General features: G+C 46.4%; 41 protein-coding genes and 2 tRNA genes (1 of these 43 running past the window's edge). 18 read left to right on the forward strand and 25 right to left on the reverse strand.

Features of this window, described 5'->3' with window-relative positions:
• The first annotated feature begins 68 nt into the window (after window positions 1–68).
• From ACRD67_RS15075 to ACRD67_RS15090, 4 genes are all read left to right on the forward strand, one after another.
• The gene (locus tag ACRD67_RS15075) at window positions 69–9416 is read left to right on the forward strand and encodes a T9SS type B sorting domain-containing protein (protein WP_430968053.1); all 9348 of its coding nucleotides are present in this window, start codon (window positions 69–71) and stop codon (window positions 9414–9416) included.
• A 19-nt stretch (window positions 9417–9435) separates the two neighbouring features.
• A complete protein-coding gene (locus ACRD67_RS15080) occupies window positions 9436–10380 on the forward strand; it encodes a PorP/SprF family type IX secretion system membrane protein (protein WP_430968054.1) in 945 nt (314 codons plus the stop codon).
• A gap of 98 nt (window positions 10381–10478) precedes the next feature.
• Window positions 10479–10838, forward strand: a complete 360-nt coding sequence (gene folB, locus ACRD67_RS15085) for a dihydroneopterin aldolase (protein WP_430968055.1) — start codon at window positions 10479–10481, stop codon at window positions 10836–10838.
• 48 nt (window positions 10839–10886) lie between these two features.
• Window positions 10887–10960, forward strand: a tRNA-Cys gene (locus ACRD67_RS15090).
• Between the two features lie 54 nt (window positions 10961–11014).
• Here the strand turns inward: ACRD67_RS15090 and ACRD67_RS15095 are convergent.
• The 3 genes from ACRD67_RS15095 to rnr are packed head-to-tail and all read right to left on the reverse strand — an operon-like array spanning window position 11015 to window position 14608.
• A complete protein-coding gene (locus tag ACRD67_RS15095) occupies window positions 11015–11683 on the reverse strand; it encodes a LysE family translocator (protein WP_430968056.1) in 669 nt (222 codons plus the stop codon).
• Between the two features lie 23 nt (window positions 11684–11706).
• A complete protein-coding gene (locus ACRD67_RS15100) occupies window positions 11707–12387 on the reverse strand; it encodes a head GIN domain-containing protein (RefSeq protein ID WP_430968057.1) in 681 nt (226 codons plus the stop codon).
• Between the two features lie 31 nt (window positions 12388–12418).
• Complete coding sequence (rnr, locus tag ACRD67_RS15105) at window positions 12419–14608, reverse strand: ribonuclease R (RefSeq protein ID WP_430968058.1); 2190 nt, start codon at window positions 14606–14608, stop codon at window positions 12419–12421.
• A gap of 753 nt (window positions 14609–15361) precedes the next feature.
• On the opposite strand from rnr, the gene rpiB reads away from it, so the two are divergent.
• From rpiB to ACRD67_RS15120, 3 genes are read left to right on the forward strand one after another with little or no spacing between them, the layout of a single operon-like run.
• Window positions 15362–15793: a ribose 5-phosphate isomerase B gene (rpiB, locus tag ACRD67_RS15110; RefSeq protein ID WP_430968059.1), complete on the forward strand. Its 432-nt coding sequence runs from the start codon at window positions 15362–15364 to the stop codon at window positions 15791–15793.
• Window positions 15794–15796: 3 nt separating this feature from the next.
• Window positions 15797–16714 carry a cation diffusion facilitator family transporter gene (locus tag ACRD67_RS15115; RefSeq protein WP_430968060.1) on the forward strand — a complete coding sequence of 306 codons (918 nt, stop codon included), beginning with the start codon at window positions 15797–15799 and terminating at the stop codon, window positions 16712–16714.
• 6 nt (window positions 16715–16720) lie between these two features.
• A complete protein-coding gene (locus tag ACRD67_RS15120) occupies window positions 16721–17179 on the forward strand; it encodes a GNAT family N-acetyltransferase (protein WP_430968061.1) in 459 nt (152 codons plus the stop codon).
• On the opposite strand, the gene dcm is transcribed toward ACRD67_RS15120, so the two are convergent.
• From dcm to rnpA, 9 genes are all read right to left on the reverse strand, one after another.
• The gene (dcm, locus tag ACRD67_RS15125; RefSeq protein WP_430968062.1) at window positions 17169–18401 is read right to left on the reverse strand and encodes a DNA (cytosine-5-)-methyltransferase; all 1233 of its coding nucleotides are present in this window, start codon (window positions 18399–18401) and stop codon (window positions 17169–17171) included. The genes ACRD67_RS15120 and dcm overlap by 11 nt on opposite strands.
• A gap of 32 nt (window positions 18402–18433) precedes the next feature.
• The gene (locus ACRD67_RS15130) at window positions 18434–19663 is read right to left on the reverse strand and encodes a hypothetical protein (RefSeq protein ID WP_430968063.1); all 1230 of its coding nucleotides are present in this window, start codon (window positions 19661–19663) and stop codon (window positions 18434–18436) included.
• A 14-nt stretch (window positions 19664–19677) separates the two neighbouring features.
• Window positions 19678–21801, reverse strand: a complete 2124-nt coding sequence (locus tag ACRD67_RS15135; RefSeq protein WP_430968064.1) for an outer membrane protein assembly factor BamB family protein — start codon at window positions 21799–21801, stop codon at window positions 19678–19680.
• A gap of 73 nt (window positions 21802–21874) precedes the next feature.
• Window positions 21875–23566: a DUF6044 family protein gene (locus ACRD67_RS15140; protein ID WP_430968065.1), complete on the reverse strand. Its 1692-nt coding sequence runs from the start codon at window positions 23564–23566 to the stop codon at window positions 21875–21877.
• 11 nt (window positions 23567–23577) lie between these two features.
• A complete protein-coding gene (gene rffA / locus ACRD67_RS15145) occupies window positions 23578–24717 on the reverse strand; it encodes a dTDP-4-amino-4,6-dideoxygalactose transaminase (protein ID WP_430968066.1) in 1140 nt (379 codons plus the stop codon).
• Window positions 24718–24722: 5 nt separating this feature from the next.
• Window positions 24723–25511, reverse strand: a complete 789-nt coding sequence (locus tag ACRD67_RS15150) for an acyltransferase (protein WP_430968067.1) — start codon at window positions 25509–25511, stop codon at window positions 24723–24725.
• Complete coding sequence (locus ACRD67_RS15155; protein WP_430968068.1) at window positions 25508–26425, reverse strand: glycosyltransferase family 2 protein; 918 nt, start codon at window positions 26423–26425, stop codon at window positions 25508–25510. Before ACRD67_RS15155 ends, ACRD67_RS15150 begins: the two co-directional genes overlap by 4 nt.
• A 246-nt stretch (window positions 26426–26671) precedes the next feature.
• On the reverse strand, window positions 26672–28300 hold the full coding sequence (locus ACRD67_RS15160) for a S41 family peptidase (protein WP_430968069.1): 1629 nt from the start codon (window positions 28298–28300) through the stop codon (window positions 26672–26674).
• Window positions 28284–28670, reverse strand: a complete 387-nt coding sequence (rnpA, locus tag ACRD67_RS15165) for a ribonuclease P protein component (protein WP_430968070.1) — start codon at window positions 28668–28670, stop codon at window positions 28284–28286. Before rnpA ends, ACRD67_RS15160 begins: the two co-directional genes overlap by 17 nt.
• A 137-nt stretch (window positions 28671–28807) precedes the next feature.
• Between rnpA and ACRD67_RS15170 the strand changes: the two genes are divergently transcribed.
• Together ACRD67_RS15170 and ACRD67_RS15175 are read left to right on the forward strand one after the other, a co-directional pair.
• A complete protein-coding gene (locus tag ACRD67_RS15170; RefSeq protein ID WP_430968071.1) occupies window positions 28808–30658 on the forward strand; it encodes a glutamate-cysteine ligase family protein in 1851 nt (616 codons plus the stop codon).
• Between the two features lie 15 nt (window positions 30659–30673).
• On the forward strand, window positions 30674–31867 hold the full coding sequence (locus ACRD67_RS15175) for a succinylglutamate desuccinylase/aspartoacylase family protein (RefSeq protein WP_430968072.1): 1194 nt from the start codon (window positions 30674–30676) through the stop codon (window positions 31865–31867).
• Between the two features lie 34 nt (window positions 31868–31901).
• Here the strand turns inward: ACRD67_RS15175 and ACRD67_RS15180 are convergent, their stop codons facing one another.
• The 5 genes from ACRD67_RS15180 to ACRD67_RS15200 form a co-directional block, all read right to left on the reverse strand.
• Complete coding sequence (locus tag ACRD67_RS15180) at window positions 31902–33779, reverse strand: M1 family metallopeptidase (protein ID WP_430968073.1); 1878 nt, start codon at window positions 33777–33779, stop codon at window positions 31902–31904.
• Window positions 33769–35418, reverse strand: coding sequence for a S8 family peptidase (locus tag ACRD67_RS15185; protein ID WP_430968074.1), 1650 nt, complete (start codon window positions 35416–35418; stop codon window positions 33769–33771). Before ACRD67_RS15185 ends, ACRD67_RS15180 begins: the two co-directional genes overlap by 11 nt.
• 162 nt (window positions 35419–35580) lie before the next feature.
• A complete protein-coding gene (locus ACRD67_RS15190; RefSeq protein ID WP_430968075.1) occupies window positions 35581–36441 on the reverse strand; it encodes an MBL fold metallo-hydrolase in 861 nt (286 codons plus the stop codon).
• Between the two features lie 84 nt (window positions 36442–36525).
• Window positions 36526–38751 carry a SulP family inorganic anion transporter gene (locus tag ACRD67_RS15195; protein WP_430968076.1) on the reverse strand — a complete coding sequence of 742 codons (2226 nt, stop codon included), beginning with the start codon at window positions 38749–38751 and terminating at the stop codon, window positions 36526–36528.
• Window positions 38752–38753: 2 nt separating this feature from the next.
• Complete coding sequence (locus ACRD67_RS15200; RefSeq protein ID WP_430968077.1) at window positions 38754–39611, reverse strand: universal stress protein; 858 nt, start codon at window positions 39609–39611, stop codon at window positions 38754–38756.
• Between the two features lie 108 nt (window positions 39612–39719).
• Here ACRD67_RS15200 and ACRD67_RS15205 point away from each other — a divergent pair, with 108 nt between their 5' ends.
• Window positions 39720–41576 (forward strand): cation:proton antiporter, encoded by a 1857-nt coding sequence (locus tag ACRD67_RS15205; RefSeq protein WP_430968078.1) that lies wholly within the window; start codon window positions 39720–39722, stop codon window positions 41574–41576.
• Window positions 41577–41701: 125 nt separating this feature from the next.
• Window positions 41702–41947 carry a hypothetical protein gene (locus ACRD67_RS15210; protein ID WP_430968079.1) on the forward strand — a complete coding sequence of 82 codons (246 nt, stop codon included), beginning with the start codon at window positions 41702–41704 and terminating at the stop codon, window positions 41945–41947.
• Between the two features lie 51 nt (window positions 41948–41998).
• Here ACRD67_RS15210 and lepA read toward each other — a convergent pair whose 3' ends face one another.
• Both lepA and ACRD67_RS15220 read right to left on the reverse strand, forming a co-directional pair.
• Window positions 41999–43795 (reverse strand): translation elongation factor 4, encoded by a 1797-nt coding sequence (gene lepA, locus ACRD67_RS15215; RefSeq protein ID WP_430968080.1) that lies wholly within the window; start codon window positions 43793–43795, stop codon window positions 41999–42001.
• Between the two features lie 79 nt (window positions 43796–43874).
• On the reverse strand, window positions 43875–44411 hold the full coding sequence (locus ACRD67_RS15220; protein ID WP_430968081.1) for a hypothetical protein: 537 nt from the start codon (window positions 44409–44411) through the stop codon (window positions 43875–43877).
• A 130-nt stretch (window positions 44412–44541) separates the two neighbouring features.
• Here ACRD67_RS15220 and dusB point away from each other — a divergent pair, with 130 nt between their 5' ends.
• Window positions 44542–45534, forward strand: coding sequence for a tRNA dihydrouridine synthase DusB (dusB, locus tag ACRD67_RS15225; protein ID WP_430968082.1), 993 nt, complete (start codon window positions 44542–44544; stop codon window positions 45532–45534).
• Here dusB and ACRD67_RS15230 read toward each other — a convergent pair whose 3' ends face one another.
• Both ACRD67_RS15230 and rbfA read right to left on the reverse strand, forming a co-directional pair.
• A complete protein-coding gene (locus ACRD67_RS15230) occupies window positions 45535–46725 on the reverse strand; it encodes an ABC transporter permease (RefSeq protein ID WP_430968083.1) in 1191 nt (396 codons plus the stop codon).
• 10 nt (window positions 46726–46735) lie between these two features.
• Window positions 46736–47128, reverse strand: coding sequence for a 30S ribosome-binding factor RbfA (gene rbfA, locus ACRD67_RS15235; protein ID WP_430968084.1), 393 nt, complete (start codon window positions 47126–47128; stop codon window positions 46736–46738).
• Window positions 47129–47200: 72 nt separating this feature from the next.
• Between rbfA and mce the strand changes: the two genes are divergently transcribed.
• Window positions 47201–47605, forward strand: a complete 405-nt coding sequence (gene mce, locus ACRD67_RS15240; protein WP_430968085.1) for a methylmalonyl-CoA epimerase — start codon at window positions 47201–47203, stop codon at window positions 47603–47605.
• Window positions 47606–47841: 236 nt separating this feature from the next.
• Window positions 47842–47915 (forward strand) — tRNA-Ile (locus ACRD67_RS15245).
• 232 nt (window positions 47916–48147) lie between these two features.
• Here the strand turns inward: ACRD67_RS15245 and ACRD67_RS15250 are convergent.
• From ACRD67_RS15250 to ACRD67_RS15265, 4 genes are all read right to left on the reverse strand, one after another.
• Window positions 48148–49398, reverse strand: coding sequence for a S41 family peptidase (locus ACRD67_RS15250; protein WP_430968086.1), 1251 nt, complete (start codon window positions 49396–49398; stop codon window positions 48148–48150).
• Window positions 49399–49641: 243 nt separating this feature from the next.
• Complete coding sequence (locus tag ACRD67_RS15255; protein WP_430968087.1) at window positions 49642–50409, reverse strand: helix-turn-helix transcriptional regulator; 768 nt, start codon at window positions 50407–50409, stop codon at window positions 49642–49644.
• A gap of 384 nt (window positions 50410–50793) precedes the next feature.
• Window positions 50794–51225: a hypothetical protein gene (locus ACRD67_RS15260; RefSeq protein WP_430968088.1), complete on the reverse strand. Its 432-nt coding sequence runs from the start codon at window positions 51223–51225 to the stop codon at window positions 50794–50796.
• Between the two features lie 214 nt (window positions 51226–51439).
• Window positions 51440–52885: an alpha/beta hydrolase family protein gene (locus ACRD67_RS15265; RefSeq protein ID WP_430968089.1), complete on the reverse strand. Its 1446-nt coding sequence runs from the start codon at window positions 52883–52885 to the stop codon at window positions 51440–51442.
• A gap of 116 nt (window positions 52886–53001) precedes the next feature.
• Here ACRD67_RS15265 and ACRD67_RS15270 point away from each other — a divergent pair, with 116 nt between their 5' ends.
• The 4 genes from ACRD67_RS15270 to ACRD67_RS15285 all read left to right on the forward strand — a co-directional run.
• Window positions 53002–54030 (forward strand): helix-turn-helix domain-containing protein, encoded by a 1029-nt coding sequence (locus ACRD67_RS15270; protein WP_430968090.1) that lies wholly within the window; start codon window positions 53002–53004, stop codon window positions 54028–54030.
• 180 nt (window positions 54031–54210) lie between these two features.
• A complete protein-coding gene (gene nrdG / locus ACRD67_RS15275) occupies window positions 54211–54660 on the forward strand; it encodes an anaerobic ribonucleoside-triphosphate reductase activating protein (RefSeq protein WP_430968091.1) in 450 nt (149 codons plus the stop codon).
• 6 nt (window positions 54661–54666) lie between these two features.
• Window positions 54667–56541: an anaerobic ribonucleoside-triphosphate reductase gene (gene nrdD / locus ACRD67_RS15280; RefSeq protein ID WP_430968092.1), complete on the forward strand. Its 1875-nt coding sequence runs from the start codon at window positions 54667–54669 to the stop codon at window positions 56539–56541.
• Between the two features lie 188 nt (window positions 56542–56729).
• A protein-coding gene (locus ACRD67_RS15285; protein ID WP_430968093.1) for a hypothetical protein crosses the window boundary here: on the forward strand, window positions 56730–57671 show its 5' portion. 852 nt of this gene lie beyond the right edge of the window; only the first 942 of its 1794 coding nucleotides appear in the window; its start codon is at window positions 56730–56732; its stop codon lies off the right edge, out of view.

Consider the following 57671-nt stretch of genomic DNA (forward strand, 5'->3'; position numbering starts at 1 on the left):
ACCTGGCCAACGGAACCTATACCATTGACGTACAGGACCAGTTCGGATGCCCGGCAACGCAGCAGTCCGTGACCATTAACCCACAACTTACGGCCAACGCCCTATTAAATACGGACCTGACCTGTTTGGCCAATGCGTCGGTAACCATAACGCCCAGCGGAGGTTCGGGAAGCTACTCCTACGAGTGGTCCAACGATGCAGGAGTTAATTATTTCACAACCAACTTTGTTGCCAATGTATTTAGCACACCTACAGCTGGATCCTATATCTTTAGGGTAACCGATACCACGGCACCTACGGCCTGTACCGTAGTGACCAATGCCATCGTTGTTAACCCCGCCGATACCCCTGTCATCACTTCCATTACGCCAACCCATGTCCTTTGTAACGGAGACAGCACGGGCGCCTTGGATGTGGTCATAGATACGTCTATAGGAAGTCCACCATACGTCATTGAGGTAATAGAAACCGTTTCGGCTACCAACTATGGTACACAGACTACGGGCTTGCCTGCAGGGGACTACGAAGTGACCATAACAGATGATAAAGGATGTACCTCTGCGGTATTTCCAGTCTCCATCAACCAGCCCGATGCCATCACCTATGGCATTAATTTGGTGCCCATAACCTGTAATCCGGCCACCGGAACCGACCCCGGGTCGATTACCGTCGAGAATTTGCTCGGAGGAACAGCGGAATATACCTATTATCTTACTGGAAATAACGGTCATACAGATAACTATGTAACCACCTCAGGTGGGGAAGACCACACCTTTGCCATCTTGGAATTCGGCATCTACGAAGTGGATGTGGTAGATGCCAATGGATGTTCTGTAAGAACCACCAACATTATTGCATCTCCCCCGGATGATCTGGATATAGACGTTTCGGCGATAACGGCAGATTGCGCAACTGGAGGAACAGCTGTAGTAACCGTAACAACCGCCATTTTGGGAACAAACTATGAATTTGGAATTTTGGATACTTTCGCGGTGCCCTACGCTTCCACCTATTTCCCGCCAGATGTTGCGGGTGGACCTACCCATACTTTTACGGGCCTTACCCCTGGTATTACCTATACGTTCGTGGTGCATGATATCACCACCAATTGTTATTACTTTGAAACGGCGGCCGCTCCGATCAATACCCTTTCGAACATGACCGCTACCTTGGACGCTGTGGCCAATATTACCTGTACCGGGGCTGCCAACGGAAATGTTTCGTTTACCTTTGACAATTACGACGCTGGAGCCACGGATGTTACCTATGAAATCTTTAATGCCCAGTCCAATCTTACCACCGGTTTTACCGGAACGGCATCTGTTAATCCCCCTGCAGGAGGGGTTAGCATATCCAATTTTGGCACCTTGCCACAAGGCGTATATTACATCCTGTTGACCGAGGTTGGAGGCACACATAATGGCTGTTCCATAAGCACGGCCGATTTTACCATAGACGAATCTGCCAACCTCTTAACGGTAACAGCGGCCTCGCCTACCAATGACAATTGTAACCTGAATGCCGGTGTAATTACCGCTACTGCGCAATTTGGTACCGCTCCTTATGAATTTCAGTATTTGTTGAGCACTGATCCAGCACCTACTGCGGCTTCCGCTGGGTGGGTAAGCGCTACTACATCCAACGTGGAATCCGGTGATTACATCGTGTATGTAAAAGATGCGAACAATTGTATCCAAAATGACGCCATTACGGTAAATCTAGACCCAAGTCCGGAAATTTCCTTGTCTATCGTGGACGAGTGTGTGGCCGAAGGAACTTTTGAGGTACTGGTTACCTTGGATGTGGCCGGAATTACCCCTTATCAACTACGTGTCAATGGAGGCGCCTACCAGAGTATTACCTTCAACGTGAGTAACGAATATACGGTAAGTGGACTCAGTTCAGGAGCCGCGCAAACCATTGAAATTAGGGATCTCAACGGATGTGGGGAAACAGAAAATTTCACCATACATCCTCCGTTGCAATTCAATGCTACCTTGACCACACTCTTGGATTGTGAGGTGGCCCCGGCCAATAATGCAGAGATAACAATCGATGTAATTGCCGGTTCCGGCACTTATGAATACTCCGTTGCAGGACCCGTAAACCAAGTACAAACAGCGCTGCCATCAGATCCCTTTGTTTGGACCTTGGCGAGCCTGCCCGGTACCTACACCGTCTCCGTCTATGATGCGAGTACTTCGGTGCCCTATTGTCTAGGGTCCATTGATGTGGTGGTCCCGGCAGCGGTTACGCCCATTTTCACCGAAACCCATATAGACCTAAGCTGTAATGGTGCCAATGACGGATCCATAAGCCTTTTCCAGACAGAAAATGGTATCAATCCGTTGACCTATACGATCTCACCGGTAGCAGGCACCTTCAATGCGGCTACCAATACCTTTGAAAATTTACCGCCGAACACCTATACGGTTACGGCGACAGGCACCAATAGCTGTACCACGGACATCGCAGGAATTGTCATTGCGGAACCCAACATCATTAATATTCCAGTGGTCACCGTCACCGAATTCGCCTGTGCCACGGGCAACAACGTGGACAGTGCCATCATCTCCGTGGACGGTACCGCCGTCACGGGGGGGAGCGGCTCCTATGTCCTATACGAGTTCATCGACGACCAGGGCACCCCCGCCACCGGAGACGACGTCGTGGTGCAGTCAGGGCCCAATACCTCATATGCCGAGACCGACCTCCTGGGGGGGACCTACATCATCAACGTTTACGACGATATGGGGTGCGTGGGCACCACTACGGCGACCATACTGCCCTATGACCAACTGTTGACGGCTTCGGCCGCCATCACAGCGGCCATTAGCTGTACCCCGGGGACCGACGGGGAGATCACCGTCACCGTGACCTCCACCAACAGCGACCCCACACGCTTCGAGTACAGTATCGACAACGGGGCCAATTACCAGGCATCCAACGTCTTTGCCGGACTCGGCGTAGGGACCCACAACTTCCTCGTAAGGCACGTGGACACCGGGTGTACCATAAGCACTTCCGAGACCATCACCGACCCCAATACCTTTACCATTGACGTGGTGAAGCTCAGCGACGTGATCTGCTTCGGGACCAATACCGGCGCCGTTACCTTCGAACTCGTGGACGCCACCTATCCCGGAGGCTTCGACTGGGAGATATTCGATACCAACGGGACTCCGGCCAACATGGCGGACGATACCTCAGTGGCCACCGGTAACGAAGCCACCAACGGGCCAACGGCCACCATCAACCTGGCCGCCGGAAGCTATTACGTGACCATAACACAGACCAACCACCCCTTCTGCCCCAATACCGAGGCCTTCACCATCAACGGGCCCTCGGCGGCGATCACCGCAAACACCCAGGTGACACCCGTGACCTGCGCCCTGAACGACGGCGTAATAGAGGTCATAGACGTACTCGGGGGATGGGGAGGATATACCTATTTCGTGGACCTGGCATCCAACCCGGCCCCAACGTACCCGGCCAGCTACCAGGCTTCGCCCAGCTTCTCAGCCCTTGCGGGCGGACTGGCACCTGGGACCGACTACCAGGTATGGGTGGCCGATATGAACGGGTGCGAGTTCCAGTTGCCCGATGTGACCCTGGTCGACCCCACGCCCATCTCGGCAAGCCTCCAGATCAACCAGGAGAACTGTACCAACCTCGAGGGAGAGATCGAAGTGATCGGAACCACCGGCGGACAGGGGAGCAACTATACCTACCAGCTCGTAAGGGGGGGCATCGATACCGGAGCGCCCCAGACAACCACCGTGTTCCCAGGGCTCGGAGCGGGAAGCTACCAGGTGCGCGTCACCGACCAGTGGTCGTGCTCCTTTACGACACCGGCGACTCTGCTCTATGATGAAATTGTCCCCTTGGCAACTATCGTAAAACCCATAGACTGTACCGTAACTCCGGGCGGTGAAATAACAATTACACAGACCGGGGGCTCCGGAAGCTTCGACTATTTGGTCACCTTCCCCGACCTGGTTACCACTATTGCCAATACCACCGGTGTATTTACCGGACTGACCCAAGTGGGCACCTATAGTTTTACCATTACGGATCAAGCCGTTGGACATGCGTGTAGTACCACGATTGATCAAGAACTTGTGGATGCGGTCTTACCGATTCTTTCCATAAGCGCCTTTACCGATGTCACCTGTAACGGGGCCGATGACGGAACCATAACCGTCGCCGCCGTAGATAATGGCGTTGGGCCGTATACTTTTGAAATCATATCCGGACCTGGAAGTAGCGCGGCTTTCCCGATAGCTCCCACAGCGACCACCGCTACAACTGCAAGTTTTATTGGATTGGAAGGTGTTGTCGGTGCCGGGATTACCTACACCATTCGTGCAACAGCAACCAACGCTTGTACCACGGATATAGCACAAGTTATTGTACAGCCCGATCCTATTGCAAATGTGAATGCTACCGTCACCGAATTCGCCTGTGCCACGGGCAACAACGTGGACAGTGCCATCATCTCCGTGGACGGTACCGCCGTCACGGGGGGGAGCGGCTCCTATGTCCTATACGAGTTCATCGACGACCAGGGCACCCCCGCCACCGGAGACGACGTCGTGGTGCAGTCAGGGCCCAATACCTCATATGCCGAGACCGACCTCCTGGGGGGGACCTACATCATCAACGTTTACGACGATATGGGGTGCGTGGGCACCACTACGGCGACCATACTGCCCTATGACCAACTGTTGACGGCTTCGGCCGCCATCACAGCGGCCATTAGCTGTACCCCGGGGACCGACGGGGAGATCACCGTCACCGTGACCTCCACCAACAGCGACCCCACACGCTTCGAGTACAGTATCGACAACGGGGCCAATTACCAGGCATCCAACGTCTTTGCCGGACTCGGCGTAGGGACCCACAACTTCCTCGTAAGGCACGTGGACACCGGGTGTACCATAAGCACTTCCGAGACCATCACCGACCCCAATACCTTTACCATTGACGTGGTGAAGCTCAGCGACGTGATCTGCTTCGGGACCAATACCGGCGCCGTTACCTTCGAACTCGTGGACGCCACCTATCCCGGAGGCTTCGACTGGGAGATATTCGATACCAACGGGACTCCGGCCAACATGGCGGACGATACCTCAGTGGCCACCGGTAACGAAGCCACCAACGGGCCAACGGCCACCATCAACCTGGCCGCCGGAAGCTATTACGTGACCATAACACAGACCAACCACCCCTTCTGCCCCAATACCGAGGCCTTCACCATCAACGGGCCCTCGGCGGCGATCACCGCAAACACCCAGGTGACACCCGTGACCTGCGCCCTGAACGACGGCGTAATAGAGGTCATAGACGTACTCGGGGGATGGGGAGGATATACCTATTTCGTGGACCTGGCATCCAACCCGGCCCCAACGTACCCGGCCAGCTACCAGGCTTCGCCCAGCTTCTCAGCCCTTGCGGGCGGACTGGCACCTGGGACCGACTACCAGGTATGGGTGGCCGATATGAACGGGTGCGAGTTCCAGTTGCCCGATGTGACCCTGGTCGACCCCACGCCCATCTCGGCAAGCCTCCAGATCAACCAGGAGAACTGTACCAACCTCGAGGGAGAGATCGAAGTGATCGGAACCACCGGCGGACAGGGGAGCAACTATACCTACCAGCTCGTAAGGGGGGGCATCGATACCGGAGCGCCCCAGACAACCACCGTGTTCCCAGGGCTCGGAGCGGGAAGCTACCAGGTGCGCGTTACCGACCAGTGGTCGTGCTCCTTTACGACAGCCGCTGTACTGCTTTACGAGGAGATAAACCTTGTTGCCACCGTGGTTAAGCCGATAGATTGTACGGCAACTCCTGGAGGTGAGATTACTGTCGCTGCAAGCGGAGGATCCGCCAACCTTGATTTCACCATCACCTTCCCTGATCTGGTCACCACGGTTTCCAATGCAACAGGGGTGTTCACCGGACTGACGCAGGTGGGAACCTATAGTTTTGTGGTTACCGATCTTGATACGGCAAGTCCCATATGTACAAAAACAATCACACAGGTATTGGATGCACCAACACCGGTTACCTTTGATCCACATACTATTGTCAACGTTTCGTGCAACGGCCTTAGTGATGGTGAGATTACCGTTAATCTGACCCCGGCCGCTTTAGGCATAAACGACAACCCGATCTACACCTATAACCTGTACGATGCCCTGGGCACCACCTTATTGGCCGGTCCGCAGACCGATCCGACATTCAGTGGGTTGTCTGCCGCATTCTACCAGGTAGAGGCAATTTCCAGTAGAAGTTGTTCGCTGAGGGAAACCGTGGAAGTCACTGAGCCTACGCAACTGTTGATCGATGCATCGGCTACGGCCTTCGACTGTAATCCGGACAACAGTGTGAACACATCGACTATAACTGTCAATATTTTGGATGGTGCAACCACTCCTGGAGTGCCTTCCGGAACCGGACCTTATCTGTACAGTATCGATAATGTAAACTTCCAGTCGGCCAACACCTTTGAAATCATAGATGATGGAACCGCCCAAAATATCACGGTATACGTCACCGATGCAAACAATTGCCCAGTAAGTTTTGCCGTGCCTACGATTGAGCCTTTGAACACCTTCATGGCCACCGTTGCCCAAGATGTGGCGATAAGCTGTGCGGGACCCGAGGAAGTAACGATTACCGTTGCCGATAATGGCAATCCGGCCAACAGCTATACCTATGAACTCTTGCCGCTTGGGAATCCAAATGGAACCGAAGTCCCAACGGCCTTGAATACCACGACGGAATTTGACCTTACCGCTGTGGGAAGCTATACCTTCCGGGTTACCGATACAACAACGGGTTGCTATGTGGATACAGCACCTTATGTGATTGCTCCCTATGACCTTATTGACGTCGTAGCAACGGCGACCACGCCGGTGACCTGTTTTGGCGATACCAATGGTGCGCTGGAAATAACTGTAACGGATTATGCCGGTGCGTATACCTATGAAGTGTTTACCGATGCTGGTGTAACTACAGGAATCACAGGTGCGGGCAACACCACGACAAATCCGTTCCCCATAGCTGGACTCTCAGGTGGAAATTACTTTGTAAGGGTAACCGAAACCGCCAACCCCCTATGTGTGGAAGATTCCAACACGATTACAATAGTCTCTCCGGATACCCCGTTAGTGGCCATTGTATCTGAGGAAGCCAATGTGACCTGTACCAACGACCAGGGCGAGATATTGGTGGACCCCAATGGTGGGTATGCCCCATACGATATCGTATTGACCAATACCACAACAGCTCAGGTATACAATGTTTCCAACGTCGGCAGTCATGTCTTTACCGGTCTTTCCGCAGGGAACTTCACCATTGCCGTAACCGATAACGGCGGTTGCGTGTACAATGATGCGATAAACTTGATCCGACCCACCCCAATTACAGCGGATATAACCGCAACACCAACCACTTTGGTCTGTTTTGGGGATACCAATGCCACTGTGACCGCCATAAACGTGCTCAATGGGGAAGGGGTGTACCAGTATCAATTGAACTATTACGATGCTGTGGGTACAACGATTACCTTTACCAGTGGCGCACAGAGTTCACCAATATTTGATAACCTTGGTGCTGGTATATACAGCATCACCGTTTCGGATGGTTGGAGCTGTGGTGTGGAAACCATTCAGGTGACCATTAGCGAACCGACGGATGTGGCCAGCTCTCTGATACAGACGAGTCCTTTGACCTGTACCACCCATGCCTCATTGGAACTTTCTGCCACTGGCGGTACCGGACCTTATCAATATAGTACGGACAATGTAACCTTCTTCCCTTTCAGCGGAGGAACCACACATACCTTCAACGGAATTGCCGCAGGAGATTATCAATACTACGTACAGGATGCCTTTGGGTGTAGTGGTTTGATTTCGAATCAAATTACTGTTGACCCCATTCTACCCTTGACCATAACTATTGATGACAGTGCGGCCGTTATCAACTGTACCGGCGAGGCCACGGCGACCATTATTGCCAACGTAACCGGAGGTCTGGGCAATTATTCGTACGAACTGTATGGAGATGCCGCCCTGACGAGTTTATTGGCGGGTCCACAGACCAGCGATGAGTTCAACGGCCTCACTGCCGGAAGTTACTATGTACGCGTTACCAGTGTTGATTGTGAGACGGTCTCCAACGAAGTGTTGATTACCGATCCCGCTCCCCTACAGATCGACAGGCAGGAGTTTACTGATGTAACCTGTGCCGGACTGAATGATGGTACAATAACCGTTGAAGTATCCGGTGGAACCGGAAGCATCCTATATGCCATAAGCCCGAACCTCAATCAGTTCGATACCGAAAATGTGTTCACTGATCTTGCGCCGGGCGTATATGATGTAATTGCACAGGATGAGCTGGGTTGTTTTATTCCCTTCCAGTTCACCATTGTGGAGCCCGCGCCCATAGATGCCACGTTTACGGCATTGCCCGAAGTTTGCTTCGGTAGTGCGGACGGTTCCATAGATGTGACGATCAATGGTGGTACAGCGCCCTACCGAACAAGCCTAAACTCCAACAACGATGCAGATTTTGTGCTGGGTCAAACGAGTTTTACGGATTTGGCTGCAGGTACCTATGTGGTGTTCATTAGAGATGCCCAGGATTGTGAAACCAATCTTATCATCACTATTGACCCTGGTGTAAATCTCAATGCAACGGTTGTTCCCGTCTATGAATGTGATGGGGATACCCCAAACAATTATGTGAACATTACACTCGAGGACGATACCGTTCTGGGCTCTGTAATGTATGCCCTGGATTCCACCGATCCGGCGGATATGCAACTGAATCCCGATTTTAGGGATTCCACACCGGGAATGCATTTCATTGCTATTTCGCATGCCAACGGATGTGTTAATACGGTCGATTTCGAAATCTTGGATTTTGAACCCTTGACCCTGACGTTGGAGCAAAACAATATCAATGAGATCACCGCTGTTGCCGCTGGAGGCCTGGAGGATTATACCTTTTTCTTTGGCGATGTGGACAACGGAACGGACAACACCTTCATCATAAACAGAACCGATACATATACCGTAAGGCTGGTGGATCAGAATGGTTGTGAGGTTTCCGGAGACATATTTATAGAGTTTATAGATATCGAGATTCCCAATTTCTTTACCCCGGATGGAGATGGTCTCAATGACTTCTGGGTGCCCAGAAACCAAGAGGCTTTCCCCGAGATACTAACCATCATATTTGACCGTTATGGTAGAGAGGTCTATCGAATGGGCTTGAATGACCCGGGATGGGACGGTATGTATCACAATACAGAGCTCCCTACAGGCGATTACTGGTATGTAATTAAGCTTCAGGGCGAGACCGATGACCGTGAATTTATTGGACATTTTACCCTTTATCGCTAAAAACTTAACCTACAGTATTATGCGCACTAAAATATTGACTCTAATGCTGCTCGTGAGCGCGCTTGTTGCCACAGGACAAGAGCTGACCATACCTCAGCTGTCGCAGTACTTGGCCGACAATCCCTTTGTGATGTCGCCTACCTATGCCGGCATCGGGGATCATGTAAAAATACGTTTGAACGGACTTACCCAGTGGGTGGGCATTAAAGACGCCCCGGACACCCAGTCCCTTGCGGCGGATATGCGCATCGGCCAACGATCGGGGATAGGCATCGTATTGTACAATGACAGCAATGGTGAAACAAAACAGCGTGGCGCCCGTGCCTCTTTCGCGCACCATTTGACCTTGGACCGGTATGACGATGAGTTTCTTTCTTTTGGGGCCTCCTACAATTTTAACCAGTTCAGGATCGATATCGAGAATTTCGATGACATAGACCCCAGTGTAACCGATGACAGGGCCACTACCAACCACAATTTTGATATTGGTGTTCTCTATAGAAAGGACAAGTTCTACTTCAGCGTAAACGCCTCCAACTTGTTGGAGAAGGACCTTACGCAATTCAATCCGGTCTTTGAGCCCAACACCTTGAGAAACTACTACGTTTACACGGGCTACCGCTATACCAAGAACAAAAACAGCAATCTGGAGATAGAACCCTCGATATTTTTCCAGCTTTTCGAAAGTGATGGTCGGTCCGTGACGGATTTGAACGTGAAATTTCGTTGGTACGATTTTGAGGATTATTACTACGCCGGCGTCACCTATCGTTTTCTGAACGACCAAATTGGCGATCCTTTGTATATAGCCCCTATTGTTGGGTTCAAGAAAAGTAACTTTTACTTTGGGTATTCCTATCAGGTCATTCTCAATGAGATTCTGGGCTTCAGTACGGGGACCCACGTGCTTACCGTAGGGGTAGATCTCTTCCAGGGCCTGAGCAATTGCAGATGTACCTATTAATGGATGGCAAACCCGTCCCTACGCATCCTTAACAATTCCGTTTACAAGCGGGTAATTGTCCTACCTTTGCACTAAATTTGTGCAAATTTTACCATAACATGGGAGTCGTAAAAGTAAACAATATTAGGGTGTATGCCCATCACGGTTGCTTGGCCGAGGAAAGTATCATAGGCAGTGATTACCGGGTAGACGTCTTGGTCCGCGCAAACCTTTCTCCAGCATCGATATCCGATAAATTGGCAGATACCGTGGATTACGTCCAGATCAACCAAATTGTAGTGGAAGAGATGAAAATTGCTTCAAAACTATTGGAGCATGTGGCAAAACGCATACTCAATCGTATTTTTTCAGAAATCGAGATGGCCACCGAAGCCGAAGTCTCCGTTTCCAAGATAAATCCTCCTATAGGCGGGGATGTTGAAATGGTTACCGTGCAACTAAACGAAAAGAGATTGTAATTTACCTTTTGTAAATTTAAAAAAGTACTACATTTGCACCACAATAATGGCATCGTGGCCGAGTGGCTAGGCACAGCTCTGCAAAAGCTTGTACAGCGGTTCGAATCCGCTCGATGCCTCCAAAAAAAGACCTGTCTTCAACGGCAGGTTTTTTTGTTTTTGGCCAACTACCGAACTTATTGTTCTCGCATCATTTCGATTCCCTTTTCTATGTTCAACCTGTCCTTGGGCAAAAAGCCCTTGGTAATCAGCACCAGCCCACAGATAATCAAAATAACCCCTATTCCCTTTTTTATAAGATGGATACGCTTGCTCGTTAGGCGCCTTCTAAGTTGCTTGGCCAGTAAAATCTTAAAAACATCTGTAATAAGATAGGCGATGATCATGGCGGTAAAGAAAACCACTATCCTATCGGGGTCATTGTCCAAACTAGGGCCAACGACGATGATGACGCCCAACCAGAATACCAGCACCCCAATGTTGATAAAATTGAGCAGAAAGCCCTTTACAAACAAACTAAGGTAATCGCCCTTGGTAACCCTTAGATTGGGTTGCGCTTCCTTGGCCTGCTTTTTAATGAAGGTGGTAATGCCGTACACTAAGAGAATGACGCCCCCAAAAACATAGAGTCCTGGTTGATTGCTCAGGTTTTCCAGAAGTTGAAAACTACTGAAGTAGGCAATGGTAATAAAAAGCAGGTCGGCTAAAATTACTCCGAGGTCAAAACAAAGGGCGGCCCTAAATCCTTTGACTGCACTAGTTTCCAATAGCACAAAAAAAACAGGCCCTATGATAAAGCTCAATAAAAAGCCCAGTGGTATCGCCGCCTGTATATCCTCTAACATAGCACGTCCTTGGTTCTCGTAATTTACATTCTTGTAATTTTGCCTCCGAACACCGTCTTCTCGTCCATTTTGGCCGGATCGCCGTATACCGATACCTCGCCCCCTGCCTTAACCGTGGCCTTCACGTAGTCCGTTGCATATATTTCGGCACTGGAGCCCGCATTTACCGCAATGGTGCAAAATTTTGTGCGCATGTCCTTTCCTTGATATACGCCGCCGGTGTTAATATTTACATCCTGTACCCTGGCCGTTCCAGTGGCCGTGATCACACCACCGCTCACGGTCTTTATCAATAGTTGTTCAACCTCGGAATTCAATTCTATTTCTCCACCCTCTTGAGCCTTAAGTTCCAATACCTCTTGTGTTAGGGTCTGATCCGATGTAATTCTGGCATCTTCATTTACATCAATGACCACCAATGTTTCGGTGTAATACAGGTCAATAAAGGTTCGGTATCCACTAAAGATCTTATCGATCTGCATGCGTATCTTCAGTAGGCCATTGTTGTTCACTATGGCCACTTTTTGTGTGTTGGCCCCGGTAATCACCGCCCTGTTACTATCCGATTTTATCAAGTTGATGGAAATGCCGTCAAAACCCTTAATCTCTGTAAATTTCTCTAGTTCCCGGGTTATCTTTTCCTCCTGGCCCCTTAGGGACGGAAATCCGAACAGTAAGACCAAGCATAAAATCAGTTTTTTCATGGTATTGGTTTTAGAGATGCTCCTGTTGCGTTTACAAATCTTGTTCCACTAGGGTAAAATCCAAGTGTCTTTTTATCAAATCCGTGTTTTTCACCATAACATGGACTTCATCGCCCAGCTGGTACATGCGTTTTTTGCGTTCTCCGACTATGGCATACTGCCTTTCGTCAAAGGTATAATAATCATCTTTTATATCCCTGATGCGCACCATGCCCTCACATTTGTTCTCAATAATTTCTACATAGATGCCCCATTCGGTAACGCCCGATATTACACCTAAAAACTCCCTATCACTATGGTCCTGCATAAATTTTATCTGCATATATTTTATGGAATCGCGTTCGGCATTGGCGGCAAGGTTTTCCATGTCAGATGAATGCTTACATTTTTCCTCGTAAATCTCGGCCTTGGGCGATTTGCCCCCATCGAGATAATGCTGAAGCAATCGATGCACAATTACATCAGGGTAGCGTCTAATTGGGGAGGTAAAATGGGAGTAATAGGTAAAGGCCAGGCCATAGTGCCCTATGTTGTCCGTGGTGTAAATAGCCTTGCTCATACTGCGAATGGCAAGTGTATCTACCAAATTCTGTTCTTTTTTGCCCTTAACGTCCTCGAGAAGCTTATTTAGAGAGTCGCTAACGGTCTTTTTGTCCTTAAAGTTAAGTCTATGTCCAAATCGGGATATTATACCGTTCAGAGCCATTAATTTGTCTTCGTCAGGTTCGTCATGGATACGGTATACAAAGGTCTTCGTGGGCTTCTGCTTGCCAATGAATTCCGCTACCTTGCGATTGGCCAGCAACATGAACTCCTCTATCAGTTTGTTCGCGTCTTTGGCTTCCTTAAAATATACGCTCTCCGGTTCGTTATTTTCGGTGAGCTTAAAGCGTACCTCTACCTTATCAAACGAAATAGCGCCAGAGCGCATTCTCGCCGCTCGCATAATTTTTGCAAGCCTGTCCAATATCAAAGTGGCCTGGACCACATTGTCCGATACGGAATACGCTCCTTCGCGAATGGAAATGTCTGACGGGATTTTTCCTTGCTTTGTCTCTATGATATGCTGCGCCTCTTCATAGGCAAAACGTTCATCCGAGTTGATGACCGTACGCCCAAACCATTGTCCCTTGAGCTGTGCGTTTTGATCGAGTTCAAAAATGGCGGAGAAGGTGTATTTTTCTTCATGTGGTCGCAGGGAACACGCATTATTGGACAACACTTCTGGCAACATGGGCACTACCCGATCCACAAGATAGACCGAAGTCGCCCGTTCATAGGCCTCGTCGTCCAAAATGGTCCCTGGAAGTAAGTAATGGGACACATCCGCAATATGTATTCCTATTTCGTAATTCCCATTTTCCAAAGGTTCAAAGGACAAGGCATCATCAAAATCCTTGGCATCCTTTGGATCTATGGTGAAGGTGAGGACATTTCTCATATCCCGTCTTTTCGAAATCTCTTCCTTTTTTATGGTCGTGTCCAAGGTATCGGCATAACGTTCCACCTCGGCCGGAAATTCGTACGGGAGGCCGTATTCTGCCAATATGGAATGTATTTCTGTCTGGTGTTCCCCGGGTTTCCCCAAAACATCGGTAATTTTCCCAAAGGGTGAATCTGTCTTATCGGGCCAATCGTAAATCGTTACAATGACCTTGTCCCCGTTCTGTGCCTTCCCTATTTTGTCCCTGGGGACAAAAATATCCGTATACATCCTGAAATCCGTGGGGCGGACAAAAGCAAAGGTCTTCTGCATTTCAACAATTCCGACAAATTCGGACTTCTTTCGCTCTATTATCCGGGTCACTTCACCTTCAGGTTTCTTCCCTTTTCTCCTAGGAAAAACGTACACCTCAACAATGTCCCCATGGAACGCCTTATTGAGTTTGTTGTAGGGCACGAAGATATCGTCATCCAACTCCTCCGATATAATATAGGCGTTACCTCTTGCGGTGATGTCCACCTTCCCGGAATGGGAGGTCTTAGCAATTGCAAGTGCCTGGTATTGGCCCCTGCTCACTTCCAAGATTCTTTTTTTCTCTTTTAATTGAACCAGGCTTTTTATCAGCTGATTACGTCCAGAAGGGTCTTGGATGTTAAGTTTGGCTGCAATTTGCTTATAATTGTAAGTTTTGTTGGCTTCTTTTTCAAGTACAGTGAAGATTCCTTTGGTAATCTCGTTTTTTCTTTGACTTTTTGTTCTTTTTTGTTTCTTCGACATTCAAATTTTTTATTTCGCGAAAATTACGAATTATAATCTATTGGTGGTTCCTGTAAGATAAAACTTATTCAATATTAATGGCTGCCCCTTCCAGGGCCAAGCTTAACTTTTTCAACATCCCTTGGAAAGGCATATAAAGCTCCCACCTTCCTAAATTGTTTCCCTAACCCCAACAACCAATTCACCAACATTGATTTTTATCCATCTAAGAAGAACGTTCTTATGAACAATTGTATTATAATTATTTCTTTCTTTAGTAATTTTAAAAAGGAAAATGATGTTTATTATAGTATGTTGATAATTGAAATAAAAAACCGGTTGAAATTTTGCTGTTAACCATTTTTAGAATTTGTTGACAATTTCTACCTGACCTGTACAACATATTCCATTTTACAAATCAGCTACTTAGGTTTGTTATCAACGAATGCTGATAACCATTTTGAACAGCATTTTTTTGATAAGTAAAATTTTTCCCGCTGTTAATTTCCGTAGGATACATTTGAATATCTTCTCAATATCATTTAAGAAATTAATTGTTGGTTCTGATGGTTGTTTTGTAAGGCAGTATTTTGGAAGGAAATAAAAATTTAGTACTTACTTTTTATTAGTGGTTTGTTAACAATGCCTTGGAAATCATAAGACCTTAATTTACAATACGTTCAACTTTTTTTAAAATATGTCTTGTTAATAAGCCCGGTTCTATCTTGTAATCGTATCTATTTGTACCTTTGTCCTTATTAAGCAGAACAGATTATGAAAATAGCTATTGGTAACGATCACGCCGGCACGGAATACAAACTTGCCATCCTGGGGCTTTTAAAATCCAAGGGTATAGAAATTAACAATCATGGTACCGATGGTAGCGACAGTGTGGACTATCCGGATTTTGTACATCCCGTTGCAAAAGATGTGGCCGAGGGAAATGTAGATTGGGGCATCATCATATGTGGAAGCGGTAACGGGGCCTCCATGACTGCCAACAAACATCAAAAGGTACGGGCCGCATTATGCTGGACCAAGGAAATAGTACAGTTGGCCAGGGAGCACAATGATGCCAATATTCTTAGTTTACCTGCACGTTTTATTGCCCTACCGCAGGCCCTGGAAATGGTAAAAACATTTTTGGACACCAAATTTGAGGGAGGTAGGCATGAAAGAAGAATAGAAAAAATACCTTGTATGTAGTCCATGGGACATTCCCACCGTCACGATCACTCGCATACCCATCCCGATCTGAAAGGCCGTAACCTCGTTATTTCCATCCTGCTCAATGTGCTTATAACCCTGGCCCAGGTGGTTGGGGGCATTGTTTCGGGCAGTTTGGCCTTATTGTCGGATGCGCTGCATAATTTCAGTGATGTCCTTTCCCTTTTAATAAGTTATAGTGCCAATCTCTTGGCCAAAAAAGAAGCCTCCTCCAATAAGACCTTTGGGTACAAAAGAGCGGAGATTATAGCAGCTTTTGTAAATGCGGCTACCTTGATCATTGTGGCCATTATTTTGATAAAGGAAGCTGTGGAACGCTTTTTGGAACCGCAGGAAGTAGCATCCGATCTTGTTATTTGGCTTTCCCTTTTGGGGATTGTGGCCAATGGATTTAGCGTACTTCTGCTAAAACGGGATTCGAGCCGTAACATGAACATGAAATCGGCCTATTTGCATTTGTTTACCGACATGATGGCTTCGGTCGCAGTGTTGACCGGGGGAATTTTAATGAAATTCTTTGGCCTCTTCTGGATAGATCCCGCGCTAACCTTGATAATAGCGGTCTACCTGATCTATATGGGATACGATCTTTTAAAGGTATCCACCAAGGTACTGATGTTGTTTACCCCTGAGACCATAGAGGTAAAGCAAATCGTTGCGGCCATTAACGAAATACCTCCGATTAAGAACGTACATCATGTGCATATTTGGCAGCTCAATGAGGATGAGGTTCATCTTGAGGCGCATATCGATTTCAAAGAGGATATTAAGCTTTCAGAGTTTGATGCGATACTGAACCAGATAGAGGAAAAGGCCTATCGCGAATTTGGTATCAATCACGTAAACATTCAGCCAGAGTTTGGCAAATGTGACAGTAAAAAGATAATCGTACAGGACTAGGATAAGATGATGAGAACAGTTGTAAAGACATTTGACAGCTTAACCACCACAGAGCTCTATAGCATTTTACAATTACGCAGCGCAGTCTTTGTCGTAGAACAGGATTGTGTATACCAGGACATGGACGGCAAGGATAAAAGTGCACTTCACGTATTGGGGATTAAAAAGGATGAAGTGGTGGCCTATACCCGGATTTTTGGCCCAGGCGATTATTTTGATGCAGCCAGCATAGGCAGGGTAGTGGTGCGTGACGATGAACGAAAATACGGTTATGGCCGGGACATCATGGAAGCATCGATAAAAGCGGTTGTAGCGCACTTTGGGGAGACAGAAATACAGGTATCTGCACAGGCCCATCTAGAAAAGTTTTACACTTCATTGGAATTCACGGCCTTTGGTGAAGGGTATTTGGAAGACGGCATCCCACACATAGGCATGAGACGTCCCAAGAGAATCAAGAATTGATTTTGGCGTATAACGATGCCCCGATTTTCTCTACGATTCCGACCACAAGGGCATTGCCCATCAAAAAAGCTCTTTTAGCATCGGACACCCCGGTTTTTTTGGTATGATTGTCCGGAAACATATTTAGGCGCTCCAATTCCACTGGCGTTAAGCGTCTTAGGCCAGCGGGCGACTGCACCACATGCTTGAATCGGGAGGGCGATTTGCCCCCTTCCCCGGTAATTATGGTTCGTGAGGCGGCGTTTATATCATCTGGAAAGGTCATACTGCCCTCACTGTACTGATAACTAAACCCGTTTTTAGCTTTCCTTCCTTCCTTTTTGGCACCCTTGAGGTATTCCCATTTTGGGAGGTCCTCCTTTGGAATCAAAAAATTCCTATCCACTTCCCCGTTTTGTAGAATATCCCCCAACACCATTTTTGGACCTGTATAGGCGGGCATCGTTTTCAATGTGAACACCTTGCCGTTTATTAAGGTCCCGGTGTTGAGAAAAGGGGAAAGTGATTTACCAAGATTAAAGCCCTGGCTTATATCCACTAAATTGCCTTCTAGCTTTAGTGAGGCGGTCGGAGCTGTCGTTGACTCGATAGGGAAGGCATTGGCCAGGACACCATCGGTCAACATCCAATCCTTTTGAGGGGTCTTCTCCAAGGAATGGTACAATGCTGTGGACCTGTGGTAACCCATAAGAAAAATGCGCTTTCTCCGCTGTGGCATACCATAATCTGCAGCGTTGATTACCCGCCATTCCATGGCGTATCCCAAATCATCAAGACTTTTTAACATAATGGCAAAATCCCTTCCCCGCTGCTTTACCGGGGACTTCAGCAAGCGGTCCACATTTTCCAAAAAAAGATAGTGTGGTTTCTTTTTTTTATGCTTCAGAATGTTGTGTATGGACCACCATAGAACTCCCTTTTTACCCTGGAGCCCTTTCGCATTGTGTAAGGAAGTCGCAACGGAATAATCCTGGCAAGGAAAACCACCGACCAGAAGATCATGATCGGGAATGTTTGAAATAGGGACCTCCTCGATATTGACATTGTAATGGTTTTTTGCCCCAAACCTGCTTTCATACACCGAGGAGGCGTGTTGCGCCTTGGTGGACGGTTCCCATTGGTTGCTCCAAATAACTTGAAAGTTTCCAGAACTTTCCAGGCCCAAGCGAAAACCTCCAACGCCGGCAAAGAGTTCCAATACGTTTAATCTTTTTCCTTTCATAGGTATTTTGGAATTACTTGCAAAGCAACAAATCATCTGTTTTTTCGCCCAGTTTCGGGGTAGACCAACTTTTTAAGGGCCGTGCTTAATTGTTGCTGTGCTTCCGAACTTTCATGGAGGTTGGGGTTGCTCCTTGAAAAGGCAACGGCAAAGATATGGAATCGAACCCGCGCTACCATCTTCTCCATTTCCGGACCGGAATCAACCCCTAGCTTTTCCAAGGCCTCCAATTCTTTTTTCCACCAGGAAAGGTCGCTTTTTTCCGGCGATTCAAAATCCTTTAACAAACGCCTGTTAAAGGTTTCCACAAGCTGGGCTTCGGTCTCCAATACTTTTTCCATGGCCTTAAGATTGCTCCTAAAAGTCTTGTCCTGTTGTAATGCCTTAAATTTTCGCTTAACCGTATCCGTATTGAAGAAGCTGCTGTACGTACGCAACAGGCGGCTATAGTTTTCCGCTGCCTGTACCCATCTCTCTTTATGTTCTTCTTTTTGGGCCAACTGATAATCACGGAGATATAAGCGCTTTAGATCACTATCTTTCATAATAACATGGCCTTTTTTATGCGCCTGTACCTGCAGCCAATCAAAAGCCCTTAAAATTTGTTCTTTAGGCGGCCAACGGTGATCGCCATCATAGGTGATCAGGGTGTGATTAAAATCCATCTTTTCCAACAGATTGCGAACATTGACCATTTCGCGATAGTTCATATCCCGATCTCCGCAAATGCCCGCGTAGGCATATTCCTGTACTGTGGGTTGGTAGAAGGGAATATGGGCAAACCCGGCCCCACAGGCAATTACACCCGCCATCTTGTCGGTAGTGGTCGCTATTGCGGATGCCAAACGGGACCCACCGGAAAACCCGGCCAGATAGATCAAGTTTTCGTCAATGGAGAATCTTGAAAAAATATGGGCAAACAGACGGTTGGTAAGCTCAAAGCCATGGTCGTAAGATCCATTTCTAATGTTGTTGGAACACACCAGCAGGTGGCCATATTTTTCTGCGGCGGGGATAAAGGTCTTAACTCCCAGTTTTGCACGAGCCGCCGGTTCAAAGATGAACAAAACGGGAGTGAGCTTGTTGGGATCAAAGGAGTTGGGGAGATATAGGGCAAAGCTCTCGTTTTCGGAGTTCGATACTTCCAGGGAATCCATAATGATTCCTCTCTCATACCTGTGCGGTTCCTGCGCAACAACCGTGCAATAGATGAAAAAAAGAAGTGGAATAAGGAACCGTTTCATGGGCCAAAAATACATCATCGGATTTGTATTGCCTATTCCAGGGCGAAGGCAACGATTTTATTTCCTTTGTCCGTGCCCAGTTTTTCCCCGCCACAGGCAATGGCCACATACTGTTTTCCATCTACCATATACGTGGCCGGGGTGGCAAAGGCAGCCGCAGGGAGCTGGTACTCCCAAAGTATTTTCCCCGTATGTTTATCAAAGGCCCTGAAAAACCCATCTTTGGTGGCACCAATGAACAATAGACCGTTTTGGGTAACAACGGCCCCACCGTAGTTTTCGGTCCCTGTTGTTGGAAAACCCTGCGCCTTTAGGGCCGCTGTTTCCCCAAAAGGAACAGACCAGCGATAGCTGCCCGTATTTAGATCAATGGCATGTAGCGTTCCCCATGGGGGCGATATGGCCGGAAGTCCCTGACTATCCAAAAACTTGGTATATCCTTTGTGTTGGTACGGTGGCCCTTCCGGCCCTTCCGAAAAGTATTTTTTATCTTTTTCCAGCGTTTCCTTCTGATCAAACAAGAATCGTAGCAATGCCTCTATTTCTTCCTTTGTAAGTTGAGGAAAGCCGGTCATCATTCCCTTTCCCTGGGTTATGGTCAGGGCGACTTCCTCCTTGTTTTTACGGGATTTTAGTCCAAGGAGTGAAGGAAAGCCGCTTGCGGAGATTCCCTCTCGGTCTTTTTGATGGCAACTGGCACATAGCTTCCGATAGACTCCTTCCCCAGGAGATAGCTGATTTTCCTCATCCTTGGGCTCCATTTGCAAAAGGAACGCCATTTCGTTTGCGTTTACATATAGAATGCCCTCTTCGGGATCTGCGGAGGCCCCGCCCCACTCAGCGGCCCCATCATAGCCTGGAAGGAGCAAAACAGGGGTGATATTCGGAGGGGCATATTGGCGTTTGTCTGCTTTTTCCAGGATTTCCATCAATGCGGCCTCGTTTTCTGCATAGGGACTGATGTCCTCTGAGGTTAAATCCTGGGAGAGCCGTGCAAAGGGCTTTGGCCTTGCGGGTATAGGCTGGGTCTTCCAGGCCTGTTCCCCTTCCAAGTGCGATTCGGGTACGGGTACTTCGGTAATATCGAACAAGGGCTTGCCGGTCCTGCGGTCAAAAACATATACATAGCCCTGTTTGGTTACCTGGGCCACGGCCGGAATTTTTACCCCCTTCCTGGATACGGTGACCAGGTTGGGCGGAGCGGGAGGATCACGATCCCAAATATCGTGATGGGTAAATTGAAAATGCCAGACTAATTTTCCGGTGCTGGCGTCCAGAGCCAAAAGACAATCGGAATACAGGTTGCTTCCCTTTCTATCGCCACCATAAAAATCCGGGGCAGCAGATCCCGTGGGAACGTAGAGGATTCCGGTTGTTTCATCCAGTGCCATGCCCGCCCAATTGTTGGCCGCGCCTATTTTATCATCCCTATAGGCCTCTTTGTTCTCCCAACTTTCGTAACCGGGCTCACCAGGATGAGGAATGGTATGGAACCCCCAGGCCAGTTCCCCGGTGAGGATATTAAAGGCCATGATATCCCCGGGCGCCGCACCGGCACCCTCGGACACCCGAAGGGGCATTACGATAAGATCTTGATATACGGTGCCTGGGGTGTTGGATATTACAAATTTGTCCTTGGCGCTTTGGGGAAGTCCTGAACGCAAATCGATTTTCCCTCCCTGACCAAAACTGGCTATGGGTTTTCCCGTTAGTGCGTTCAACGCGTACAGATGGGAACCCATGGTGTACAAAATACGCTTGTCCCTTCCCTTTGCCCAATAAGAGACCCCGCGGCTGGTAGAGTGCCATACTTTTAGTGAATCCCCAAAACGCCAAAGTTCCTTCCCTGTTTTGGCATTTAATGCCACTGCCCTTAGGGCGGCGGTAACGCCGTACAAAATGGTATCTACGACGATGGGATTCATTTGCATCTGGCCCCAATCGGGGGCGGAATAGGACCAGGCTATTTTAAGGTCGGAAACGTTTTCCTTGGTGATTTGTGATAGGGTGGAGTAGTGGTTGCGGTCGGGCCCTCCCAGATAAGAGGACCAGGTATCATAGGACTTTGTTACAGACTCTTTTCGCTTTCCCTCACTACAACCACATACAGTCCAGAGGAAGACATGGGCTACCACTAAAAAAAAGCACCTTAACATTTCTGAATCTATGTTTTCTTTAAGTTCATACACCAGTAAATGTAACTAAATATGCTCAGATGATTGCGAACAACTATTGCGCTTCGGATACGTTTTCGTAAAGGTATATATCCCAATAGGAATCAGGGTCCTGAAAAACCCCCACTAAACGTATATCTTGAACAGCTTTGGAATCGATTTCCGCGCTGGACAGAAGATATCTCCCCCCCATTTTTTTTAGCGCTTTAAAATCAAAGTCCAAAGCGGTTATGATTTTTGGATTTGGATTTAAGTAATTGGTTCGCAAGGCTTTGGTAAAGGCATAACACCGAGAACCCCAGTTTTTGAAATAATATGTAAGGTATGCGTCTTTTTTTAGCTCCCCCTCGATAACTCGACCAAATTCATGCTTGTGCTGTAAAGGGTAATTAGGAAGATACCCATCCAACGTATAAAATCCATTGTATTGGGCAATGGAAGGATGAATACCCAAGCTTATTACCCGATATTGATCAACAGGGTCACCAATTGTCTTTTTTACTTTGTCAAACAGATTTACCGAATAGAATTGTTTATAGGTGGGTTCGTGGTTTTGGGTTAAAAATTCATGTTTGCTAATGATAAACCCAAGCTGTAATGACAAGAGGAGGAATGCTACCCACCTGCCAATTTTTCCCATCTCGAAGAATGTGGCCAGGGCTAGTGCAAAAAGCACATACCAAAGCATAGGATGTAAAAAGTGAAACCTTTGAAGCTGAATGGGCAACAGAGAGGTTAGCGCAACGAAAAAGTCGGAAACCGCTTCCCACCGAAACGCAGCATAAAGAAAAGAAGTTAATAGAATAAAAACTAGGACTAGGATGTATTTTTTGCTAGGCTTTCTCGTGATAAGCCTAAGAATGAGCGCCACCAGTACCGGAATCAAAAGATATTCGTGTAAGCTATGGGCGTGATGCTGCCCGTACCTTAATATAGTTTCCAAATGAGAGCAGGCTTCGGACAGATTCCATGGTTTTTTATGGAATTCTGTTCTATGCGACACATAATCGCTATCAAAAAGAAAGGAATAGACTAAGGGAAAATGACCAACCAAATAAAGGACAGCTAATAAACCAATGGCGTAAAAAAAAGAAAAATTGAATTTTCTCTCACGTATCAAGTCGTGTAACAGCACCAACGACAGAACGATTAAGATGAAAAGACCGGACAAAATCAAGGAGGAATAAAATGCCAACACAACAATTATGATCCAATTTACATAATGCCGCTCTCCTTTTCTGATGCCGAGGAACGCATACAACAGCAAGGGAAGCCCGCTCACGCTCAGGGTAAATGACCAGAAGGGAAGTAAAGAGAACAGTATAGATGCCCCACAAGAAATCGGTTCAAAGGCCTTTTGGTTCAAGAAATACTTTTTTAACAAGAGATACATGCCAACAAATGCAACCAAACTCATAATTACTTTGTTTACAACATACCCTCCGTACATTCCAAAAAGTGAAAACCATAATATGCTAATATCATACGTCCCATATAAGGATGACCTTGGAACACCGTTGAATACTTGCTGGACCGATGTTATAGGGGAAGAGAAAAAGGCTTGGTTATCCAGCAACATCTTTACCCAGGCAATATTGGAGTCAAGATTGTCGTGTATCCGCACAAAGGAATTTTCACCATAATAGATAAATGGCGAATAATAGGCCAAAATAAACACAAACCCCAGAACTAGAGACCAGGAGGGTTTTTCAAGAGCGGATTTAAATCGTACCAACATTAGATTCATTTAGGTTTGGTTTATAAGCGCACCGAACGTACGCTATTGACAATATGATGCAATTCTTTTTTTGAAAGGCCATAGAACAATGGTAAGCGGATTAAAGCATCCGAATAATGTTCGCATTCCTTCAGTACCCGGACATCACCCGTTGCGCTGTAAAAGGGACTTTTGTGCAAGCTTATGTAATGAAAAATTGCCAAGACCCCATTATTCCTCAAATGCTTAATAATAAAGTCGCGTTGCTCCTCTCCATTCGAAACCATATAAAACAAATGTGCATTGTTAGTCGCGTATTCAGGAACAATGGGCAATTGAATCTGATGGTCCATGGCCCATGCTTTCAGTTCATTGTAATATGTATTCCAGATACGTTGTCGTTGTTGCTGAATGACCTTAAGCGCTTTTAGTTGTGCATACAAAAAAGAAGCGATTATCTCGGAAGGGAGAAACGAAGACCCAACGTCTACCCACTCATATTTGTTTACTTCGTTTCTAAAAAAAGCGGAACGATTCGTTCCTTTTTCCCAAATAATTTCGGCCCTTTCATAGAACCTAGGGTCGTTTATGACCAGCATGCCCCCCTCTCCTGAAATAATATTCTTGGTTTCGTGAAAAGAAAAAGTAGCCAAATGCCCAATCGACCCCAACGCCCTTTTGTTACCAGCAGGGTCAACATAATAGCTGTCTATTGCCTGAGCCGCATCTTCAACGACAAACAGGCCGTATTTGTCGGCCAACTTCATTATTGCACCCATATCACATGCCACTCCGGCATAATGAACCGGAACAATCGCCTTAGTTTTTTTGGTGATTAAAGCTTCAATCTGGGACTCGTCCATGTTCGGACAATCTTCGCGTGAATCAACAAAAACAATTCTAGCCTTTCTTAGTGCGAAGGCGTTGGCAGTGCTAACAAAGGTGTATGAAGGCATTATCACCTCATCCCCCTCCTTAATATCCAATAATATGGCAGCCATCTCTAGGGCATCCGTGCAGGACGTGGTCAACAGGCATTTTCCAAACCCAAAACGCTCTTTAAAAAACGCATGGCACAAACGAGTGTATTTCCCATTACCGGAGAGATGCCCACTATTGACGGCATCCTGGATATAACCAAATTCCTCACCCGTCAAATGCGGTTTGTTAAATGGTATCATAAATCTTACATTGGGGTGAACTTAGCTTTTTCCGGAAGCAAAAAATTCATAAATGCAATTTCCTCGAGTGTATTCCTTTTCGTGTATTTTCTTGATGAGACAATGAAGTAAGTAACATCCTCATTTTTTATTTCAGCTTCATTTTCGATTATTCTCAGCTTCCGTGGAGCAGTACTAAAATCTTGTAAATACTGATTCATTACCCTTATTTTTTCGGGAAGAGGCACTTCTTGGAACGGGCGTCCAATTTTGTCCGTTAAATCGATTGCAGGAGAACCCCCGTAAATGCGGTTGTATTTCATATCTGAGGTGATTACAGACCCTACGAGTGCCATGGATTTGCTCTCTACGGAAACAGGCGATAGGATGCAATGCCCCACTAACCAAACGTCGTCACCGATTACAAGCTCTTTTTCCGATTTAAAACGACTTCCCTCAAGGGTATCACCGTACTTTATATGGCTCCACATTTGGGATTGCGCACCTATCCCACAGTTATTTCCAATCGTCACGCCCCCTATTGAATCAATTATGGTGTATTGCCCAATCCAAGCATTATGACCTATCGTACAAGGCTTGTAGCCATGGATGTTCGTATGGTGATGAACTTTTGAATAGTCTCCTATATCAAATTCATCAATAATAATTTGCACATTGGAACCAATGTAACAATTGTCACCAATAACAATGTTATGTGCCTTTCCATTAAGCCCTTTAATGCTTGCGGTAGGCTCTATCACAGTGTTAATGCCGACACTTATATGCTCTGAATGAATATTTGGAAAATGCGTCATTTGACTATTTTGTCGATTATAAAAAAGGGCCTTTTTTTTGTAGTATCAAACACTTTCCCGACATATAATCCCAAAATCCCTATTGAAAAGATAATTATCCCTGCCAAAAACCAAATAGATAGAATTAGGCTTGTATAACCAAGAACAACAATAGAACCAGTCAGGTATTTGACCAAGTAAAAAATACCCACCAAAAAAGAAACCAGTGAAATAAACAACCCAAACCTCACCGTAAGAATTAGGGGCTTGTTTGAAAAAGTCAAAAAGATATTGACAGCTAACCTAAAAAGCTTTTGAAAAGTATAGGAGGACTTACCGGCCTCTCTTTTAGCATGATTTACGTCGACTGTTGTTTTTTTATAACCAACCCATTGAACCATAATAGGAAACACTCGTATAATATCACCCATGTCCAAAACGGCCCGAATAACTTTTTTATGGTAAACACCAAAGTTCGCTACAGACCGGTCCTGTTTTGTGTCTGTAAAGAATGAAAGCAATCTATAAAAACAGAGCGAAAATTGCTTTTTAAGAAAATTGTCTTTCCGGGCTTTTCTTCTTGCCAACACAATATCATACCCCTCCATTGCCTTCTTAAACAAAACCGGAATTTCTTCGGGTTGATCTTGAAGATCACAATCCATAACGATTATCCAATCTCCCCTAGCTTGTTGCAATCCAGCAGTAATTGCGTAATGCTGTCCAAAGTTTCTACTAAGCTTTATTCCGACCACTTCCTTGTTCGCGGACGCAATACCTTCGACAATGCTCCAGGAATTATCAGGACTGCCGTCTTCAACCAAGATGATTTCGTAATCTTCGGCAACGGTTTCCATGCTATCTTGAATCCTATGCACCAAAAGGGAAAGAACCCTTTCAGCCATATAAACCGGACTAACAACAGATACTTTCATTTTGCGTGATACATCATTTGCACAAAGAAATCGAAAATGGGAACAGGTATAGAAATAATGAGCGGATTACCAGGCCAAAAATACAATAATTTTTGACGGGCTAAAAACGGTACAGCCTAAATATATCTATCTGAGCTGGTCTAAATGAAAAAGGTAAAAAAATGGAGTCTAGTTCAGCAATCACCTAAAAGAGCAACCATTCAAAAAATGTCATACGAACTCATACAAATAATTTCGCACATCACTTTATTTCAAAATACCGGCATAATTGGCGGGGTTTGCCAACAATTCCGTAGCGGCCAAAATGGCGTCGTCATGATTTAGATAATAATCATACAGGCCCTCGCGATAGAAGTAGCGCTTGATGATTTCATCTTCGAGGTTTTTTTGAATTTCCTTTTGAAACTTGTCCAAGCCCGAAATTTTACTCTTGTTGATTTCCAGCAGCAACGATTCGTAATTTTCATTGACGGCAGGCCCAAAAATATCTTTGTCCTTACCATCCATTGCTGCTTTAAGTGCCTTTTCGGCTTGTGTTTCAAAGGTAAAATCGCTTTGGGACACATAGGTTTTAAAAGCTTCAAAATCGGATTCGGCGAAGGTAAAGTCGGCCAAGTTGTCCAAAGGTGTCTGGTAGTGATATTTTGTGGCGTAATCAAAAATGACGTTGTTCTGTAATAGTGCGTTGGTCAGGGTAGTTGTTTTGACCGAACTTATTTCAATATCGGGCAGCACACCCCCTCCATCCTGTACCTTACGGCCGTTCCTTGTGGTAAAATCATTGAACTGCGTATTCCTTACCGCATTGCCCTGATCATCCCTGTTCCAATAGTCCAGGGACTGTATGCACCGGCCAGATGGGGTATAATATCTTGAAATGGTCACTTTTAATTGCGTACCATAGGTCAATTTCAGCGGTCTTTGAACCAAGCCCTTACCAAAACTACGGGCACCCATGATCACGGCACGATCAAGGTCCTGTAGGCCTCCGGAAACAATTTCACTGGCGGAGGCACTTCTACCGTTTACCAAAACCACCAAGGGAATATCCACATCCAAAGGCTTGTTTTTGGTCTTATACTCGCTGTTGAACTTTTTTACCTTGGATTTTGTGGTCACGATCAGCTCGCCTTTGGGCACAAATAGATTGGTCACGTTGATGGCCTCCGATAAGAGTCCACCTGGATTTCCACGCAGGTCCAAGATGATTTTTTCAGCTCCCTGGCCCTTAAGATCCACTAGCGCGGCTTTGGTCTGTCCTGAAGCCTTACGGTTAAACCTTGCCAGAACAATATACCCGATCTTATCGTCCACCATTTTGTAATAAGGTACGGCATCTACCTCTACGGCCTCCCGGCCCAGGGTAGTGGTTTTGATCTGCCCCTGTCTGTTGTAGGTAACGGTTACCTCAGTGCCATTGGCCCCTTTGAGCAGCTCACTGGCATTGTCCTTAAAATCAGAGACCTTGATATCTCCGATTTTGATGATCTCGTCCCCGGCCTTAAGGCCGGCCTTGTCTGCTGGATATCCCTTGTAGGGCTCAATGACCAACAATTTTTCTTTATAGGATCGTACCAGGGCACCGATACCGGAATACTCGCCCGCATTGTTTATTTTATAGGATTCTACGTCCTGTTCGTTCAAAAACTTGGTATAGGGGTCCAGATCGTCCAACATGTTCTTGATGGCGGTATCCATTAATTCTGCCGGATTGGTCTCATCCACATAGTTCATGTTCAACTCCTTAAAGAGCGTGGTGAAGATTTCGATCTGTTTGGCGATTTCAAAAAAATCGCTTTTAAAACTAGATCCCGCCAGCAAAAAAAGGACTGCGACTATAGGGATCAACACTTGTTTTTTAACCAACTTTTTCATTGCGGTACTGTATTATAAATTTTTGAAGTATCTGTTTCATGCTATCCTCAACCCTATGATAACTGGGCAAATCCTTGCCAAGGTATAAAAATAGAAACGCAAAGTTTCCCTCTATGTTGTTAAAAACCACATCTTTGTTCAGGCGATAACTTTCCCTGAGCAAACGCTTGACACGGTTCCTTTTTACCGCGCTTTTGAAATTCTTTTTAGGGACGGCCATGCCGGCCTGTATTTTTGCTTCTTGGGACAACTCCGTTTGCAAATAGATGAGCCTAATCGGATACTGGGATATGGACCGTCCTTCGCTGAACAATTGCTCAATGCGTTTTTTGCTTTTTAGTTTTTCCTTTTTGGGAAATGTAAATGCCATGGTGGCGTAAAAGTAAAAATAAAATCCACAGCTTTACGAGATGACTTTTGTCATATTTACCGGAAGAAAAGCAGGGTATATTGTATTGTATTTAGGCTGAGCGCATATCACATAGACCGGCCCAACACCTGTGGATTATGGGAGAACTTAAAGTTGAAAAATTAGTAGGAAGCCCTAACAAAGCGCCGTATATAAGGCAATTGTTAAATGATATTGAGGCGCTGGAATATATGTTGAAGCACAATTTATTCGAGAAGGCCCCCATCCGAATCGGCGCCGAGCAGGAATTCTGCCTTGTAAACAAATCCTGGGAACCCTCCCGGGCCGCCATGGAAATACTGAAGGAAATCAATGACGAGCATTTTACCTCGGAACTGGCCCTGTACAATCTAGAGATCAACCTAGACCCGGCCCAGTTAAAAGGCGACTGTTTTTCAAAAATGCACGAGGAACTCAACCGACTTTTGGACAAAGCGAAGAAAGCGGCCAAAAAACACGGGGCAAAGGTACTGCTCAGTGGCATTCTCCCTACCATTGAGGCGCGGCATTTGGACTTGTCCTTTATGACCCCCGCAAAGCGGTACGCTGTGCTGAACGACGCAATCAAGGAATTGCGAAAGCACGATATTGAATTGCATATAAAGGGGGTAGATGAGGTGAACCTGCGCCATGATTCCATTCTCTACGAAGGATGCAACACCAGCTTTCAGAGCCATTTACAGATTGACCCGGCCGATTTTAGGGATTCCTATAATTGGGCGCAGGCCATCGCAGGGCCCATATTGTCGGTTTGTGCCAATTCGCCTCTCTTGATGGGCCGGGAGCTTTGGGCAGAAACACGGATAGCTCTTTTTACCCAAAGCATAGATACCCGGGCAAGTACGTTTATCCTAAATCACAGGGACAGCAGGGTAAACTTTGGAAACGATTGGGTGCGCGGTTCCCTGGTAGATTTCTTTAAAGACTCCATAATCGGTTTTAGGAGTCTGATTACGGCCGACTTTGAATCCGACAGCCTGGACGAGTTGGGAAAAGGAAGCATACCCAAACTAAAGGCATTGGGGCTGCACAACGGCACGGTCTACAAATGGAACAGGCCTTGTTATGGCGTGGGCAATGGCAAACCGCATATACGCATTGAGAACAGGTACATGCCTGCGGGGCCCTCCGTACAGGATGAGATGGCCAATATGATGTTCTGGGTGGGGGTAATGCGTGGACGGCCCCATGCTTTCAAGGAAATACACACCAAAATGGACTTTAAGGACGCCAAGGGCAATTTTTTTAATGCGGCCCGATATGGCCTGGCCGCACAGTTTTATTGGAACGGGGCTTTATACACCAGCCAAGAACTGCTTTTGGATGTATTCCTGCCCATGGCCTACAAAGGACTGTATGCGATGGATGTGGCACCAAAGGACGTGGAACATTATCTGTCCATTATTGAAAATAGGGTTCGAACACAATGCGGCTCTAGATGGACGGTAAACGCTTTACGAAGCCTTATGAAAAAACATAAAACACCAGATGCCCTTAAGGTATTGACCGCTACGATGTACAAAAGACAGCAAAAAGGATATCCGGTGGATGCTTGGCAACTTCCAAGGGGAGATGAAGCCGTGTTTACGTTGGAGAAAAAGGTCGTTGGAGAGTGCATGATTACGAGGACCATTACCGCGCAGGAAAACGATAGTGCGGCCTTGGTGCTGAAAATGATGCAATGGAAGAACATACATCATGTCCCCATCCTGGACGGACACCTAAAATTGGTGGGACTACTTAGTTGGAGCGATGTTCAGAACTTTTTGGAGCACCCTGAAAAAGGAGATCAACGGGTCGCCGACATGATGAAGAAAAACCTCATTACAGCAACTCCCGAAATGCAGATGACGGAGGCTAAGGCCCTAATGACATCCAAGAAAATCAATTGTTTACCCGTAGTAACGGGGCAACAGCTTTTAGGAATTCTTACTTCCAACGACTTCTAGCTTATGACCTACGCAATGTCAAAAAAACAGCTAAGTGCTACGAAATTGAGGATCATAGGCCATATTCAGGGAAAACAAAAAGGACCTACCGTCGTCTTTTTTGGGGGCATCCACGGGAACGAACCCTGCGGTGTTGACGCACTTGAGCAGACTTTTCAAAAACTTAAAATGTCTTCGGCCAGCATCCGAGGAACGATATACGGTATCCACGGGAATATTCCTGCGCAATTACAGCGAAAGCGTTTTTTGGATACGGATCTGAATCGACTATGGACATCGGCAGGAATAAAGGCCATAAAGACGAAGAAGGAAACAGATCTTTCCCACGAGGAACACGAACTAATCGAAATCCATGCCCTTGTTCTGAACATTATTGCCTTACATACACCTCCTTTCTATTTTGTGGACATCCATTCCACCTCCGGGAGGACCATGCCGTTCATTACCATAAACGACGCCCTTATCAATAGGAGGTTTTCCAAACACTTTCCCGTACCCATCGTCTTGGGCATAGAGGAATATCTAGAGGGCCCCTTACTGAGCTATATCAATTCCCTGGGCTATGTGTCCTTGGGTTTTGAGGCAGGCCAGCATACGGAGGAAGCCAGCGTTAAGAACAGCATGGCCTTTATAGGGCTGGCCCTGGTATTTGCAGGCTGCCTCCAAAGGAATGAGGCTGCCAATTTTGACCGGTATTATCAAAACCTCCAACAGGCTGCTTCAGGAAATACCAGTTTCTATGAAGTGGTACACCGGTACTTGATCCCCATTGGAGGTCGTTTTCGGATGGCCCTGGGCTTTGAAAATTTTGAGGAGGTCCGCAAGGGAACCGTAATGGCCATGCAGGAAGAAAGGAAGGTACGGGCAAAAAAGGACGCCATTGTATTTATGCCACTTTACCAGGAACAGGGCCAGGAAGGCTTTTTCCTTATTCGGAAAATTCCGCTTTGGGCGCTACAGTGGTCCGCACTGCTGCGAAGGCTTAAATTGCACCGTCTGTTAACGCTGCTTCCAGGGATTTCTTGGGCCGATACGCAAAAGGAAAGTCTTTTGGTAAACCTTAAGATTGCCAGGTTCTTTACCAAATCCTTCTTTCATCTTTTGGGTTATCGGAACAAAACCTTGGACAAGGACCATCTGCTCATGTATAATCGGGAACATACGGCCAAAAACGACATGTATAAAAACACCGGCCGATTTTCCAAATAACCAGCGGTTGAACAAGTGTGTGCACGCCTACCCGTTATTCCGGTTTTTGCGGGGAGAGATAGCTGTTGTCCTCTTTATTAACATCTGCCATTAAATGGGAAGGGTCTATAACAATTCCTGAAATTGCACTAATAGGCTTATCTACAGTAAATTCGTAGGTAGGAAATGCCCAAGGCCAATCGGGCAGCACTGTTCTTTTCAGGTCTGGAAATGGATTTTCCTTTTCGCCCCGCATGATGCGCAAGGGCGCATAAAAGGTCTCCCGGGTACCGTCCTGGTAGACCACTAGAATATCCAAGGGCATGGGCATAAGGCCTTTGCGGTCCAGGATTATTTTTGTCTTTTCCCCGTCGGCGACCACCTCCTTTATGGCATAGTCTATGGTGTTGGTGGTCTGCGTCCAATCGGTCAGGTACCAGTCCAGCTCAAGGCCGGAAACCTTTTCCGCTGTTCTCTTGATATCGTTGGGCACGGGGTGGGTAAACTTAAAATCCTCATAGTATTTTTTTATGGTCTGCATGAGCTTGTCCTGTCCTATGACATAACCTAGCTGGGACAAAAAGATAGACCCTTTGTTATAGGCCGAGATGCCATAGGCGAAATTGGCGCCATAACGATCGGCATGGGTGGTCTGTGGCTGTTCCTGACCAGAATTTGCCAGGGCGTAATAACTCTTATAAACATTTTCAAAGGGGTTTTCCTTTCCCTCTTCCATGATTTCGTTCATACAGAGTGTGGAGACAAAGGTGGTGAAACCTTCATCCATCCATTCGTGCTTGGCCTCATTGGTGGCCAGGATGTGTTGAAACCAGGAATGGGCCATCTCGTGTGCCATGACCCCCACCAGGCTACCAAAGGTTCGTTCCCCTGTGATCAAGGTGCTCATGGCATATTCCATGCCTCCATCGCCGCCCTGTACTACAGAGTATTGGTCATAAGGATAAGGGCCAATGTGTTTACTGAAGAATTCCATGGCCAGTGCGGTCTTCGGCTGCAGGTTTTTCCAGTTTTCAAGGATGGCAGGGTTGTTTTTATACAGAAAATGAAGCGTTGGCCCATCGGCTACCTCTAGCGTATCATGAAGGTATTCGGGATCCGCTGCCCACATAAAATCGTGCACCTTGGGCGCCTTGAAATGCCAGGTTAGCATTTTCCCTTTTACCCTCTTTGCCTGGGTGCCCGGGGCCTCATATCCGTGACCTACCTCCTGCGGGTTCTGCAGATATCCGCTGCCCCCAACAATATAATTCTTGTCCAAGGTAAGTTTCACATCGAAGTCGCCCCAGACGCCATGAAATTCACGGGCGATATAGGGGTCGGCATGCCAGCCCTCAAAATCGTATTCGGCCAGTTTGGGATACCACTGGCTCATGGAAAGCGCTACCCCCTCCTTGTTATTTCTGCCCGAACGCCTGATCTGTACCGGGACCTGGCCGTTAAAGACCATTTGGAGGGTGGTCTTGCCCCCAGGGGCAATTGGTTCAAGGAGTTCTACCTCCAGCACGGTTCCGGCTTCGGTGTACGATAACGCTTTGCCCTCTTGTTCAAGGGAGGACACCTTTAGGTAGCCCATTTCATCCTTCCCCAAGGAAGCGATCCGACTTTTATTATCCACGAACATCCGTCCATCGGGATCCCTGATGCTTTGGAGCCGGACATCCATTTCACTTCCCGGTTGGAACGCATTGAAATACAGATGGTAATAGACCTTGGAAAGCGTATCTGGCGAATTATTGGTATAGATCAATTTTTGGGTGCCCGAATATTGATAAGTATTTACGTCCATGGTCACATCCATGGTATAATCTACGTGCTGTTGCCAGTACGACCCCCGGTTTTGGGCTTGGAGCGAAAGGGCAAACGACAGGAAAACAAAAAGAATTTTCACGGATACCAAAAGTTTATTTTGCATGGTTTCTCAATTTTACCTTTCCACGGGATACGTTTTCGGCCAAGATCAACGCGTTGTACGCATTCACCATTTTGCCCGATTTCGAAATCTTGTCAAAAGTGCTGGTATTTCCGGTTTCCCCGGACAAAATAACAGATGCCTTGGTGCTTAGACCAGACTGCATCAAGATCTTCTTTACTTCGGGCGCGGTAAGTTTTGGATAATGCCCGCGGATCAGAGCCGCAATGCCCGCAACTGCAGGTGCTGCCATAGAGGTTCCCCCAATGGATTCATAAGAATTGTTGGGGAAAGTAGAATAAATGGCTGCTCCTGGGGCAAAAACATCTACATTGGCCTTTCCGTAATTGGAAAAAGAAGCCACCATTTCGGAACCGTATTTATTGGTAAGGGCACCTACGGTAATTACATTATCCGCAATTTCCGAACCTTGGAACTTATGATCATTGGGGAAGTTGGGATTCTTGGGATCATCCAAATTGGCCCCATCGTTTCCGGCAGCGTGCACAATTAGGACATCCTTGGATGCTGCGTACTTTATAGCGTCGTAGACCCATTCTGCCTTTGGGGAAAACGATTTTCCAAAGCTACAATTAATGATGCGGGCGCCATTGTCCACAGCATAACGAATGCCTAGGGCAATATCTTTGTCATATTCATCCCCATTGGGTACCGCACGGATGCTCATAAGGGCCACGTTGTTGGCAACACCATTAACCCCTTTACCATTATTGCGTTCGGCCGCAATGATACCGGCCACATGGCTGCCGTGGCTTTCATCCGTCACTCTTGCCTGGGGATTTCCGTTGCCATACCCACGGTCTTTCAGGTCGTACGGATTGTCGCCTACAACCTTTCTTCCATTAAAATCCTTGTTCAGGTTGTAGTTGAGTTGCTCCGAGAAATGCGTTATACCATCCTTAAGTTCATCAAGCACTTCGGGAATGGTGTCAGCGTAGTTGAACATTTGCATTAAAATGCTCACGTTTTGCTGCATTGCTTGATCTTCTGGTTTCAGGGCCAAAAGGTCTTCCTTGGTATAGGTTGTTTTACCCAAGGCTTTTTTTACGGCCGCATCGGCGTTGGTCACCGCTTGTAAAATTTGTTCGTATTGTTGTTTGTTCTGTTGTGCCTTTGGATAATCCTCGTCCAGTTTGGCCTTGGCTTTGGCCTTTAGCGCTGTATCGCCCACATCTAAGCGGATCATTCGGGCAAACTCCAATTGCTCGTTGTAGGATTCGCCCAAAAAGTTATAGCCGTGGATATCATCAACATATCCGTTGCCGTCATCATCCTTTCCATTACCGGCAATTTCCCTTTTGTTGGTCCAGAGCACATCGTCGAGATCCTCGTGCTCGAGATCTATTCCCGAATCAAGAACCGCAACGATTACCTTTTGCCCTTTTTTGTTTCCAATGATTTCGGCATAGGCCTTATCTATGCTCATGCCCGGAATGGTATCGGTAAGGAGATCTTTATGGCCCCAGTTCTTTTTTTCCGTTTCGGTCAGTTCCGAGATTTTTAAGGGAATGGTATCAATGTTTTCGATGGGCGTAGATACCAAGCTGGTTGCACCACAACCGGCCAATAGGGCAGATACTGTACAAAGCCCCAAAAATGATTTAGAAAATGAAATATTCATGGATTAAAATTTATTTATATATGATAAAACCTTCTTTTTAGGTACAATCTTGCAAAAACCTTGCCCAGTTGGGTAACACGGACAGCGGTTTCTTTTTTGTAGCGGGGAAAGTACAAATTTCCAGCCACATTGTGATGCGTTCTGCCCTGTCCCATAATAGATTTAATTGAACAGCTCATGGAACGTATGGGCATTATTTAGGCGCACGCCTTTTTCTGTCTGCTGTAAGGTGCAGACTTCATTATGGGCATCGTGTTCAAAGAACAAATGGTGTCCTTTTTGTACCGCGGTATCCAGAAACAATGCCTTTTCGGACAAGGTCAACAAGGGCCTTGTATCGTATCCCATGACGTAGGGCACCGGAAGATGTCCCACGGTTGGGATGAGGTCTGCCACAAAAACCAAGGTCTTTCCTTTATAGTCAATGTGTGGCAACATCTGTTTTTCCGTGTGGCCGTCCACGAATAGAATCCCGAAACCCAGTTCGGACCGCTCCACAAAGGGGCCGTCCCCACGACCGACAAATTTAAGTTGGCCGCTTTCCTGCATGGGCAGGAGGTTCTCCTGCAGAAAGGAAGCTCTCTCCCTTATATTAGGCCTTATGGCCCAATCCCAATGCGCTTCATTGGTCCAAAAGATGGCGTTTTTAAAGGCGGGCTCATAGCCTGTCCTGTCCTTGTTCCATTGTACACTTCCACCACAATGGTCAAAATGTAAATGGGTCATGAAAACATCCGTGATATCATCTCTATGAAACCCATATTTTTGTAAGGAGGCATCCAGCGAATGGTTTCCCCAGCGGTAGTAATAGCTAAAAAACTTATCGGATTGTTTATGGCCCAGACCGGAATCGATTAGAATGAGACGGTCCCCATCCGCTATCAGCAAACATCGGGCAGCAAGGTCGATCATATTGTTGGCATCCGCAGGATTGGTCCTGTTCCAAAGCGATTTGGGCACTACTCCGAACATGGCCCCTCCATCCAACTTAAAATTACCTGTCTCTATAGGGTATAATTTCATTCAAAAATGATCCTAAGGCGCAAAATAAGAAAAGCGGGAGGTATTTTCGCTCCAAACGGCCGTTATTAGCTGTTTTTTAACAAATTAAAATGCGGTTATCCGGGTCTGTACCAAGCGGGACAACTGTTGCCCAAAATAGATCAAGGCCTTTATTTCCTGTACACTCAGCAAGCGCTCTTTCTTCAAAATAAGTAAGGCAGACCCGTTAGATTCTACGTGATAGTACGGATTGCTTTCAAAGAATAGGATCAGTTCATCGGAGAAGATCGATTGTATGTCCGCGGTATTTTCGCCGCTCAGATAAAAGCGTTTGTTAAAATCGGCATGGTGGGGGATCTGGATATCCTTGAAACCGGCCAAACTGTAGAGCAGTTCCAACAGGCCTTCACGATCCAGGGTAAACACCGGAATCTTTTCGTTCAGGGCAATATGCATCACCGTGGTCTTTATGACCTCCCTGGCAATAAAGGCCCCTTCGGTAAATTCAAGATCGAATACGCTGACGTTTTTTTCTCCATCGACCAAGCGATTGTAGCGATACTGGATTTCCCGGGTCCTAAAGAAAACAAAATCGCGAAGCATGTCCACGGCCGTACTCTTTTTTGGGTCATAGCTCCATTTGAACTCCTTGGACATGGCTTTAAGGGTGGTTTGCCGCTTGGTGAAATAGCGTTCAATTGGTTTTAGGGAACCCAGAGGCAGTATTTTTCGTATGGCAAAGGGGTGCTTGGAGTCTGTCCCGTGCCTATCAAGGCCTATGATTTCTATGCTGCCGCCCTTCTTGGAAAAAGTGTCCGTATAGTTTTCCAGGCCTTCCATGACCGTGTGGTCCACAAAATTGCACATGGAAAAGTCGAGTACCACGGTTTCGGTTTCCGGAACCACATCGAGTTTGTTCTTTAGTTTGTAAAAATTAAGGAAGCTACAAAAGTACTTTACGCTCACATAGTAGTTTCCGCCGTCCCGTTCCTTAAAGAGTAGGATGTTCGGCTTAAATAAGTGACTTAAAAAAAGCGAGACGCTTTTGTTGATCAAAATGTGGATAAGGAAGGTTGCCAAGATACCGGCGCTGATTCCCGTAATGAGGTTGGTGAACAAGGTGGTAAGCAAGGTGATCAGGAAAATAACGATTTGTTCCTTCCCAATTTTGGCAATTTTACCCAGGATTTTAGGGGTGGCCAATTTATACCCGGTGTACACCAAAATAGCAGCTAGCGCAGCCAACGGGATTTTTCGGAGCTGTTCCTGAAACAACAGAACAAAACCTACCAAAAAGGCCGCATGGAAGAAATTGGCGGATCGGTTGGAGGCACCATTGTTCACATTGACCGAACTCCTCGCGATTACGGTAACCACATTTAAGCCCCCCAGGATACCACTGATGGCGGTGGCCACACCCAAAGCTTTTAGATCCCGATTCACATTGGACCTTCTGTTTTCTGGATCCAACTTGTCCACGGCCTTGATACTCAACAAGGATTCTATGCTGGCGATCAAGGTTATGGCAAAGACCGATGCAAGAAAGTTGCTTTGGAATACTATGGAAAAGTCGGGAAATGCCGTTCTGGACAGGACCTTGTCGGGAATGTTTACCAGAAAGGAGGCGTCCATGGGATATGGCATTCGCAGCAAACCAAAACTGTAGCTAAAGCCTACGGCAAGAATCAAGATCCACATAGGCGCCGGGATCAATTGAAAATATTTGTTCCGGATCTTTGAATAGAAAATCATAATGAGCAGGCTGATGACACCAATTCCAGCGGCCACCCATTCCCCGGGGTCTGTGGCCTCCCTTAATTCCCATACCCCACTTGGAATCTGAAACAAAAGGGAAATGATACTCCCGTGCTCGTTGTTATGGCCTATCATAATGTGAAATTGCTTGGCCAAAATACCCAGACCTATAGCCGCCAGCATGCCCTGGATGGCCGAGGCCGGAAAAAAATCGGCGAGACGCCCCATCTTTAAGAACCCCAGGAGTAGCATTAGCACTCCGGAAAGGACTATGGCCGCAAGGGTAAACAGATACCCCTGGTACAGATCGCCCCCGCCCAAGGTGGTAATGGCCCCCAAGAGGACAATGACAAGTCCGTTACCCGGTCCGGCGATGGTAAGTTGTGACCCTCCGAGTATGGAAACAACAATTCCCCCCACCACGGCAGCAATGATACCCGATATGGGAGGCGCCTCGCTGGCAATGGCCAGGCCGAGGCCCAATGGCAAAGCGATAAGCGATACCACAAAACCTGAAAAAATATTTTTAGGCAAGGCACTTAGAAAGGCTTTGGTATGGCGGGTCTTAGGTGTCAAATTTATTCGCGGATAATCAGTAAATCAGTTGGCAGATCGGATAGAATGTACTCGATATCATGGGGAAAGATACGGTCCCACAGACCTGATTTAATGGGTGCGTTCATCACTAACAGATCTGCCCGCACTACTTCCGCATAGTGGCCTATGGAATATCCCCTTTTCCCAAAGATACTTTGCGTTTTTATTTTTATATTTTTCAAAAGGGCGTCCGGAAAGGTCTTCAATACATTCCTCACCCGGGATTCTTCCCTATGTTTCAATCTTTCTTTTACAATGTTCGCTTTTTTGAGCGATTTGTCGTCCTGCACACTTACATGTATTTCCTTTTGCAAGATTTCCTCAACAATGGTTATTTGCTGTGCCCCCAAAGCATTTGCCACATAGCAGGCATTGGAAATGGCCATGGGGGTTTCCGGCGCGTCCAATCCGTTCACCACAATGTGCTTGCAGGGGACGCGCTCTGCCGAGGGCTTAATGAGCAACAAAACGGAACAACACACCTGTCTGGTCAATTTACGGGCTATGGAGCCTACATAAAATTGATAGATGTTCTCATGTTGAAGCGCCCCTAAAATTAGCAGGTCAATATGGGATGTTCTACAGGTGTCCAATATAGTTCCAATAGGCGAACCTTGTTTCCATTGAATTTCTATGGACAGGTCCTTATGCTCAATTTCCTCTAAGATGGCACGTATTTTTTCGGCCTTTTCCGAAGTCTTGTCCCCTACGTGCAAAAGAATAAGTTTTGCATCAAAAAAATGTGCAATACGTGTGGTTTCCAAGATGTTGATCTTGAGCATAGGGGAAAATGCAAACCCAAATAAGATGGTTTTAAAGGGTTTAGCGCTTATCGGCATAGCACAAATTTTTACCCCAAGATAGCACAATATTCCAAATAGGGGCTTATGGTGCGATTGAATTCTAGTTTTTGGAATAAAAACAGTAAATTTCAAAAAAATAGTTCTATGCTCGAACTTGCGGGAATAATCATCTTGGGCATCATTGCCCAGTGGGTGGCCTGGCGGTTAAAATTGCCGGCTATCTTGCCCTTGATACTGATTGGGCTCCTAGTAGGCCCGATAGCCACCCTGTTTACGGAGGATGGTGGAAAACTCATTGAACCCATTTGGAATGGCGAAAAGGGCTTGTTTCCCGGCGAGGGCCTTTATTACTTTGTTTCGCTCGCTATTAGTATTATCCTTTTTGAGGGCGGACTCACTTTAAAACGATCGGAAATTGCCAATGTTGGACCCGTTATCACCAAGTTGATAACGGTGGGATCTCTGGTCACCTTTTTTGGAGGAGGCTTGGCAGCGCATTATATTTTTGAACTTAGTTGGCAGATATCCTTTCTTTTTTCGGGTTTGATCATTGTTACCGGCCCAACCGTAATCACTCCTATCCTAAGAAACATTCCCCTAAAAAAAGACGTCTCGGCGGTGCTAAAGTGGGAGGGGATACTCATAGACCCTATAGGGGCTTTGGTAGCGGTGCTTGTCTTTGAGTTTATTAGTGTGGGCGCCGGCCAAGCCTATACCATGACCGCATTGATCGAATTTGGAAAGATACTGTTGTTCGGGACCACTTTTGGATTCACCTTTGCCCATGCCCTGGCCTTTGCCATAAAGAAAAACTTTATCCCCCATTATTTGTTGAACGTGGTCTCTTTGTCCGTCGTGTTATTGGTATTTGTAGAATCGGATCTATTTGCCCACGAATCTGGTCTTTTGGCCGTGGTGGTCATGGGGATGGTCATGGGAAACATGAACTTGCCCAACTTAAAGGAACTGCTCTATTTTAAGGAGTCGCTGAGTGTTTTATTGATTTCCATCCTTTTTATCCTGCTTGCGGCCAACATCAACATCAGCGATATGGAATTGATCTATAACTGGCAAACCGTCCTGTTGTTCGCCACCATTGTTTTTCTGGTACGGCCATTGGGGGTGTTTTTAAGTACAAACGGGTCTTCCCTAAAACTAAAGGAGAAACTGTTTATTGGATGGGTGGGCCCTAGGGGGATAGTAGCTGCGGGAATCGCGTCGCTCTTTGGCTCCAAACTAATATTGAAGGGCGAGCCAGGGGCCGAATACATTACCCCTCTGGTCTTTATGATCGTGCTGGGGACCGTATTGCTCAACGCTACAACGGCACGGTTCTTTGCCAAACTGGTCGGTGTTTTTTTAATGGAATCGGAAGGAATATTGATCATAGGCGCGTCCAAGGTGTCGCGACTGATCGGAAACTACCTTAAGCAGAACAACAGGCATGTGGTGCTGATCGATAATAACCCCACCAATGTGGAAAAGGCCAAAATGCTGGGCCTGGAAGCGATGACCGCCAACATTTATTCCGATACCTTGGCAGATAACATTGAATTGAACGATATGGGCTATCTCATGGCGCTTACAGGAAATTCTGAGATCAATGAATATGCCATTAACAAATTTAAAAGACAGTTTGGGGAGAACGGAGCCTTTAGATTGGTAAACACGGATGAGATGAACGATCCGGAGAACAATCCAAAAGAAGGCCTGTTTTCGCATACCGATGACTTTATAAAATTGACCGAGGCGGCCAGACATTATCCTGCAATTCATGAAATGGGCCTTAAGGACGAGTCACATTATAGGGGACTCATTGAAATAACCAAAGCGGATAATGATATCGTCCCTATTTTTATAAAGACTCCCGACGGCAATCTACAGATTATCTCCTCCTTCAGTGACGAATTCATCAATTTTGAAGAAGGTTCCCGACTCGTTTATATGGGAAAGATGTTCGACCTGGAAGAGATCAACACGACTAGGGCTGTGCCCAAATAGCCTACGTTCACTACACTTTATTTTTGGTTCACAACATCATAGGGCAAAAGCACCAGCAAATAGCAATATGATCGATGGTGTGGCGTTTAGATTCTGAATTACGAACCACAAACCAACACCTTTCTATGAAAAAGCAAATACTACCAGCAATTTTTGTCCTTGCTCTGGTCTTTAACGCCTGTTCCGATGATAATGATGACAACGGCAACTGTGAGTCCTGTTCCATTGAGGGACAAAATGTGGAGATATGCGATAATGGGGACGGCACCTACACCTTTACCTCTGGCGAGGAAAGTGATACCATCAGCTCTGCGGAGCTGTTGGGTCTTACCCCCAAGCAATTTGTAGATCTTCTTTGCACGGCACAATAGGGGCCACCAAACCTAACCAAAGTGAAAAAACCAGGGCCTTGGCCTGGTTTTTTAATCGTTCAACTTTAGCACGGCCATAAACGCCTGCTGTGGGATTTCCACATTGCCTACCTGGCGCATGCGCTTTTTCCCTTTCTTTTGCTTCTCGAGCAGTTTTCTTTTCCTGGAAATATCGCCGCCATAACATTTGGCGGTAACGTCCTTTCTAAGGGCCTTGATGGTCTCCCGTGAAATGATTTTGGAGCCTATGGCGGCTTGGATGGGGATATCGAACTGCTGCCTAGGGATCAGTTCTTTTAATTTTTCGCACATTTTTTTCCCGATGTTCGCTGCATTGTCAAAATGGATCAAAGCGGAAAGTGCATCCACGGGTTGGGCATTCAGCAGAATATCCACGCGCACCAGTTTGGAAACCCGCATCCCAATGGGTGCGTAATCAAAGGAAGCATAGCCCTTGGATACGGTCTTGAGCCGATCGTAAAAATCAAAGACGATTTCTGCCAGAGGCATATCAAAATTAAGCTCCACCCGCTCCGTGGTCAGGTAGGTCTGATTGGTGATCAACCCTCGCTTTTCGATACATAGCGACATCACATTGCCCACAAAATCGGCCTTGGTGATTATGGTGGCCTTAATGTAGGGCTCCTCCACCCGGTCTACGGTAGAGGGATCCGGCAGGTCGCTGGGGTTGTTTACTATAAGGGGTGTATCTGGATTTTTGCGCGTGTAGGCATGGTAGCTTACATTGGGCACGGTGGTGATTACGGTCATGTTGAACTCCCGCTCCAACCGCTCTTGAATGATTTCCATATGGAGCATACCCAAAAATCCGCAGCGAAAACCAAACCCAAGGGCGGCACTGCTCTCTGGCGTAAAAACCAGGGAAGCATCGTTAAGCTGCAACTTTTCCATGGAAGAGCGCAATTCCTCAAAATCCTCCGTATCTACCGGATAAATGCCGGCAAAGACCATGGGCTTAACATCTTCAAAGCCTTCAATGGCATTTTGGGTAGGGTCGTTGGCATCGGTGATGGTATCCCCCACTTTTACCTCGCGGGCATCCTTGATTCCAGTGATTAAATAACCCACATCCCCTGTTTTGATGACAGGTTTGGGCAGCTGGGTCAATTTTAAGGTGCCTACCTCATCTGCAAAATAGGTTTTATCCGTGGCCACGAACTTAATTTTCTGTCCTTTCTTGATTTCTCCGTTGATGACCCGGAAATAGGTCTCTACCCCACGGAACGGATTATAGACCGAGTCAAACACCAGGGCCTGTAAGGGTTCTTCGGGATTGCCCTTAGGGGCCGGTATTTGCTCAATGATGGCGTTTAGGATATCCTCTATCCCGATTCCTGTCTTTGCACTGGCAGGGATAACGTCCTCAGGTTTGCATCCCAAGAGGTCCACAATATCATCGGTCACTTCCTCCGGATTGGCGCTGGGAAGGTCTACCTTATTTAAAATGGGAATGATTTCCAGATCGTTTTCCAGGGCTAGGTACAGGTTGGAGATGGTCTGTGCCTGGATGCTCTGAGCGGCATCTACCACCAACAGTGCCCCTTCGCAGGCCGCTATGGAACGGGAAACCTCATAGGAAAAATCCACATGTCCAGGGGTATCGATCAGGTTCAGAATATAATTTTCGCCCTGATAGGTATATTCCATCTGTATGGCATGGCTCTTTATGGTAATACCGCGCTCGCGCTCCAGGTCCATGGTGTCCAACAATTGGTCTTGTTGTTCACGTTCTGTAATGGTCCCGGTAAAACCCAATAGGCGATCGGCCAAGGTACTTTTACCGTGGTCGATATGGGCAATGATGCAAAAGTTCCTGATATGTTTCATGCGCTACAACGTCCTTTGCTACTAAGACGGCAAAGATAGAAGTTTCTAAAACCTTTATACCTATGAATTCCCAGAATAATCAAAGACTGCAATTACCACCAATGATGTCCTCCACGGATGGGGTAAATAGACCTCTTATCTGAATTGAAGTATCACTACTATTTGTTAAAGCGGCCCTAATGGCACAAAAATCGGTGATAAGACTACCACAAATTTGACAAGCATCATCGCCAGTTGGGCAAATACAGACAAAGATATCGCCCCCAATGGAAGTTAAGTTCTCCAAACCGGTTAAGGCCGTCAGTTCGGTTCTTGAAATCCTGATGTCGGCACCAATAAAGGTAAGTGTGTTCAGAGCTGAGATATCTTTGATAGGGTCAAATACGGCATTTCCTGTTGTAAGCACACCGGTTAAAAATAGGGAAGCCGTAATTCCGGTATACCCTTTGGCGGCGAATTCGTCCACTTCCTTTTGCGTTCTTAACATAATGCCGCCTTCCAATACACCACCAATGAACTCTGTTTCTTCAGATTCTTCCTTGGTGCTTGAATCATCTCCGCTTGAACAACCTAAAGCGAACACACATAACAAAGAAAGCAGAAGATTTTTTTTCATCGGGCGGGGTTTTTTAGAGCAAGCGAAAATAGAATATTTATGGATGGGAAGCATCAATTCCTGGAAAAACGCATCAATATTTCGTTAAAGCGGGATTTCAATATCTTTGCAATTCAAAAATAAAGGAATAGTGCTCAAGATAGGAGACATACAACTACCGGATTTTCCCTTGCTCCTCGCCCCTATGGAAGATGTGAGCGATCCCCCTTTCCGTGCCCTTTGCAAGGAACAGGGGGCCGATGTGGTGTACACCGAGTTCATTTCTTCGGAAGGGCTGATCCGCGATGCCGCAAAAAGTGTCATGAAGCTCGATATCTATGAGAAGGAACGTCCGGTGGGCATACAAATTTTTGGCGCCAACCTGGACTCCATGTTACAGTCCGTGGATATTGTGGAACGGTCCGGTCCGGACATCATAGACATCAATTTCGGATGTCCCGTAAAAAAAGTGGTGAGCAAAGGTGCCGGTGCGGGGATCTTAAAGGACATTGACCTGATGGTCTCCTTGACCAAGGCCATGGTAGAACGCACCAAGCTTCCCATAACGGTAAAGACGCGCCTTGGATGGGATCAAAATTCAATCAAAATCGTTGAGGTGGCAGAGCGCCTACAGGATGTGGGATGCAAGGCCATAGCCATACACGGAAGGACTCGGGTACAGATGTACAAGGGCCAGGCGGACTGGGCCCCTATCGCCGAGGTGAAGAACAATCCGCGTATGCATATTCCGGTTTTTGGCAATGGGGATATAGACAGCCCGGAAGCCGCCATGCGCATGCGCGACCAATACGGCCTGGATGGTGCCATGATAGGCCGTGCCAGCATTGGTTACCCCTGGTTTTTTAGGGAAGTGAAGCATTTCTTTAAAACAGGGAACCACTTGATGCCCCCCAGCATGGAAGAGCGCGTAGAAGCCGCCCGAAGGCATTTACAAATGGCCATAGATTGGAAGGGGGAAAAACTAGGTGTTTTTGAGACCCGTAGGCACTACACCAATTACTTTAAGGGCATACCCAATTTTAAGGAATACCGGATGAAAATGGTGACCAGTGACGATGCGGTGGATGTGTTCGCCGCTTTCGACGAAGTATTGGAAAAATTTGGTGACCACCAGTTTGTCTGATCAGGCGACCAGTTTTTTGTTTACTCGACTGCTCGCGATCATGGAGGCGATAAAGCCCAGAATGAGTATCGTGGTGAACACCAAGAGCACGTTCATGAGATTAAATTCCACCGGATAGGCCAGGGAAGGGGTTATTTTGAACCAGCCAAAGGCCAATTGAGAACCGATCAACAAAGCGCCCAGGACTACCCCGATAAGACCACCAAGACCCGTAACCAGGATACCCTGTACGAAATAAATCCTCCGAAGTTCCCGAACCGTAGTTCCCAGGCTAAAAAGGGTCTTTGAATTTTGCTGTTTGTCCAAGATCATCATGATAATGGCCCCCACCACATTGAAAAGAGCAATAATAAGCACCAAGGTAAAGACAAGATAGGTTACCACATTTTCGGTATTCAACATTTTGTAGAGGGCACTGTTCTGTTCCTGGCGGTTCCTCAGCACAATTTCATTGCCCAGTACAGCGGTAATTTCATTTCGTATCTGTGGCACATCGGCCGAAGGTTCCAATCTAAAATTGAGGCCCGAAACTTGGGTGCTGTCCTTTTCCAGTAACGCCTGCACCAGGGAAAGATCGGTAAACACGTATTTTTTGTCCAAGTTTTCCTCTATGGCATAGACCCCACTGACCACAAGGGGAATTTCATTATAGGGTTTGGTGGACAAGGGCCCTTTTCCCGGCTTGGGGGCCAGTACTACCAAAGGACTGCGATAGTTGTTGACGGTAAGACCCAGCAGGTTGGCAATTCCGATGCCGACCACGCCCTGTTGCTGGTCCGTGGCCCACTGCCCAAAATAGAGGGTACTGTCTATTCCGGTGACACGGTTATAATTGTGGTCCAGACCCTTGATATAGGCAATGCTGCTTTTTTGATTGTGGGTCAGGTAGACCCGTTCCTCCAACTCCTTCGCATAGGAAACCAGCCCGTTGATTTTTGCAAGGTCCCTTTCTTGATCGGCCGAGATGGAAAAGAACTTCCCAGAGGCTGTCTGTGCCTTTAGATCGGGATCAATGGAATTGCTAAAGGACAGACTAAAGGTCTTTAGGCCCGCGAAGCCGGATAACACGATAAAAAGGGCTGCCGAACCGATGACAATGACCAAAAAAGTGATAAAATTGATAATGTTCACCGCATTTTGGCTGCTCTTGGACTTAATGTACCGTTGGGCGATGTAGAACGGAAAATTCAACGAAAGCGGTTTAGGATTTTTTTCTTTTGTCCAAAAGGTCGGGGTTTTCAATGGGATTATCCCCGCCTTTGAGCGATTTTTCAATTTTATCGATGTATTCCAGGGAGTCGTCCAGGAAGAAAGCCAACTCGGGAATCCTTCGCAATTGATTTTTGGTACGTTGGGCCAGTTCGTGCTTGATCAAGGGCTGGTTGGACCGGATACCCTGAAGCAGTTCTTCTGCTTTGGCGGTAGGAAAGATGCTTACGTACACCTTGGCCTGGGACAGGTCTGTGGTCACGGAGACCTTGGATACGGAAATCAGCGTGCCCCGTAGTCCGCCATCGGTGGCCGCGCGTTGCAGAATGTCGGCGATGTCCTTTTGGATAACCCCCCCAATTTTTTTCTGTCGTTGTGTTTCCATGGGGCAAAAATACGGAGAATAATGTATCTTAGATAGTATAATTGAAGAGATACTGAAACCCGGGCATCAGAAATGAACAAAATAGAGCATATTGGTATAGCGGTAAAGGATTTGGACGTGTCTACTCCGCTTTTTGAAAAACTTTTTGGCAGCGCCTGCTATAAGACCGAGGAGGTGGCCTCCGAAGGGGTAAAGACTGCCTTTTTCAAGACGGGCCCCAACAAGATAGAATTGTTGGAAGGCATTTCGGAGGACAGTCCAATCTCCAAGTTTATCGCTAAAAAAGGCGAGGGCATTCACCATATCGCTTTTGATGTGACGGATATCGAGGCCGAAATAAAAAGGTTAAAGGCCGAGGGGTTTGTGGTGCTGAACGAGACGCCAAAAAAAGGGGCGGACAATAAATGGGTGGCTTTTTTGCACCCTAAGGGTACCAATGGGGTATTGATAGAACTCTGCCAGGAAAGAGGGGAATAGCGGCGGCATTTGTTTGCACCCTTTAAAAATAAGTAGTAATATTGCATCCCGTTTTCAGGCCCTGCAGATGATGCAACCCTGGAAGTTTTTTGACATACGCGATTGCGATATTGGTCCTATAGCTCAGTTGGTCCCGACGGTTCCGCGTTGCGGAATATCGGGATGCCGACAAGCAGAGCTTCGTCGGCATTAGAGCACGGGCAAAAAGTTTATTGAAATTAGTGGTTACCAATATTGGTCCTATAGCTCAGTTGGTTAGAGCACCTGACTCATAATCAGGTGGTCCCTGGTTCGAGTCCAGGTGGGACCACGAAGTGGTACCAAAAGCCTCAGCGAAAGCTGGGGCTTTTGCCATTTTTGGCCCTGGGCGGGAAGTCCAGCCTGCCCGCCGAAGTGTAACGTAGGAGGGGTGGGACCACATCAAGCGCAAAACCCGTACCAATTGGTGCGGGTTTTTGCATTTATATTCTGTTACCTACTCTGCTGCAATCACCAGCTACAAGCTGACGGTAGTAGGGGAGCTGCTGGGTTCTGTACAAACACTATTGTCTCATCATTAGTTTTTCAATTTTACCGTTGTCGTCCAAATAAATCTTCATTTGACTAATGCCGTAAGGAGTCTCAATAAACACCCTGGACTGGCTTTCGGAAATATGGTGAACATTGGTTATTCGTCCGTTGAAATCCGTGTTCCATACCGCCCTAAACTTAAAAAGCGTTCTCAAAATTTGATTTTGGCTTTTTTCCAGGCCGTAATCAATGACAAACTCCCTATAAGAAAAGTCGGATTTGGAGTTTAGCGCAATAATCAAATCTTCCAATAACGCTGAGGTTTTTGGTACAGGGTTTTCGTTTTGTTCAAGTACTTTTCCTGTCTTGGCGTAGTGTACGGCGACCTCTTTCGCATGGTTGTAGTGAACAAGATGGTCCGGTGTTATGCCAACACCATCCAGATCTTCCCCGGTCCTTGCATGTGTCGACCTTTCATACGGCCAATGCAAAAGGAACCTTTCGCTCATTAAATACGTCATGGTTCGGTGAGCTGCCCCAGAGGTTGCCTCTCCTATCACCACGGCCCTATTGTGTAGTTGAAGTCTTTGCGCAAAAATTTCGGCGGCCGAAAATGTGGCTTGACTTGTAAGAATGATTAATTCCACTTCTGACAAGGCCTTGGATTGGGGCTTTGGTATTGCCCATAGCTCCTTGGGAGTTTCGTTCCATTGATAACTGGTTGCTAGTTTTTTCCTATTGCTAAAAAAATATCCAATTAGGTGATTGACGGTTTCGTCCGACCCGCCTGAATTGTCCCTTACATCTATGATGATTTTCTTAGGGTTCACAAATGACGACATCAGTTCAACGAGCTCTTTTTCAAAATCTGTGCCCAGTCTTGGAAAAACATCGAACTTTAGGTAGTAAATACCATGACTTACCAGCTCCTTTGTAAGGAATGAATTATTTGGTTGTTGCGTGAAATCCGAGGACTTTTTTGGCACATCAATGTGCACATCAATTTTTAAGTGCAGGTCATTGGACAGGGTATACAGATCGCGATTTAAGGTTGCAACGAACAAATCAAGTTCTTCAATGCTTGAATAGTCACCGGCCTTTATTTTTTCATCAAGTGCTTCGGCAATTTTTTCACCTTTTTCCGTCCATAAAAACTCATTCTTAAAGCTCAGCACCAAATCGTTCAAAAACTCACCTTTCTGCTTTTCCAAGGCCCCTTTTTGACCGAACAACAAGTGAGCACCCATAAATATCCAGAATGACATCCCGATTATTGACTTCACAATTTTTCCGCCATAGAGCCAATCGTGATTCAAAACGGGTTTCTCAGGATTTCTACCTCGATTTCTTTCTTTGCTGAAAAAACACATTGCGAATACCAATTTAGTGGCAGGACGTCATCAACCAGGGCACTGGCGCTTCTGGCCAATCCAGAAAAGCTTGGACACGTTTGCCAACATTTTTAGAAGACAAATAAATAAAATAATGTAATTTGAAAATAGAATGAAATTAGCCTAAATAGGAAATTAAATCGCGCGGAGGCTTTTTGGGGTAAATCCCACATAATATTTAAAAAGACGGTTCATATGACTTTGATCGGAAAAGCCACAGTGATGGGCAATTTGGGTAAGTGGGGTCCTTGAATCGAAAATCATGTGGACAGCGCGTTCAATCTTTATTTTCCGCATATAATCTGCCAGCGTACATTTTGCATGTTTAGCAAAATACTTTGAGATCGAAACGGGGTGAAGATCCAGCTCCTGCGAGAGTTCGTCCAGTGAAATAAATTCTTGCCACCTGTCATTCAATAAAATTTTTATAGAACTTATCCAATCGGGTGTACCCGATGCATCATCCTCATAAAAAAGGGAGTCTAAAATTTGGCGAATGGATTCATGTGAATAGGTGTCTTTCATTGAGACTTCATGGAAGACCTTCAACAGGGACAAATAGGCATCGCTCCCCGGGCACAAATTTGAAAATTGTATTTCGTCATCGAAAAAAGCGGTGCCTAATTCGATATTTAGATTCTTCGATGGGAACACCGTATTTCTATTTCGGTGAATTTCACCTTCCCTATAGGCCATGATTTTACCCGGCCTCACCTGGATGTCCTCCTTCTTTCTTGATTCACGGTTTCCTCCGGTAAGAATAGCCGATAAATGTATGTTCTCATGATAATGCCAATCTTCGGAAACAGCTTGGTGGTAATTAACAATGGATAGGGAAAACAGCTTGTTCTGAAATTTATCTGAGGTAACCCCAAGAAAGTCCGATACTTTATTTGTCTTCATAATAGGGTTGCTTATCCCAATTGCTAAGGGTGTTTATGCCTGTAACCGTTCCAATGGCCAAGACCAGGTGTTCCGAGCAAACGGCCCTGGGACATACAGGGACACTTTTTTCTGTAGGGGATTTTATCCCAAAACACCTGCCCCCCTTTTTATCTAAATAAACGATGCTTTCCCGCGGCGGTTATATTTTCTCCTTAAAGATAAAAAACTTTGTAGGCCTTACGATTTGTCCTTCTTTTTCTTGCATACCGCATCTGCAACTTCGATGGCTGCAGTGGCCCAGCTACCGCGAGCGTGCACGCTCGTGGCACGCCAATAGAAAAGCCCTAGCTACCGCTAGGGCTTTTTTTGTAGAATAAAGTTGAGGCAAAAGCTGTGTCGAGTCTATGGTTTATTACCCTTCTTTTTCTTAGATACCGCATCCGCAACCTCGATTGCCGCGGTGGCGCCAAAGTAAAAGGAGATGGTAACCGTCAACAGGTTGGTGAGGGTCGGCATCATCGTCTCCGCAAAACTTTCCACGGTTTTCCCATCTACCCCTTTGGGCGAATCGTCCAGATAGACAACGCTTCCAAAGTACACGAGGTAAATTATAATCAAACTGCCAGCAATGGCAAGCCTTACCCGCGACTCTTTAATAGAACCATCTGGCGCAATACCCCCGGGTAGGCCAAGCAATCCAAAAAAGGCAATTAGCGTTGCCCCTATCAACATTACGGCCCAGAGGTCTATGTTGCCATAGGCCCTTCCCAGCCACATAAAGATCAGCACCCACAGTAGAATTGCCAAACAGGTAAGAAACAGTTCTTTTCTCATAATGAATAAAGTTTTTATTAAATGAAAAGTGGACGATAGTCCAAGAATCCGGATTGCAGGGAATAGCTACATCCGGTGAAGATCCAGATCGGGGGAAGAATTTGTGCAGTCCTTAAGATAGGGAATATGGAAACCTTCGCAACAAAAAAACCCTTAAACCTTCTAGGGCCCGCCCGACAGATTATAAAACAAAAACCACAGGAATATTATGGTTTTAATCGCTCCTATTGGATTGCACGTGAAGCTCCGGAAAAGTAGATTTGGAAAGATTGTACGTTTCCTCTCCCTTTAGGTACTGTTCCCAAAAATTCAAAATGGCCGTGTTCATAATTTCCACAACACGCTTTCCCGACAATTCCCCGGATTGCCCGTAGTATTTTAAAATGGGCCAAACAACGGCCATATCGGTCAGGTCGGCATGACGGGTCTTGGTAAGATGGCATTCATAATAATCGGCCTGACTTTGTAAAAACATAAAGTCGTGCATGCCCTTGCCATCTTCACTGGTCAACAGCATAAAGGGCACTTTAAGGCTGTCTTTCTGGTGTACGCCATAGGGCAGACCATCTATATTGATGCCGGCGACCACTCTGGGGTCCACCAAACACAACTCTCCGGCTGTTGCCCCGCCAATGGACATGCCCATGACCCCAATTTTTTCGGGGTCAATGGTTGGAAGGGAACCGGATAGGGCCGGAGGGTTTTCGAGCAACCAGCTCAAAACGTATTGGTTGTCCTTGGTCCATTCCACTACGGTGCTGTTGATTGCATCCGCTTTTTCAAGGACGGTCAGTACCCGCTTGCCGCGCGCTTCCCGATCGGTCAGGGAGGCAATCTCCTTATGGACGGCTACCACCGGTTCCGAGCTTTCCGCAATCCATTGCATCCCCTCCTTGAACTTTTCCAAGCTGGTCACAAACTCTGGGAGTATTACCTTATCCTGCCCAAGGTCTACCCGGATGCTTTCATACGGATGCCCTATGCTCGCCACAATGTAGCCGTGACTTGCCAAATGCTCCATTAACAAGGTGTTTTGGGAGCTAAACATTTGTAGGCCGTGATTGAACAGGATAAGCGGGTAGCTGCCTTTAGCCGGCGCCAGATTAGGATGCGAGTGTGTTTGGATTTCCTGCAGGTAATTCAGGAAAAAGCTAACGACATCCCCTTCTCCGGAATAAAGTCCGGCCCATAGGGTCTTTGCCCCGCCTGTGCGCCCCTCCCCGGGATACCATATTTCCACGAGCAGTTCCCTCTTGTCATTCGGGTCCTTGGAGCGGAACTCCATGCGGCCTTCGTCCCTGACGGTTAGCACAGTATTGCCAACCTCGTATTTTCCCTGGGGTGCGTCCAAGTCCAGGATGGGCATGGTGACAGCATAGAAAACGGAGCTGCCCATGAGCACTATGCCCATGAGAAAGCCAAAAACCCTAAAGAACAAATAACTGGTCGATTTCTTAAAATACAGCAGACCCAATAAGAACATGACCAAATAGACCAAGGCCATTTGCCACCGTAGCAACCCTACCAGGAGGTGTAGGGTAAAAACGGCCAGACCTAACAAGATCAGGGCTTTTTGGATTTTTCTGTGTGCTCCAAAAAAGGAAAGTACCACTAGCAATGCCAGGGCGGTCAAAAAAAGGATAAGCTCTAAAAAGGTCATTTCACGCTATATTTGTTTTCAATAGGATAAAGAAACCCAATGATTTTCAATGGGGGGTAGGGATTTATGAATCCGTACCAGATAATACACCGGTGGTTTACTTAAAGAATTCCCTTATGTGGCCAAGTATAATTAATGCCCTTGCGCTGACCGCGGCGATCATCCTGGTTTTTATTCTCAGTATCCTGCCTGCACGAAAGGGCGACAGAAACCTGTATCTACTGATCCTACTGGCATACCTTGTTGTTCATTTGATGGGTGGACTCTTAATGGTAAGCGGGGTGATGGAGTTGAGCATATACGCCCTATTTTCCTTATCCATGGTAGTGCTGTACGGCCCTACCTTTTACCACTATATGCGAAAATTCCACGGCCTCCCTACCCGTGGATACCTATGGCATATTGTTCCTGTGGAAGCGGGACTGTGGTCCCTGTTTCTGCTACACGGCCTGGGAATCTTGGAAACACCACGATGGTTCTACAATCTTTATTATGCCACCGTACTGCTGGTATATTTTATTGCTGCCCTGAAGCTTAGGTGGTCCGTTCCCTTAAAACAGGGAAAGGACTGGATGCGGACCATAACCCTGGGGTTTGGGGGACTGATCGTGCTCTATTTGGCGGAGTCTATTTGGATGAGCTTGAATTTTGATTCGGTCAACCGCATCGTCATCATCAGTACTACGATCTACAACCTTTTCTGTTTTGTCTTTTTGCTGATTTCAATAAAACAGATCATCACCAAGCCCGAAGCCTTTTCGAACATGCGGATACGGATTCCCTACAAGAACGAAAAAATCAAGAACATCGATGAGGAGCTTGCGCTGATACTTGCATATGTGCTACATCAAAAGGAATACAAAAACCCGGACTTAAATCGCAATCTGATTTCGGAGGCTACCGGCCTAGGGGTTCATCGCATTTCCGAAATCATCAACAGCGCGTTTGAAAAAAACTTCAATGATTGGATCAACGACCACAGGATCTCGGAGGCAAAAACATGGCTTATGCATTCCGAATTGAGCATTAAGGAAATTTGCTATGAGGTGGGCTTTAATTCCAAATCGGCCTTTAATCAGGCTTTTAAAAAACGAACACAAACTACACCGTCGGAATATCGCCTTGAACAGGTGAAATCCCGCTAGGTCCACAAGCTTCCCCTTTTCTTTGAAGCCAATACCAGGCTAGAACCGGGTTAACCACCTGAGGATACTAACCGCGAGGGTTGTTGATAAGATCTTTGATAACTAGATAGCGTCATTTAAAAAGCAGTTGAGGAACATAGTAATTTTAAAAATGATAAAAAGGTCATTTAATAGTTAATTATGCATTACTATGATTTCAACGTGGTCCTCCAGGAGGTGCCGGGAGAGCTCAGCCTTTGCTTTACCATTTCGGGCTGTCCCCTGCAATGCGATGGCTGTCACTCTCCTTTCCTCTGGAAAAAAGGGAGCGGGAAAAAGCTCACCCAGCAGGTGTACGGAGCTATATTGGAGCAATATCGGGGATTGGCCAGCTGTGTTGTTTTTATGGGGGGAGAATGGCATAAAAAAGAATTGATTGCCCATCTGAAGTACGCTAAAACCAAGGGATTCAAAACCTGCCTGTATACCGGGGAGGAAAACGTTGATGTTAGGATATTGGAACAGCTCACCTGGATCAAGACCGGCAAATGGGATAAAAAATATGGGGGCCTGGACAGCAAGACCACCAATCAAAAATTCAAGAACGTAAAAAGCAATGCGATACTAAACCATTTATTCATCCATAATTAAAATCATATGATCCGACTTTCAAACGACCAAATTGCCAAGAAAATAGATTTTATCTCCCATTACCTGCAATCCACAAACGCCGCAGATGGCTCCAAGGTAGATTCCAATGCCAACGTAACCTCCAAAAACATAGCCACCATGGAAGCGGAATTAAATAAGGATATCAACATACAGGTAAACCGGGCACTGGTCAAACAAAAAATAGCCTCGCTGTTCGGAAGCGATCTGGCCAATGAATACCTTAGGCAGATAGAGTCCCATGAAATATACGTACACGATGAAACCTCCTTGAAACCCTATTGCGTATCCATAAGCATGTATCCCTTTTTGCTGGATGGCCTCACCAATTTAGGGGGAGAAAGTATGGCCCCAAAACACCTGGAAAGTTATTGTGGAGAGTTTGTCAATCTTGTTTTTGCGGTGAGTTCACAATTTGCCGGCGCATTGGCCACAGTAGAGTTTTTAATGTATTTCGATTATTTTGCGACCAAGGACTATGGTGAAAACTATCTGCATACCCACGAAAAATTAATTGAAAATCATTTACAGCACGTAGTATACGCCATTAACCAACCCGCTGCCGCCAGAGGCTACCAATCCGTATTTTGGAATATTTCCCTTTATGACGAAGCCTATTTCAACAGCATGTTCGGCGACTTCGTATTTCCAGACATGGCCAGACCACAATGGGAAAGTGTAAAAAGACTACAAACATTCTTCATGAAGTGGTTCAATGAGGAGCGAAAAAAAGCGGTCTTGACCTTCCCCGTGGTCACCGCAGCTATGCTGGTGAACGAGGGTACTCCTGTGGACATGGACTTTACGGAAATGTGCGCGCAAGAATTGAGCGAGGGCAATTCTTTTTTTATCTATCAGTCCGAGAACGCGGACAGTTTGGCCTCTTGTTGCCGTTTGCGGAACGAAATTAGCGACCATACGTTTAGCTATTCCCTGGGAGCGGGCGGCGTGGCAACGGGGTCTATCAATGTCATTACACTCAACATGAACCGCCTGGTCCAAAAAAATGCCAATATCGCGGAGGAGGTACAAAAAGTGCATAAATATCAGGTGGCATTCAGAAAACTTATCGATGAATATGCCAAGGCAGGAATGCTTCCCGTGTATCAAGCTGGTTTTATTTTGTTGGAGAAACAATTTTTGACCATCGGAATCAATGGTATGGTAGAAGCAGCGGAAAGTCAGGGCGTCAAAGTGGGCAACAACGCCACATATAAGAGTTTCGTAAACAAACACCTCAAGGCAATCTACCACGAAAACCGGGCTGCCAAAGAGCGTTATGGATATATGTTCAATACAGAATTTGTGCCTGCCGAAAATCTGGGAATAAAAAATGCCAAGTGGGACAGGGAAGACGGGCTGTTTGTACCCAGGGACTGTTACAATTCGTATTTCTATGCGGTAGAGGACCAAAAAACAAATACGCTGGACAAGATCCTGCTGCACGGCAAGGAGACCATAAAGTATCTGGATGGGGGTTCTGCCTTGCACTTAAACCTTGAAGAGGCGCCCAACAAAGAGGGGTTTATCAGACTCCTTCATGCTACGGCCAAGGCAGGATGCAACTATTTTTGCTTCAACATAAGAATTACCGTTTGCAATGCTTGTAAACATATAGACAAGCGCACCTTGTCTAAATGTAGCCAGTGCGGATCCCTTAACGTGGACCACGCCACCCGGGTAATTGGGTATTTAAAACGGGTTTCCAATTTTAGTTCCGGTCGACAAAAGGAGCACCGACTGAGGCACTACCATACCCAGCGTCCTGAACCAAATTTGGCCAATAGAAGCGTCGAAACTATTACGGAAAACAGGGAAAAGCAGCAAATAGGGGATTGCCCCATGGCCGTTGGAAGTTCTTAACATATGATAATTGTCATATGCCGTTCCCGTGCCTTTTGTGACTTTTGGCGAAAACTCCCCGCATTGCATACACCAGAGATTTTAGGCAATCGGCAATACGGGTGAAATTAGGGTCTTGTCCGCCAGAACATAAGGGTTGGGCAAGAAATCCGTGAAACCATGTAATCACAAAAAACCACACCGTCTTAATGAAGCAGCATTCATTCCATATTCCCGTCATGGGAATAGGCTTTACCGTTGATACCCCCTTGAAAGTTTCCCATTTGGGCATAGATTCCGTTATTTCTTTGGTAGACGATGTCCTTTTGGAAAAACTCAGAAAAATGTATTGTGACCTATTTCAACTTCCGTATCGGGAAATCACGGAAAGCATAGAGGACTTTAGGGCCAAGAGGATTACTTCCTATCTAAATTTGATCAACGGTTTGGCAGAAAAAAAGTTTGAAAAACTCAAAACCGTTAGCGCGGAGTGCAGCAATGACCTGAAACAGTACTTTAATCTCTTGCCCGATACATCGGCCCTTAAGGAACGATTTAAGCGTTTGACCTCTCCCAGTTTTAATCTGAAAGAGCTCAAAGATCTAGTTGAAACCAATCTGGCCATGGGCAGTATTGACGTTAACATCATGACCAAGGTAGATAAGGAAAACTATAGAAAAGCAGAGCGATTGCCTACCCAATATAATGACGCCCATGCGGCCCTAAGGGGGTATGCCCATAGCGATTTGTCCTCATCGGTAATACTGTCTGCCGGAATGAACCCTAGATTGTACAGTTATATGGAGGAATTTGAAGATTTTTATCCTGATGTCATGGGACAGGTCAAAAAGAAAATAACCTTAAAGGTAAGTGATTACAGATCTGCTTTGATACAAGGGAAGTTCTTTGCAAAAAAGGGGTTGTGGGTATCAGAATACAGAATTGAATCCGGATTAAATTGTGGGGGCCACGCATTTGCAACAGATGGATATCTGATGGGTCCCATATTGGCACAGTTCAGGGACCGGAAAGAAGAACTGACCCAAGAATTACATGGAATAATGACCGAAACGCTTTCCCGTAAAAAACGCCCCGTACCCACATCGCCCCTGCCCATTAAGATCACTGCTCAGGGCGGCGTGGGGACCGCG

Origin of the sequence: Eudoraea algarum (assembly GCF_050589645.1) — a bacterium.
Taxonomy (GTDB): Bacteria; Bacteroidota; Bacteroidia; order Flavobacteriales; family Flavobacteriaceae; genus JBNGOQ01.

Excerpts from the sequence above, each read along its gene's own strand:
- ACRD67_RS15080 (WP_430968054.1), top strand. The coding sequence starts at position 9,436 with ATGCGCACTAAAATATTGACTCTAATGCTGCTCGTGAGCGCGCTTGTT.
- folB (WP_430968055.1), top strand. The coding sequence starts at position 10,479 with ATGGGAGTCGTAAAAGTAAACAATATTAGGGTGTATGCCCATCACGGT.
- ACRD67_RS15095 (WP_430968056.1), bottom strand. The coding sequence starts at position 11,683 with ATGTTAGAGGATATACAGGCGGCGATACCACTGGGCTTTTTATTGAGC.
- ACRD67_RS15100 (WP_430968057.1), bottom strand. The coding sequence starts at position 12,387 with ATGAAAAAACTGATTTTATGCTTGGTCTTACTGTTCGGATTTCCGTCC.
- rnr (WP_430968058.1), bottom strand. The coding sequence starts at position 14,608 with ATGTCGAAGAAACAAAAAAGAACAAAAAGTCAAAGAAAAAACGAGATT.
- rpiB (WP_430968059.1), top strand. The coding sequence starts at position 15,362 with ATGAAAATAGCTATTGGTAACGATCACGCCGGCACGGAATACAAACTT.
- ACRD67_RS15115 (WP_430968060.1), top strand. The coding sequence starts at position 15,797 with ATGGGACATTCCCACCGTCACGATCACTCGCATACCCATCCCGATCTG.
- ACRD67_RS15120 (WP_430968061.1), top strand. The coding sequence starts at position 16,721 with ATGATGAGAACAGTTGTAAAGACATTTGACAGCTTAACCACCACAGAG.
- dcm (WP_430968062.1), bottom strand. The coding sequence starts at position 18,401 with ATGAAAGGAAAAAGATTAAACGTATTGGAACTCTTTGCCGGCGTTGGA.
- ACRD67_RS15130 (WP_430968063.1), bottom strand. The coding sequence starts at position 19,663 with ATGATGTATTTTTGGCCCATGAAACGGTTCCTTATTCCACTTCTTTTT.
- ACRD67_RS15135 (WP_430968064.1), bottom strand. The coding sequence starts at position 21,801 with ATGTTAAGGTGCTTTTTTTTAGTGGTAGCCCATGTCTTCCTCTGGACT.
- ACRD67_RS15140 (WP_430968065.1), bottom strand. The coding sequence starts at position 23,566 with ATGAATCTAATGTTGGTACGATTTAAATCCGCTCTTGAAAAACCCTCC.
- rffA (WP_430968066.1), bottom strand. The coding sequence starts at position 24,717 with ATGATACCATTTAACAAACCGCATTTGACGGGTGAGGAATTTGGTTAT.
- ACRD67_RS15150 (WP_430968067.1), bottom strand. The coding sequence starts at position 25,511 with ATGACGCATTTTCCAAATATTCATTCAGAGCATATAAGTGTCGGCATT.
- ACRD67_RS15155 (WP_430968068.1), bottom strand. The coding sequence starts at position 26,425 with ATGAAAGTATCTGTTGTTAGTCCGGTTTATATGGCTGAAAGGGTTCTT.
- ACRD67_RS15160 (WP_430968069.1), bottom strand. The coding sequence starts at position 28,300 with ATGAAAAAGTTGGTTAAAAAACAAGTGTTGATCCCTATAGTCGCAGTC.
- rnpA (WP_430968070.1), bottom strand. The coding sequence starts at position 28,670 with ATGGCATTTACATTTCCCAAAAAGGAAAAACTAAAAAGCAAAAAACGC.
- ACRD67_RS15170 (WP_430968071.1), top strand. The coding sequence starts at position 28,808 with ATGGGAGAACTTAAAGTTGAAAAATTAGTAGGAAGCCCTAACAAAGCG.
- ACRD67_RS15175 (WP_430968072.1), top strand. The coding sequence starts at position 30,674 with ATGTCAAAAAAACAGCTAAGTGCTACGAAATTGAGGATCATAGGCCAT.
- ACRD67_RS15180 (WP_430968073.1), bottom strand. The coding sequence starts at position 33,779 with ATGCAAAATAAACTTTTGGTATCCGTGAAAATTCTTTTTGTTTTCCTG.
- ACRD67_RS15185 (WP_430968074.1), bottom strand. The coding sequence starts at position 35,418 with ATGAATATTTCATTTTCTAAATCATTTTTGGGGCTTTGTACAGTATCT.
- ACRD67_RS15190 (WP_430968075.1), bottom strand. The coding sequence starts at position 36,441 with ATGAAATTATACCCTATAGAGACAGGTAATTTTAAGTTGGATGGAGGG.
- ACRD67_RS15200 (WP_430968077.1), bottom strand. The coding sequence starts at position 39,611 with ATGCCGATAAGCGCTAAACCCTTTAAAACCATCTTATTTGGGTTTGCA.
- ACRD67_RS15205 (WP_430968078.1), top strand. The coding sequence starts at position 39,720 with ATGCTCGAACTTGCGGGAATAATCATCTTGGGCATCATTGCCCAGTGG.
- ACRD67_RS15210 (WP_430968079.1), top strand. The coding sequence starts at position 41,702 with ATGAAAAAGCAAATACTACCAGCAATTTTTGTCCTTGCTCTGGTCTTT.
- lepA (WP_430968080.1), bottom strand. The coding sequence starts at position 43,795 with ATGAAACATATCAGGAACTTTTGCATCATTGCCCATATCGACCACGGT.
- ACRD67_RS15220 (WP_430968081.1), bottom strand. The coding sequence starts at position 44,411 with ATGAAAAAAAATCTTCTGCTTTCTTTGTTATGTGTGTTCGCTTTAGGT.
- rbfA (WP_430968084.1), bottom strand. The coding sequence starts at position 47,128 with ATGGAAACACAACGACAGAAAAAAATTGGGGGGGTTATCCAAAAGGAC.
- mce (WP_430968085.1), top strand. The coding sequence starts at position 47,201 with ATGAACAAAATAGAGCATATTGGTATAGCGGTAAAGGATTTGGACGTG.
- ACRD67_RS15255 (WP_430968087.1), bottom strand. The coding sequence starts at position 50,409 with ATGAAGACAAATAAAGTATCGGACTTTCTTGGGGTTACCTCAGATAAA.
- ACRD67_RS15260 (WP_430968088.1), bottom strand. The coding sequence starts at position 51,225 with ATGAGAAAAGAACTGTTTCTTACCTGTTTGGCAATTCTACTGTGGGTG.
- ACRD67_RS15265 (WP_430968089.1), bottom strand. The coding sequence starts at position 52,885 with ATGACCTTTTTAGAGCTTATCCTTTTTTTGACCGCCCTGGCATTGCTA.
- ACRD67_RS15270 (WP_430968090.1), top strand. The coding sequence starts at position 53,002 with ATGTGGCCAAGTATAATTAATGCCCTTGCGCTGACCGCGGCGATCATC.
- nrdG (WP_430968091.1), top strand. The coding sequence starts at position 54,211 with ATGCATTACTATGATTTCAACGTGGTCCTCCAGGAGGTGCCGGGAGAG.
- nrdD (WP_430968092.1), top strand. The coding sequence starts at position 54,667 with ATGATCCGACTTTCAAACGACCAAATTGCCAAGAAAATAGATTTTATC.